Here is a 56,127-nt window from a genome sequence, read left to right as displayed (position 1 = left end):
GCACGTCACCCTGGCGCGGCTGCGCGACGCCAGTCCCGCCGATCTGGCGCGCCATATCGCCCAGGCCGGAAAGTTCAGTCCCATGAGCTTTACGGTCGAAAAATTCGTGGTGTTTTCCAGCCGCGATTCGGTGGGCGGAGGGCCCTATGTCATCGAACAGGACTATCCTTTGGCCGCATAACCCGTTCAGCCCGTGTTCAGCGTGAAACGCGCACAAATCTTCGTGTAGGCGTGGCGTGGGAGGTGGCCAAATTCCGGCCAAATTCCTCCCTAGTTTGCCGCCTCGTGGGAAAAGCCGTGGCGTTTGCTCTCTGGTAACCATAAGGGTGCAGAGTTGGCGGCAGTCATGTGCATGTTTTAAAGAATAAGGGGAAGGGTTTGGCGATGACGTTTTCGTTTCGCAGCCATATCCGCCGCATGCTTGCCGCCCTGGCCGGCGGTGCGGTTGTGCTTTGTGCCAGCCCGGCGGCGTTCGCCGCCGACAATCTGGGGACTTTCGATTTCTGGACGGCGTGGACCGACACCGACGGAAGCGGCAAGATCTGCTACGTCTCCTCGACGCCGCAGACCAGCGAGCCCACCAATGTCAATCGCGGCGCCATCCATTTCATCGTGACGATCCGGCCCACCAACCGCAACGAGGTGGCAACGATCGTCGGCTATCCGATCCACGAGACCAACGCCAATGCGTCCGCTTCGGTCGATGGCCGCTCCTACCCCATGGTAACCCAGGGTGAATCGGCTTGGCTCGCCTCGATCGAGGATGAGCCCGGCTTTGTGGGCGCCATGCGCGCCGGGGCCACCATGGTGGTGCGCGCCACCTCCCAGCGGGGCACCAATACGGTGGATACCTATTCGCTGCGCGGGATCACCGCCGCGCTCAATGCCGCCAACGAGGAATGTCCGCAGTAAGGCGTGCTTGCGCACGTTGGGCCATTGGCAAAGGGTCGGGGCCGTCCCGGCCTTTTGCACTTTCGTAAAACATAGGACACCAGCCATGGCACGCCACATTCCATCGCTACCGGTCATCGCGGTCACGCTCCTGGGCCTTTGGTCCATGCCGGCTGCTGCCCAATCGGTCCGCGTTCTTGGCGAGCACAATGCCTGGTCGGCCTATGCGACCACGGAGAGCGAGGGGCAGATCTGCTTCGTGCTCTCTCGTCCCAGCTCGACCGAGCCGAGCGCTGGCGCGTCCGGGGATGCCTATTTCTACATCACCCACCGTCCGACCGAGAGCATCCGCTCCGAAATCAATCTCGTTGCCGGCTATCAGTTTGCGCCCGACAGCACCGCGACGCTGTCGGTGGGCGGGCAGAGCTTTGATCTGTTCACCCAGGACGATGCGGCCTGGCTCGCCGACCCGAGCCAGAGCGGGGCGGCGGTGCAGGCGATCCGGGCCGGCTCGACCATGGTGATCGAGGGCACCAATGCCGCGGGGCAAACGGTGCGCCAGACATTCTCGCTCTCGGGGGCGACCGCGGCGACCGGAGATATCGACGGCGCCTGCTGATCCGGGATGGAGCCGGCTTTGCGCAATTGGCGCGATTGTGCTAGAGGGCGGACAAGACGACGTTTGCCGCATCGGCCTTGAAACGGGCCTGCCCGCGTCCATATACCCCAAAAACCTCACAATCCCTTGGAAGCTTCGCCCATGAGTCTGGCGCTCAATATCGATCATGCCACCGCGCCGCGTCCCGCCCTTGCGGGTCCGCGCGATCTCTTGGGCATGTCGAAAAAGGAGATCGTGGCCAATCTGGGTGAGGTCGGATTGTCCGAGCGCGATGCGCGCATGCGGGCCAGCCAGCTCTGGAACTGGATCTACGTCAACGGCGTCACCGACTTCTCGGCGATGACCAACATCGCCAAGGGGCTGCGCGCCGATCTCGAGCAGGCGTTTTCCATCGGGCGGCCCGAGATCGTTTCCGAGCAGGTTTCGATCGACGGCACGCGCAAATGGCTGTTCCGCTTCCGCGACCCCCAGCATCCCAACATGCCGCCGGTCGAGGTCGAAACCGTCTATATTCCCGAAAGCGATCGCGGGACGCTGTGCGTTTCTTCCCAGGTGGGCTGCACGCTCACCTGTTCGTTCTGCCATACGGGCACGCAAAAGCTGGTGCGGAACCTTACGGCCGGGGAAATCCTGGGCCAGGTGATGATGGCGCGCGAGCGACTGGGGGATTTCCCCGGTGGCGTGCGGCCTTCGGATGGATTGGTGCCGGCCGGGGAAAACCGGGCGATCACCAATATCGTCATGATGGGCATGGGCGAGCCGCTCTACAATTACGACAACGTCAAGAAGGCTTTGCTGATCGCGTCGGACGGGGAAGGGCTTTCGCTTTCCAAGCGGCGGATTACGCTTTCGACCTCGGGTGTGGTGCCCCAGATCGAGCCGACGGGCTCGGAAATCGGGGTGATGCTGGCGATTTCGCTGCACGCGGTGCGCGACGATCTGCGCGACGTGCTGGTGCCGATCAACAAGAAGTGGCCGCTCGAGGAACTGCTGGAAGCCTGCCGGACCTATCCGGGGGTATCTAACGCAAAACGGATTACGTTTGAATATGTCATGCTCAAGGGTATCAACGATTCGGACGCCGATGCGCGCGAATTGGTGCGGCTTTTGGCGAAAATTCCGGCCAAGATCAACCTGATCCCGTTCAATCCCTGGCCCGGCTCGAACTATGTGTGCTCGGACTGGGATCGCATCGAGGCGTTCGCCGATATCGTCAACCGCGCCGGCTATGCCTCGCCGGTGCGCACCCCGCGCGGGCGGGATATCTTTGCGGCCTGCGGGCAGCTCAAGTCCGAGACCGAGCGGCTCAAGAAGAAGGACCGCGAGGCCTTCATGCTGTGACGCAGCCGGCGGGCATTCTGGTCCGGGTTATCGGTGAGGCAGATCTCGACCTGTTGCTGTCGGCCGATACCAGCGTGTTCGACGAGCCGGTAAAGCCGGATTTGGCAAAGGCCTATCTTGCCCATCCCGATTATCTCATCGCGCTTGCCACGGACGGGGACAAGGTGGTGGGAATGGCGACGGGGCTGTTTTATTTCCACCCCGACAAGCATCCTGAATTCTACGTCAATGAGGTTGGGGTCGCCGAAAGTCACCAGCGGCGGGGGATCGGCAAGAAGCTGATGGCGGTGCTGCTCGATGCGGCCGCGGCGCGCGGGGTCACCTATGGGTGGGTGGCCACGGAAACCGACAATCTTCCCGCCAGGTCGCTCTATGAAGCGATCGGCGGGAAGAGCGTCGATATGGTCTATTTCGAGCTGAACTTGTCAAAACATCCCGATCAGACCGACACTTAGAGCATTTTCGCTTTTCTTCGAATCGCTTCAATTGCTCTAAGTCCTTGTTTGGTCGCGTGTCCGAACCGCAAAACCGTTTCCACTTTTGCTGGACACGCTCTAGCGGTTGTAGGTGATGCTGTCGCGGGTGCGGTGGCTGGCGATGATCCAGATGGCGTGGATGAGGCCCGGCACATAGCCGAGGATCGTCAGGAGGATGTTGAGCCAGAAATGGAGCCCGAAGCCGACGCGCAGGAAAACGCCGAGCGGGGGAATGAGGATCGAAAACAGGATCCGAATGAAATCTCCGAAGGTCATCGTCTGTGGTCCCATGTTAAGCGTTGTCTGCAATATGGGGATAAGTTCGCTGCCAGCAAGGACGTTCCCTATGCTTCCCCCCGAATCCACTCGATCCTGAACCGGCCTCGGCCCTCATCGGCCAGGAGGTCGGCGAGGGCGGGCAGGACGATTTTCATTTCGTCTTCAAGAACATAGGGCGGGTTGATCACCACCATGCCCGATCCATGCAAACGCGGTGGAGCCGAGGGCGCGCGAATGGTGAGCTCAAGGCGCAGGATCCTCGGTATCCCGGTGGCCTTGAGCGCTGCGGCATAGGCGGTGACGTCGGCGGGGTCCTTGATGGGATACCAATAGGCATAGGTGCCGCCGGGCCAGCGTTTGTGGGCCTTGATCAGACTGTCGGCCATTCTGCCGAACTCGCCTTTTTGCTCGAAGGGCGGGTCGACGAGCACTAGGCCGCGCTTTTCCTTTGGTGGGAGGTGGGTGCCCATGGCGGCCCAGCCATCGAGATGGGTGACGCGGGTCTGGATATCGCCGGCGAAATTTTCCTTAAGAAAATCAGCATCTTGCGGGTGAAGCTCGAGCGCCATGAGCCGGTCCTGAGGGCGCAGCATGTGGCGGGCGATGAAGGGCGAGCCGGGATAATAGCGCAGGCCGCCATCGGGATTTTGTGCTTTGACGGCAAGGAGATAGGGCTCGACCAACGCCGCGGCGGCATCGGGAAGTCCGCGCGCGATCAGCCTGCCGATTCCCTCGCGCCACTCTCCGGTGCGCTCGGCCGCATCGCCCCAGAGATCGTAGAGCCCGACACCGGCATGGGTGTCGATGACGCGAAACGCAGTCTCCTTGCGCATTATATAGGAGAGAATGCGCACGAGGATGACATGTTTGACCACGTCGGCGAAATTGCCGGCATGGAAGGCGTGGCGGTAGTTCATTATTTGCGCGCTTCAGCGGTGAGGATGGTGACGGCAAAGGCGGCAAAGACTGCGGCGAAGGACCAGTTGAGCGCCTTCTGGATGCGGGGCGAGCGCATCAGCGTGCCGGTAAGCCATTGAGCGCCAAAGACGATTCCGATGACGATGGGCAGCGAGAGGATGACGAATTCGACGCCGAGGAAGATCAGTTTTTCGGCGGCGTGGGGGTCGGAGGCCGAGACGAATTGGGGGAGGAAGGTCACGAAAAAAAGCGCCACCTTGGGGTTGGTGAGATTGATGCCCAGGCCGGTGAGATAGGAGTTCTTGAGCGATGGCATGCGGCCGTTGGCCTTGGCGACCGTGAGGCCGGTGCCCGAGCGGACGGCAGAAAAAGCAAGCCATAACAAATAGATAGCGCCAACGATCTTGAGCGCCCAGAAGGCTGCGGGGGCGGTGACGATGAGGATCGAGATGCCGAAGGCGGCGAGCATGGTGTGGACGGCGATGCCGGTCAATGCGCCCAAAACCGTTGCAAATCCGTGCTTTAGCCCGAAATTGACGGTGCGCGAAATGAACAGCGCCATGTCCGGGCCGGGGGTGATGGCGAGGACGATGGCGGCGAGGGCGAAGCTCAGGATGACCGCGAGGTCGGGGGCATGTACCAGCATGTTGGGTTCCAGATCGGGGAATGTGCGCGTGATCGAGGGGTCTAGACGGCGCCTGGAAACATGCTCGTGCGCAAGGCGCTGCGCAACCTCAATTTTGCGGCGTTTCTGGACAGGTTCGACGCGATCTGATTAGTGTCCCGCAAACTTATCCCCGCGCCTCCAAACAGGTTCATAAATAGCGCCATGAGCAAAGAGATCAAAAAAGTCGTCCTTGGTTATTCGGGTGGTCTGGACACCTCGGTGATCCTCAAATGGCTGCGCAACACCTATGATTGCGAGGTGGTGACCTTCACCGCCGATCTGGGGCAGGGGGACGAGTTGGAGGAGGCGCGCCGCAAGGCCGAGCTGGTCGGGATCAAGGAAATCTATATCGAGGATCTGCGCGAGGAATTCGTCCGCGATTACGTCTTTCCCATGTTCCGCGCCAATGCGGTCTATGAAGGCGTTTACCTGCTGGGCACCTCGATCGCCCGGCCGCTGATCGCCAAAAGGCTCGTCGAGATCGCCGAGGAAACCGGGGCCGACGCCATCGCCCATGGGGCGACCGGCAAGGGGAACGACCAGGTGCGGTTCGAGCTTTGTGCCTATGCGCTCAACCCTTCGATCAAGGTCATCGCGCCCTGGCGCGAATGGGATTTGCAGAGCCGCACGAAATTGATCGAATATGCTGAGCTCAACCAGATTCCGGTGCCCAAGGACAAGCGCGGGGAGGCGCCGTTCTCAGTGGACGCCAACCTCTTGCACACTTCGAGCGAGGGCAAGGTGCTCGAGGACCCCGGCGTCGAGGCGCCCGACTATGTCTATCAGCGCACCGTCGATCCGGTCGATGCCCCCAACGAGCCTGAAACCATCACCATCGGGTTCGAAAAGGGCGATGCGGTTTCGGTCAATGGCGAAAAGCTCACCCCGGCCGGGGTTCTGACCAGGCTCAACGAATTGGGCGGCAAGCATGGGGTGGGACGGCTCGATCTCGTCGAAAACCGGTTCGTGGGCATGAAGAGCCGCGGCATCTACGAGACGCCGGGCGGCACTATCCTGCTTGCGGCGCATCGGGGGATCGAGTCGATCACGCTCGACCGGGGGGCGGCGCATTTGAAGGACGAGATCATGCCGCGCTATGCCGAACTGATCTATAACGGCTTCTGGTTTTCGCCCGAGCGAGAAATGCTGCAGGCGCTGATCGACAAGAGCCAGGACTATGTGACGGGTGAAGTCACGCTGAAGCTCTACAAGGGCTCGGCCAATGTGGTTGGCCGCACCTCGCCCTATTCGCTTTATTCGGAGGATCTGGTGACCTTCGAGGAGGGCACCGGCACCTACGACCATCACGACGCGGAAGGCTTCATCAAGCTCAACGGACTGCGGCTCAAGACCTATGGGGCGCGCAAGCTGCGGCTGGGGTAGTTGGGTCTGGACTGATTCGTGCGTGGGAGGGGTTGTGGGGGTACACTCCTGCTGAGTGCGGTGAGGCCTTGCGGGTCTCCGGGTCACGCCCGAAGACGACGAGGGGGAGGAGGAGAGCGGGCGGCAAGAGCCGAGAGGGGCGCGCATACCTTGCCCCGGGTCAAGCCCGGGGTACACGTTTGGGGAGAAGCGATGATTGCGGCAAAACTCTGCCTCTGCCTCGTGTGTGTCCTCTTCTCCTCGTCACGCTTGTTCGATCAAATTTTGCGGGGGGCTCGTCGCTTAAAGTCTCCTTAAGCGGAGCGGACTAGGTTCTTTTTCAATTCCGCCTGGGGAGAGAGACGGCAGATGCGGCCAGAGGAGAACGCTGAGCGCGGCGGCGAAGCTCTGCTTCTGGATGCGGCGCTGCAGGCGATACCGTTCGGCTTTTGCGTCTGGGCCCCCGATTTCACGCTGGTGATGTGGAACCGGCATTATCTCGACATCTACGGATTTTCCGCCAAGGCCATCCGCCGGGGCATGAGCCTTTACGAGGTCGTGGCGCTGTCATCGGCGCTGGGCAATCACCAGGGCACCGACCCCAAGAGCTTCTATGAGGCATACAGCGCCGAGCTGTTGAGCAATCGCGGCGGCATGCGCACCGTCAATCTCGAGATCGCCGCCGGCAACCGGACGCTGGAAACTGCCCATATCTATGCGCCGGGCCTGGGCTGGGTGGTGACCCATGAGGATGTGACCGAGGAGATCGCCCGCTCGGACATGGCCTCCGAGCGCAAGCGCGAACTCGAACGCCAATATGGCCTGCTCGATGCAGCGATCAACAATATCAGCCAGGGCCTGTCGATGTTCGACGCCGACTTCCGGCTGATGACCTGCAATGCGGAATTCATCTCCCTCTACGAGCTGCCGCCCGAGTTGGCGCGTCCCGGCACCGCGTTCGGCGATATCCTCGATTTCAGGCTCAAGAGCAAAAAGCACGCTCTCATAGACCGCGAGGCCTATATGGCCGAGCGCAGGCGCATCATGGATGGCGGGAAATTCGTGCGCGAGGTGATCAAGATGGCCGATGGCTCGCTGGTCTCGCTGCGGCATCAGCCGCTCAAGGGCGGCGGCGTGGTGACCACCCATGAGGACATCACCGATCATCTCGCCGCCGAAGCGCGCATGCACCACATGGCCACCCATGACGCGCTCACCGACCTGCCGAACCGGGGATTGTTCCGCGAGGAGCTCGAAGCGGCGCTCAAGCATGATGACAAGGGCAGGCACCCGGCGCTGCTCGTGGTCAATCTCGATCATTTCAGGGCGATCAACGACAGCGACGGCCATGCCACGGGGGACACGGTACTGCGCAACGTGGCCGAACGGCTGGCCGAAACGGTGGATGGGCGCGGGTTCGCGGCGCGGCTGGGGGGCGACGAATTCGGCGTGCTGCTGCCGACGGCTGCGGTGCCGCATGAAGCGGCCGATACCGCGCGGGTCATCGCCAAGGCGCTGGCCGAGCCGATCAGCCTCGGAGATCGATCGCTGCAGCTCACTTGCTCGATCGGCATTGCCGTGGCGCCGGGGGACGGGCAGACCGCCGACGCGCTGATGAGCAATGCCGACCTGGCGCTGCTCAAAGCCAAGTCGGAGGGGCGGGGAACCTATCACTTTTACGAAGCGGGCATGGACGCCACCCTGCAGCGCCGGCGGACGCTCGAAGCAGGGCTGCGCGAGGCGATCGAAAGGGAAGGGCTCTCGGTGGTGTTTCAGCCCATCGTCGAACTCGACGGCAACAGGATCGTTGCCGCCGAGGCGCTGGCACGCTGGGAGCATCCCGAATTGGGGCCGATCGCTCCGGCCGAATTCATTCCCATCGCCGAGGAAACCGGGCTGATCCACGCCCTGGGTGCCTGGGTTCTGGGCGCGGCGACCCAGGCCGCGGCGTTGTGGCCCAATCGGGTGGGCGTGGCGGTCAACCTTTCGCCGATCCAGTTCAAGAACCCCGACCTTGTCGGCGTGATCGAAGCGGCGCTGGAGGGATCGGGGCTGGCGGCGGGACGGCTCGAGCTCGAGATCACAGAATCCCTGTTGCTCGAAAACAGCAGCGCCAATCTCGATCTTTTGGGTGCCCTGCGCGGGCTGGGTGTGCGCATCGCCATGGATGATTTCGGCACCGGATATTCCTCGCTCTCCTACCTGCGGGCCTTTCCGTTCGACAAGATCAAGATCGACCGCTCCTTTATGACCGACGTGGCAACCAAATCGGAAAGCCGGGCGATCCTGAGAGCCATGATCGGGCTGGGCAAGAGCCTGTCGATGACCACGGTGGCCGAAGGGGTGGAGACGGAAGATCAGCTTGCGGTGGTGCGCGCCGAGGGGGCGACCCAGGTGCAGGGCTATTATTTCTCGCCGCCGGTGGGGGCGGAGAAAATCGCGGCCATGATCGAAGCCAGGCACTATGGCGAGGCATTCAAAGGGCGCGATGGATGGTAAGCTTGCGATCGTCGCTTTCCGGCCAGGATGAGAAGATGCGCCGCGCCATCCCCTATGCCGAATTTATCGCTCTGGCCCGCCGGCACGCCCGGCGGAGCGATGAAGCCGAGGATATCGTCCAGGAGGTGCTGATCGCGGCGGTCCAGGCCGGGCGCGACGATTTCACCAAGTTTGCCGATCGGCGCTGGATGGCGGGGGCGATCCGCAAGCGGGCGGCGTTCGACGCGCGCAGCGCGGCGCGGCGGCGCGAACGGGAAGCGCGCTGGCAGCTCGAGCGCTCCGGGGGGCAATCGCAGGCCGAGGGCGAGGCGCTAGGCGCCATCCTCGCCGATCTGCCAAAGAGCCTTCGGGTTGTCGCGGCGCTGGCGCTCTCGGGACATTCGCGGGCTGAAATCGCCTATCTGCTCGACCTTAGTGACGCAGCGCTGCGCCAGAGGGTGCGGGCGCTCAAGCTGGCCTTGGGCAAAAAGGGCGTCGCCATGCCCGCCGAGATGGTGGGGCTCAATCTCGACCTCGCCTATGGCGCGATCCGCCAGGCGCTGGCGCCGGCGCTCAAGCGCCACGGGGTTGCGTTTGCCACCCACGATCCTGACGGGCATATTTTTCTCTTCAAGCGCTCACGAAAAGTCTGATCGCGGCAACATGGGGCGTAAGGAAACGCCAAGGAGGGCGCTATGCTGTTTACGGCCCGTTACACGAGCCTGGTTTTCAACGTCACCGATCTCGACCGGACGGAAAAATTCTACTCCGAGATCATGGGCATTCGCTTCGAGCGGCGCGGGTTCGCAGGCGAACACTTCCTGCATGCCAAGCTCAGCGAGAATTTCGAGATCGATTTCATGGTCGGGACGCCCACGCCGGGCAACAGTCCGATCATGGTGTTCGATCTCGATGAGGGCGGGATCGCCGATATCGTCGCCTCACTGGCCGAACGGGGAGTGACCATCGTTTCCCCGGTGGGGGATGCCCCCGACGGCAAGGGCGCCACGTTCCGCGACCCTGACGATTTCGCCATCGGGCTCTATCAGGCCAATGACAAGCCGCTCTCTCTTAAAGGAGGGGACAAATGATCCCCAAACCGCATCGCGCTTCGATCGTCTTTTACGTCGCCGACATCGCGCGCACCGAAAAGTTTTACAACGAGGTTCTCGGCATAGAGCTCACCCGCCAGGAAGGCGCCGAACCATTCTGGCTGTCGGGTTCGCTCGACCAGGGGCTGGAGATGGTGTTCTTTCAAATGGAAGGAAAGCGCGGCAATACCCCGGCGCTGGTCTTCGACCTGGCCGATGGCGGCATCGACGATATCGTTGCCGCGCTCGCCGAACAAGGGGTGACGATCGTGACCCCGGTGGAAGAGGCACCGGGAGGCTGGAGCGCGGACTTTCTGGACCCGGATGGCTTTGGTCTGGGGCTCTGGCAGTCGGGGGACAAGCCGCGGAGCTTGAAGTAGATCACTGGCTCAGCGCCCCCCATCCGACCTCCGCTTCGCTCCGGCCACCTTCTCCCGCCAGGGAGAAGGGTAGTCCGTGGCAACGCTTTAGTCAGAGCCGAAACGTCTGACAAAGGAGCTGGGGGGCCGCTGTAGCTGTCCTCACATAGCTGCATTGCGGCGTTTTTCCTTGTTTACGACCCATTGCTGGGGTATGGGCAGCCAACCTGCAAAATCCCACAAATGGCTGGCCCCCCTTATGAGCTTGCGCAATATTGCGATCATTGCCCACGTCGACCATGGCAAGACGACGCTGATCGACGTCCTTTTGAGGCAGTCGGGCACCTTCCGCGACAACCAGCGCGTCGATGAACGCGTGATGGATTCCAACGATCTGGAAAAAGAACGCGGCATCACAATTCTTGCCAAGGTGACCTCGCTCAACTGGAAGGACCACCGGATCAATATCGTCGATACGCCGGGCCACGCCGATTTCGGCGGTGAGGTCGAGCGCATCCTTTCGATGGTCGACGGTGCGGTGATCCTCGTGGACGCGGCCGAGGGACCGATGCCGCAGACCAAGTTCGTGCTCTCGAAGGCTTTGAAGATCGGGCTGCGGCCCATCGTTGCGATCAACAAGATCGACAAACCCGAAGAGCGGCACAATGAGGTGCTCGACGAAATCTTCGACCTTTTCGTTTCTCTCGATGCAACGCCCGAACAGCTCGATTTTCCCGTGCTCTACGGTTCGGCCAAGCAGGGCTGGATGTCCGAGGACCCCACCGGGCCCAAGGACACGATGGGGCCGCTGCTCGACAAGGTCGTCGAGCATTTCGAAGAGCCCAAGGTGGAAGAAGGCCCGTTCCAGATGCTGGTCACCACCATAGAGCGCAATCCGTTCCTGGGGCGCATCCTGACGGGCCGGGTGTTTTCCGGTTCGGTCAAGCCCGGCGACGCGGTGCATGCGCTCAGCCGTGACGGCAAGGTGGTGGAAAAGGGGCGTATCTCCAAGGTTCTGGGGTTCCGTGGCCTCGAGCGCGAGCCGATCGAGGAAGGCAAGGCCGGCGATATCGTGGCTCTGGCGGGTCTCGAGACGGCGACCGTCGCCAACACAATCGCGGTGCCGCAGGTGACCGAGGCGCTCGAAGCCAAGCCCATTGATCCGCCGACCCTGTCGGTGACCTTCAGGATCAATGATGGGCCGCTGGCCGGCCGCGAGGGCGACAAGGTGCAGTCCCGCGTCATCCGCGAGCGGCTGATGCGCGAGGCGGAAGGCAATGTGGCGATCCGCGTGACGCCGGGGGACGACAACGATTCCTTTGACGTGGCCGGGCGCGGCGAACTCCAGCTCGGGGTTTTGATCGAGACCATGCGTCGCGAAGGGTTCGAATTGTGCCTTGGCCGCCCCAAGGTGCTGTTCCGCGAGGAAAATGGCGTCAAGCTCGAGCCTGTCGAGGAAGTGATCATCGACGTCGATGACGAGTTTTCCTCGGTGGTGGTGCAAAAGCTCACCGAACGGCGCGGGGAGCTTGTCGAGATGCGGCCTTCGGGTGCCGGCCGCACGCGCGTGCGACTCTACGTGCCCACGCGCGGGCTGATCGGGTATCAGGGCGAACTCTTGTCCGATACGCGCGGCACGGCGATCTTTAACCGCGTGTTCCACGAATATGCGCCCTTCAAGGGTCCGCTGCCCATGCGGCGCACCGGGGTTCTGATCTCCAACGCCACGGGGCAGGCGGTGGCTTATGCGCTCTTTAATCTCGAGGATCGCGGGCCGATGCTGATCGATCCGGGCGTCGATGTTTACGAGGGCATGATCGTTGGCGAGCACAACCGGGAAAACGATCTCGAAGTGAACGTTTTGAAGGGCAAGCAGTTGACCAATATCCGGACCACCTCGAAGGACGAGGCGATCCGGCTGACGCCGCCCAAGAAGCTCAGCCTCGAACAGGCGCTGAGCTACATTGCCGACGACGAATATGTGGAAGTGACGCCCACTTCGGTGCGGCTGCGGAAAATCCACCTCGACCCTCATGAGCGCAAGCGCGCAGCGCGGGCGGCAGCGGCCGAGGCGGCGGCGAGTTGATTTGGCGAATGGGCGGGGCGGGGCTATAATCGAGCTCGCTCTGCCCATCGTTCTTTCAAAGAGGTGCTGCGATGAGCGATACATCGACCAAGCAACGCACTGAGACCAAGATCAAGACCGAGCGGCCCAAGCTGCACAAGGTCATCCTGCTCAATGACGACTACACGCCGCGCGAATTCGTGGTGAAGGTGCTCCAGTCCGTGTTCCGCATGGGCGAGCCGCAGGCGGAGGCGGTGATGATGACCGCGCACCAGAAGGGTTCGGCGGTGGTGGCGGTCTATACCAAGGAGATCGCCGAGACCAAGGCGGACGAGGCGATCGAATTGAGCCAGCAGTTCGGGTTTCCATTGATGGTGACGACCGAGCCTGAAGAATAGACACAGCGGCGTTTGCTGTTTTCACATCTTCTGTCTTCATCGAGGCTTTGCGGGTCCCCGGGTCGAGCCCGAGGACGACGAGGTGGATAGGGGGCGGCCGGCAACAGCGTTAGTGTACCAGTCCTATACCCTCTCCTCGTCATTGTCGGGCCTGACCCGACAATCCGCGACGCTGCCAATTCCCGGCAGATGTTTGGTTCCTAGTACCACGCCCCGCGCACGACTTCCGTGCCGCCGCCGATTTCTTCCATGAGGAGGTCTTCGAAGCGGTCGAGGTCGCTGTCGTTGTAGTGGTAGGGGTAGACATAGGTGGGCAGGAAGGCGGCGACGCCCGAGGCGGCCTGGTCGACGTCCATGGTGTAGGGCAGGTTCATGGGCACGAAGGCGATGAAGATGTCTTCGAGCTCACGCATTTCGGGAATGTCCTCGGTGTCGCCGGCGATATAGACGCGGCGCTCGCCGATGGTGAGGATATAGCCGTTGTCGCGCCCCTGGGGGTGGTATTGCAGCCGGTCCTCGGTGGTGTTGTAGGCGGGGATGGCCTCGATGCCGATATCGCCGAAACTGTCAGTGTCGCCATTGGCCATCTGCCGGGCACGGGCGGAGAGCGCTTCGGGAAGCATATCGAAGACGGCCGGGTTGGCGATGATCTCGGTCTCTTCGCCCATGATCGCTTCGAGCGTTGCAGCGTCGTAGTGATCGCCATGCTCATGGGTGATGAGGATGAGGTCGGGGGGCGGGAGATAGGAATAGGGCTCGGCGCCGCCCACCGGATCGACATAGATGACGCCCGAGGGCGTTTCGAGAACCAGCGAGGCGTGGGAGATGGGATGGACGAAGAAATCGCCGGCCTCGGACGGGTAGAGATCGCCATCGGCCTGGGCGAAAGCGGTGCGGGGCAGGATGGTGGTGACGCCCATGGCGGCCAGGGTGCCAAGCCCCAGGCCGAGGGTCCGTCGACGGGTAAAGCTCATTTCGCGTCCTCCTTTTGAACGATCGGGCCCGATGATAATCACCCGGCATTGCAACGGCCATAGTGACGTTTGGATCGGGTCCCGGTCCTTCACAAAAGCGCGAGCTTTTCGGCACGTTCCACGCCATCTCGATTTCGCCGGGATTTCTCTGTTAAGCTTGGCTTAATGGATTGGGCCGAGGGAACTCAGCGACATGGCAAGCCAGAACAACGCCGCCCGGATCGGACAGACGATCAAGGGGCTGGAAGTCACCTCGCGTTTCGCGCTCGCCGTGCTGGCGCTGGCGAGCGGGGTCTATACCTATCTCGGGGTGCGGGGACTCCTGGACGGGGACGCCAATTTCGTCTTTTTCGCTGCCATCATCTATTCGGTCGCCGTATCGGTGGGCATCTACGTGTTCTGGAGCTACATGATGCGGTTCCTGCCGCTGATGCGCACCATGAGCCAACGGCTGATCATGGTGGCGATCATGGGGTTGGGATCGCTGATGATCGTGGCCATGAGCTCCTGGCTCAACGCCGCCGCGCTGGCCGGTTCGGCGGCGCTCGAACAGCATATGGCGGTGACGCTGGAGGAATATACCGGCGATCTCGATGCCGCCCACGCCAATGCGCTCTCCGCCCAATCGCTGCTTCCGGACGTTCAGCGGGCGTCGGAACGCTTTGCCACCCTGGCGCAGGAAGAACGCGAGGGCGGGGCGCTGACCGGCACTTCGGGGTCCGGTTCGGTGGTGCAGCTTTTGAGCCAGATGAGCGGCCAGATGGACGGGCTCACCACCACCATTTCCCAATCCCAGGAACGGGCCAGCGGGCTGTTTGCCACCGGCGGCGAGCATCTGGCGGTGATGCGCGAACTGGTTTCCGCGCCCGGCGAGGTGCAGCCGCGCGCCGATGCCTTTGCCGCCGAAATCGTGGCGCTGACCGGGGTGATCGCCGCGCTGCAGGAAACCTCGGTCGCCCCCTCGGTGGCGCGGGCCGCCGAAGACCTTTCGCTGGGCTTTATCGCCCCGGTGGCCGATGGTCAGAGCGCCGGGCTGGTGATGCGCCAGGATGCGGCCATGGCCAATATCCGGGGCGCTGTCGACGCGCAATCCTCCGCGCTTGCCGAAGCGGCGCAGGCGATCATGGCCGAGCCGGAGGTCGAGCCGCGCCGCTTCGTGCCGCTTTCTTCGGCCGAGGCAGTGCTGCGCTACGCTTCCGATTTCGTGCCCTCCTGGGCCGGGGCGATTTCCATCGATCTCTTGCCGGTGGTGCTGGTGCTGCTGCTCTCGGTTGCCCATGCGGCGATGCGGCGGGACGCTGAATCGCTCGACGATGCGGAAACGCTGACCGCCGCGGACATGATGCGGGCGGTGGCCTTGCACAACCAGATGATGGCGGTGCGCGCCCAGCCGGCGGAAATCCTGCCCGAGCGGTCGGAGGACGAGGAGCCTGCGACCGGTGAAACCGAAACGCTCACGGTGGCGCCCGAGCCGGCCCGCGCCGAGGACGACGACACGGTGACGCAACTGCCTGGGCTCACGCAGCGCAAGCGCACCGAAGGGCCGCAACGGCCATGAGCAGCCTCGGCGAGGCGCCGCGCAAGGGGATCGGAGCGCGGTTGGTACATGCCGTCGCCGCCGTCGAGGACGGAGCAATCCTCCGGACGGCGTTTTTCGCCATGCTGGCGGGGACGGCCTGGGTGCTGATCTCCGATTACATGGACCTCAACCAGGTCCAGCCCGCCGATCTGGCGGTAATGCCGGGCGATCCGCTGCTGCCGGCGGTCGAGCGGCCCGAGATCGACCCCTCGAACCCGGCCTATCGTCCGCTCGAACATATAACGACGCCGCCCGAACAGCTTGCCGAGCCGCTGTCGATCGAACTGGTCGGCGGGGGCGTGCTGATGCTGTCGGGGACGATCGTTCCGGGAGCGGCGGCCCAGTTTGCCGCCGAGATCGCGGCGCGGGGGGATTATGTGGAGACCGTGGCGCTCAATTCGCCGGGAGGATCGGTGGACGATGCGCTGCTGATCGGGCGTATGATCCGCGAGAATGGATTTGCAACGGCGGTGGGGGACGGGGCGCTTTGCGGTTCGTCCTGCCCGCTGGTTCTGGCCGGCGGCGTCGAGCGGCTGGTGTCCGACAGCGCGGCGGTGGGCGTGCACCAGATCTATGCCGGGGCAGGCGGGACCGAAATCGGTTCGGCTCAGGCCATGAGCGACGCCCAGGCGATGACGGCGCGGATCACGCGCTATCTCGACGAGATGGGCATCGACCCGCTGCTTTGGGTCAACGCCATGGAGACGCCGCCCGATCGGCTGTATTTCCTCACCATGGAAGAGATGGAGGAGACGGCGCTGGCCGGGACCTCGGAGGTCGAAGCTGCCGATGGGGCAGCGGTCTCCGGATCGGATGCGGGCTAGGTTCTATCGGTTGGCGCTCCCGTGCCCGAAGCGCGGCACCGCTGTCATCTGGCTATACGCTCACCCCTGGCGGATGCCGAGGGGGTCGAATTGGGAGTGGGCGGCCAGCCGCACGCAATTGCCTCCGGCGCGCTCGGCCTCCTCGAGCGCCCAAAGTCCGCGCGCCAGAAGGTCGGCATAGAGATCGCCGGGCTCGCGCTCGGTGATGCCGATGCTGAGCGTGAGCCCTCCTTCCATCTCGCCCAGCCGCGCGCGCAGCTTCTTGCGCAGCTCCTCGGCGGTGTGGCGGGCGGCAAAGAGATTGCTGCCCGGAGCGAGGATGGCGAATTCGAAATCGGCCATGCGGCCGATCAGGGCATCCCTGGGGGCCACCGAGAGAATGAGGGCAGCCAGCGCCGCCGCGGACTGCTCCCTGGTGCGCGGCTGGGTGGGACGGTTGACGGCGATGAGCGTCAGCGCCACGTCGCGGCGTTCCTCGTGGGGCTTTTCGGCTTGGGCCAGGGTGAGGAGTTGACGATCGGCGTGGGTGGCGAAGCCGGCCCGGTTCAGCAACCCGGTTTGCGCATCGCGTTCGGCGCGGCGGATGAGGCGTCCAGCGGTATCGGCCAGAAGCAGCGCCAGCCCGGCGGACGAAAGAATCAGCAGCAGGATGGCGCCAGAGGCGGTGGAAAGGCCCGCATAAAGGGTGGCGGAAAATGCCGAGGGTTCGGCGCCGACACCGCCGGCCCAGCGCGCAAGGAAGGGCTTGCCCAGGAAATGAAGGCCGATGAGGGCGAACAGCGCCATGAACAGCCAGTCATACCAGGCTTTGGACCGGGCGCGGGAGATGACGCTGAGGGCGAGGAAACTGAGGAGCGCGTAGGGGATCTGGTAGAGCATCTGACGCGTGAAATCGGCGCGCGGCAGGTCGAGGATCAGATAATAGAGCAGCGACGAGGCTGCGACGATGGCCAGGCCCCCGCCGGCGGGCATGTCGATGCGGTAGCGCCGCGCGATGCCATGGGCGATGAGCACGAACATGATCACCATGGCGACGGCGATCACCATGCGTGTGGGCCCGGGGGCAAAGCCCGTGGCGAGGACGATCTCGCCGAGAAAACTGATGCCGGCGGCAAGAAAGGCGCCGGAAAACCAGAGCGCGGGACGATTGACGGGATCAAACCGGGCCAGCGCGAAGAACGCAGCCGATTTGACGGCGCAGAGGGCGACGATCACCCAAAAGACCAAAATCGCGCCGTTCATTTCGACCCGCGGAACTCCTCGAGCATTTCCGCCTCACAGGACGTCAATTGCTCCCAATCCTTGTTTGCCGCGTTCCGAACCGCAAGTGTGCAAGAAGGGGCGCCTCTAGGTCCGGTTAATCAGATCGCGGCGGCTCTGCCAAGTCGGGGATTTGTCGCAACGGAACATGCCTTTGCGCCGTTGATTGGTCCGAGAGCAACAAGGAGATAGCAAATGGCGAAAGTCTTGACCGAACTTGCCGACATCCGGGCGTGGACCGAAGGGAGGGGCGGCAATCCGATCATGGCCGACATGCCGGCCCCCGGCGGCAAGGACCAATACCTGCTCAACCTCACTTTCGACCAGCACATGCTCAATGCCGACAACAATGAGGGGCCGGACCGGCCCACGGGAGGGTTCGAGCTGGTGAGCTGGGAAGACTGGTACGCCGCGTTTTCGGCGCAGAATTTGGCGCTGGTGGTCGATGACGACCTCGAGGGGGATACCTATGCCGATTTCCGGTTCATGAGCCGGGAAGAAGCGAGACGAGGATAGAGGGCGAGTCCATTGCATTGTGGGGCACCCCTGCGGGGTCAAACCGCTTCTGGTGCCTGCCGAGAGGCGCGCCCCCTCACTCCCTATCGGGGGAAGGAGAGATCTTTTGGAGGGCAAGGCGGTCAGATAGATTTAGCGCAGGCCGTCGTCGATGGCGTACATGTCGTCGTCCGAAAGGCCGAAATGGTGGCCGATTTCGTGGACGAGGACGTGGGTGACGATTTCGCCCAGCGTATCGGTGTGCTCGGCCCAGTAATCGAGGATGGGACGGCGGTAGAGCCAGACGCGGTTGGGCATCTGACCGGTCTGCGGCAGGATGCCATCATCGGTGCGCCCGATGCCCTCGAAAAGCCCCATGAGATCAAAGGGGCTTTCCAGGTCCATGTCCTTGCAGATCTCCTCGGTGGGGAATTCGGCAACACGGCATTCGACGTCGCGGGACATGGAGCGGAAGGGCTCGGGGAGAGATTCGAGCGCCTCTATGGCGAGGGCTTCGATGTCATCGAGCGAGGGAGCCGGGAGAGGACCCCAGAATTTGGCGTCGCCTTCCGATGCCTCAGTCATTTCCCCGCCCTTGTGCTTGTTGCCGAGATCCCCGGGTCAAGCCCGGGGAAGACGATGGGGGGAGGAGGGGCCGAGTACCACGGAGGACGTGGCTCTCTACTGGCGCGGCCACTCGCGGATGTCCACGAACCGGCCGGCGATGGCGGCGGCGGCGGCCATGATGGGGGAGACAAGGTGCGTGCGGCCCTTGAAGCCCTGACGGCCCTCGAAATTGCGGTTGGACGTCGAAGCGCAGCGCTCGCCGGGCGCGAGCTTGTCGGCGTTCATGGCCAGGCACATGGAGCATCCGGGCTCGCGCCAATCGAAGCCGGCGGCGATGAAGATCTTGTCGAGCCCTTCGGCTTCGGCCTGGGCTTTCACCAGCCCCGAACCGGGGACGACCATGGCGTTGACCCGATCGTGGACCTTGTGACCCTTGACGATGGCGGCAGCGGCGCGCAGATCCTCGATGCGGCCATTGGTGCACGAGCCCAGGAACACCCTGTCGAGCTCAATATCGGTGATTTTCGTGCCCGGGACCAGGCCCATATATTCGAGGGCACGCTTTTTCGACGCCCGACGGTTGGCGTCGGCGATCTGGTCGGGATCGGGAACGGCACCGGTGACCGAAATCACGTCCTCGGGGGAGGAGCCCCAGGAAACGATCGGGGGGAGATTGGCTGCGTCGAGCCGCACTTCCTTGTCGAAATGGGCGCCCTCATCGGTATAGAGCGTCTGCCAATAGTCGAGCGCCATGTCGAACGCGGTGCCCTTGGGGGCGCGGGGGCGATCCTTGACATAGGCGAAGGTTTTTTCGTCAGGCGCGATCAGCCCGGCGCGGGCGCCGCCTTCGATCGACATATTGCAGACCGTCATGCGGCCTTCCATGGAGAGCGAGCGGATGGCCTCGCCGGCATATTCGAGGACATGGCCATTGCCGCCGGCGGTGCCGATCTCGCCGATGATGGCGAGGATGATGTCCTTGGCCGTAACACCCTCGGGGAGCTTGCCGTCGACGACGACGCGCATGTTTTTCGCTTTTTGCTGGATCAGCGTCTGGGTGGCGAGGACATGCTCGACTTCCGAGGTGCCGATGCCGTGGGCCAGGGCGCCGAAAGCGCCGTGGGTCGAGGTGTGGCTGTCACCGCACACAATGGTCATGCCCGGGAGCGTGAAGCCCTGTTCGGGGCCTACGATGTGGACGATGCCCTGGCGAATATCGAGCTCGTTGTAATATTCGACGCCGAAATCAGCCGCGTTCTGCGCCAGGGTTTCCACCTGGAGCCGGGATTCGGGATCATCGATCCCGTTGGTGCGGTCCGAGGTCGGCACGTTGTGGTCGACAACGGCCAGGGTGCGCTCGGGGGCGCGGACCTTGCGGCCGGAGAGGCGCAGTCCCTCGAAAGCCTGGGGGCTCGTGACTTCATGGACGAGGTGGCGGTCGATATAGAGGATAGCGGTGCCATCCTCGTTATAGGCCACAACATGGTCGTCCCAGATTTTGTCGTAGAGGGTCCTGGCGGTCATCGGAGCGCAAATTCCAGTCAGTGAGGTTACGTTGTGTGGACAGTCATGTGATGACGGCCTGCAAACCGTGGTTCTCTGCGCTTCCGGTACTCACGTACCAAATGTACGCTCCGTTCCGATTCTCGATCACCCGCTTTTCGGCGCGCCCTGACCTGCCTCTCCACACACTTGGCGTACCCTTGGGTACGGTTGACTGCTATTTACGCGCTTGCGGGGCTTTTGGTCAAGGGTTGGGGCGGTAACTGGCATGTGAGATTTCGGCCAGCGCTGCACCTGGATTGGGCGAACAAGTCCCACAATGACAAGGAGGGGGTGGAGCCGATGCCGCACCCCCCGGTCCGATCAGCCCTTGTTGGCCATTTCGATGGAATCGAGGATTACCTTGCGGGCGTCCTCGACGCCGCCGATGCGATCGATCTTGGCCCATTTGCCGGGCTCGAGATCCTTGTAGTGCATGAAGAAGTGCTTCACGCGCTCGATCTGGATTTCGGGCAGATCGGTAACGTCGGCAATGCCGTCATACATCTTGGTGAGCTTGGAAACGGGAACCGCGAGGATCTTTTCGTCCTGGCCGCCATCGTCTTCCATGAACAGCACCCCGACCGGGCGCGAACGCACGATGGCGCCGGGAACCAGGGGGCGGGAGTTCAAGACGATCACGTCGAGCGGGTCGCCGTCACCGCACAGGGTGTGGGGGACGAAGCCGTAATTTCCCGGATAGCGCATGGGCGTATAGAGAAAGCGGTCGACGAAAAGGGCGCCGGAATCCTTGTCGATCTCGTATTTGATCGGCTCGCCGCCCAGGGGGACTTCGATGATGACGTTGAGGTCCTCGGGCGGGTTCTTGCCCACGGGGATGGCGTCGATATTCATGGTGCCGTTCGTTTCCTGATTGGGAGGGAGGAGGAGACGGGAGGCTTTTTGCCTAGGGAGAGGGGCAAATGCAAGGCGTATCGAGGAGAGGGGCGGTGTCATCTGTTTGGCACGGGACCGTCAAGCTGCGTTCATGGGCGTGATCTAACCGGGAAGGGGGGCGGTCACACCATAGGCAGAATTTCAAAATGAACAGACGAGATTTCATGGCGCTGAGCTCGGCGACGATCGCCGCCACGGCTTTTTCGGGCACGCCGGCGCTGGGGCAGGACGCAAGCTTCATCAAGCGGTTCGCTTCAACCGACCAATTGGCCGCCTACACCCGGCTGAGCGCACTTCTGGAGCACCCGGCGATCATGGCGCATCGGGCGGGCTACTATCCTTGGGGCGGCATACCGGAATGTTCGATTTTCGGGGCCGAGCAGGTGATCAAGCGCGGCCCAGCCTTTATCGAGATCGACGTGCGCACCAGCGCCGACGGGGTGCCGGTTTGCGTGCATGACGAAACGCTCGATCGGGGGACGACCGGCACGGGACGGGTCGATGAGGTTTCCGCCGATTATATTGCCGGGCTCACCCTGCGCGACAATCTGGGGCAGGCGACGGGCTATGCGATCCCGACCTTTGAAGACTTCCTCGACTGGGGCGAGAACGGCGCCATGCTGTGGCTCGACACCAAGGATATCGACCCGGCGCTGCTGGTCGAGATGGTGCGCGCGCGGGGCGCGGAATCGCGGGTGATCGTGAGCGCTTATGGGCGCGAGATTCTTGAACACTACCAGGAGCTGGCGCCCGATCTTGTCTATTTCGTGCCGTTCATCGAAGGCCTGGGGCTGCCCGATGTGCAGTCGATCCTCGATACCGGGCTCAATCCAGAACATCTGATCGGCATGGCCGGGTTCGACCTGCCGAACATGAAGGGCACGCTGGACTTGGCGGAAATCGATGCCCCGGCCCTTCTCGACGTGCAGAACATCGACAAGCGCTATGAGCCCGGCAACGTCAACCCCAACCTCTATACCCGCGCCGTGGAAGAGGGATTGCCGTTTATTTGCACCGACCAGTATTCGGCGGCGCTCGATGCACTGGGGATCACCGACTGGGCGTGATGGGGCGGCGCGGCAGAGGTGGGGGATCACACGTCTTCTGAGCTGCGTTGAAACCTTGCGGGTCTCCGGGTCGAGCCCGAAGACGACGAGGTGGAGGGGTGGGGTCCTGACTGCGGTCCTGCGCTGCACTCCGGGCGGTTGCTTTGCAAATCAACTCAGTGAGGCGACTTGGCCAGAGGGCGGTGCTCACTCTCGGGTCAAGCCTTGGGTTAAGTTCAAAGCGGTCGTCGCGGTCGTCATCGCCACCCTCTGGTTCGTCATGTCGGGCTTTACCCGACGATCCGCAACGCTGCCTGTGGTGCGGGAGAGGTGGGGGAACGCACTTCTTCTGAGTTGCGCGGAAACCCTGCGGTCTCCGTCCGGGTCAAGCCCGAAGACGACGAAAGGGAGAGGGTGGCGCGAGCGATCCTAGCTTCTGGCCAGATCGCTCAGGAGGCCGGCGGCGACCGAGAGGCGGGAGATGGTGAGGTCACCTTCGATCAGATCGGACACCGTTCCGGCCATGCGGGAAATGGCGGTCTGGCGGGGGGTCTTCCAGGCTTCGATGCGCGTTTGAATGGGGCCGTCCCCCGACGAGAGGATATCGGCGGAAAGGCCACGCAGGGCGCGGGTGAGATTGGCGAGGGCCCGGTCGATGGCCATGCGGTCGAAGCGGTCGGCGGCGGCGATTGTCGCGCGGTGTTCGGTCAGGCGTCCGAGCTTGAACATGTCGATCACCGCGAACATGGCGGTAGCCGCGTCGCGCACTTCGGCGTTGCAGCGATGGGCGACGAGGACCGCGTCGGGGGCCAGGGACAGGACGGAAAGGGCGGCGATGCGGCGGGCGAGGTCGGGCGGGGTGCCGCCGGCTTCAAAGCCGCGCTCCTGGGTTGCGGTGGCTTCGGCAAGGAAGGCGGAAACCAGATCGGGGAGCGCGGCGCGGACCGTTGCAATGCCGGAGCGATAGCGCTCGATGAGCCCCGAAAGCCCGCCGGAAAATTCTTCATTGCGCAGGAACCACAGGGCCATATCGACCTGCAGGGACTGCACTTCGGCATAAAGCGCCAATTGGGTTTCGCCCGAGACGCGGTTGTCGAGGGCATCGATCGCCGCGTTCAGCTCCTGAAGCTCGAAACTGTCGCGGGCGGCGGCATAGGCAAAGGCGACGGCGCCCGGCTCAGCGGCGGTGATGGCCACCAACCGCGTGACGAAGGCGGGGCCGCCGCGATTGATCATGGCGTTGGAAAGGACCGTCGCGATCACTTCGCGGCGCAGGCGATGGGTCTCGATCGCCTCGGGGAAGCGGGCCTTGAGCGTTTCGGGGAAATAGCGGAACAGCTCGCGGGCGAGATAGGGATCGTCGGGGACCGGGGAGGCGAGCAGCTTGTCGTAAAGATCGAGCTTGGCATAGGCGAGCAGCACGGCGAGCTCGGGGCGGGTGAAACCCACACCGGTGGCGGCGCGCTCGGCAAGGGTCTGATCGTCGGGAAGGTATTCGACGGCGCGGTTGATCTCGCCGGCCTTTTCCAGCGTCTCGATAAAATCGACGAGGTCGGGGAAATCGGCCATGCCGCGGCGCTGGGCCAGCGACAGGGCGAGGGTCTGGAGGTAGTTGTTCCTCAGGCACAGCTCGGCCACCTCGTCGGTCATCTCGGCGAGGAAGGCGTTGCGGGCCCCAAGCTCGAGCTGACCGGAGCGCACGCGGTCGGACAGCGCGATCTTGATGTTGACCTCGAGGTCGGAGGAGTTGACGCCGGCCGAATTGTCGATGGCGTCGGTGTTGATACGGCCGCCCTTCAAACCATATTCGACGCGGCCGCGCTGGGTGACGCCGAGATTGGCGCCTTCGCCGACCACCCTTGCGCGGACCGAAACGGCGGGAATGCGGATGGCGTCATTGGCCTTGTCGCCCACCTGGGCGTCGGTTTCCGTCGAGGCGCGGATATAGGTGCCGATGCCGCCGAACCACAAAAGATCGACATCGGCTGAAAGGATGGCCGACATGATCTCGGCGGGGGTGGCGCTGGCCGCCGAGAGGCCGAGCACGGCCTGCATCTGGGGGGTGAGCGGGATCGATTTGGCGGCGCGGGAAAAGACGCCCCCGCCCTCGGAAATCAGCGCGGCGTCGTAGTCCTGCCAGCTCGAGCGGGGCAGCGTGAACAGGCGCCGGCGCTCGGCAAAGCTCTTTTCGAGATCGGGATCGGGGTCGATGAAGATGTCGCGGTGATCGAAGGCGGCAATCAGCCTGGTTTTTTCGCTGAGCAGCATGCCGTTGCCGAACACGTCGCCGCTCATATCGCCCACGCCGACGGCGGAAAAAGGCTGGGTCTGGATGTCGATGTCCATTTCGCGGAAATGGCGTTTGACCGCTTCCCATCCGCCCCGGGCGGTGATGCCCATTTTCTTGTGATCGTAGCCGGCCGAACCGCCCGAGGCGAAGGCATCGCCCAGCCAATAGTCGCGCTCGAGCGCGATGGCGTTGGCGGTGTCGGAAAAGCTCGCCGTGCCCTTGTCGGCGGCAATGACCAGATAAGGGTCGTCATTGTCGCGCCGGAACACGGTTTCGGGAGGCAGGACGGTATCGCCCACGAGATTGTCGGTGACATCGAGCAGGGCGGAGACGAAGATCTTGTAGCAGGCCGTGCCCTCGGCCATGACGGTCTCGCGGTCGGGACTGGCGGGCATCAGGCGCGGAACGAACCCGCCCTTGGCGCCGACCGGCACGATCACCGCGTTCTTGACCATCTGCGCCTTGACCAGCCCCAGGATTTCGGTGCGGAAATCCTCGGGACGGTCGGACCAGCGCAATCCGCCGCGGGCGATGGGGCCGCCGCGCATATGCACGCCTTCGACGCGGGGAGAATAGACGAAAATCTCGCGCCAGGGGCGCGGCTGGGGCAGGCCTTCGACCTTCGTGGCGTCGAACTTGATGGCCAGGGCCGGGCGCGGTTTGCCGTTGACGCGCTGGTAGAGATTGGTCCGCACGCTCGCTTCGATGAGGTTCAGGAGCCGGCGGATGATCCTGTCCTCGTCGATCGAGGTGATGGCGTCGAGCCCGGTGGCGATCCCCTGGTGGAGCGCCTGGGCCGCCTGGGCGCGGTCGCTATCGAGATGGGGATCGTGGAGCGTGTGGAACAGCTCGACCAGGGCACGGGCGATGGCGGGATGGGCGGCGAGCGCCGTCCAGATATAGGTCTGGGAGAAGGCGATGCCGATCTGCTTGAGATAGCGGCCGAGCGCCCGCAGGATGGCCACATCGGCGTGGGCGAGGCCGGCAACGAGGGTGAGGCGGTTGTAGCCGTCGTTTTCGGCGACCCCGCGGGCGACAGCCAGGATCGCATCCTCGATGCGGGCGGCGCTGGCCGCCAGATCGAGGGGTGGGCCGGCAGGCACCTCAAGCGCCATGGCGTGCAGGAAACGGGGCTGGCGGCCGCGAGGGTGGATGGTGAAGGTGCGTTCGTCGACCACCCCGAAGCCGAAATTTTCCAGCATGGGTACCCGGGCCGAGAGCGGGATCGGATCGGCGCGGTGGTAGACGTTCAGCGTGAGGCTGTGGGGGCCTTCCTCGCCGGGAACGAGGCGCAGGGCGAGGGGGGTGTCGGGACCGAGTGAGGAGAAAAGCGCGATGTCGTCGAGCGCATCAGCGTGGGAATGGGCGATCTGGTAATCGGGGGAAAAGGCGTCGGCGTAGTCGGCGATCTCGCCAGGATGGGGGGCCACCGAGAGCAGGCGATCGGCAAAGGTGCGGGTGAGCTCGGAGATTTCGGCTTCTAAGTCCTCGCGATCCGGGCGCGGGGTTTCGCCATTGTTGCGGCCGATGATGAAATGAACGCGGGCCAGATCGCCTTCGGGGAAATCGGGGGTGAAGGCGGAAAGATGGCCGTCATAGCGGGCGGCGAGATGCTCGCCGATGCGGGCGCGGACGGTGGAATCGAAGCGGTCGCGGGGGAGGTAGACGAGGACGGAAACGAAATTGTCGAACCTGTCGATGCGCGGCAGGACGCGGACGCGGGGGCGGTCGGGAAGGGTGGAGATGACGGTAGCGAATTCGGAGAGTTCGTCCACCGAGATCTGGAACAGCTCGTCGCGCGGGTAGTTATCGAGCGTGGTCATCAGGGCCTTGCCGGCATGGGAGCGCGGATCGAAGCCCGAGCGGCGGATGACCTCGGCGATCTTGCGGCGCACCAGCGGGACTTCGGTGGCCGGGGTGGCGAGCGAAGCTGAGGTGAACAGCCCCAGAATGCGCAATTCGCCGGTGATGGTGCCCGTCTCGTCGAAGGTCTTGACCCCGACATAATCCATATGGATGCGGCGGTGGACGAGGGCGCGGCGATTGGCCTTGGTAACCATCAGCGGCTCGTCGGTATCAAGGAACGCCAGGTGCCGGGCGTTCATATGGGTGTAGGTGTTGCCCTCGCGCAGGTAGAGGTAGTCGGGGTCGCGCAATATGCCCAGGCCCGAGCCTTCGACGGGCACCAGAGTCTTGTCCTCGCCCTCACCGGTCAAATGATATTCGCGCATGCCGAGGAAAGTGAAATTGTGATCGGCCAGCCATGCGAGGAAGTGGATGGCTTCGGTAAGCGCGGGTTCGCGCATCTGGGGCGGGTGGGAGCGGTAGGAGACGACAACGGTGCGCAGGCGTTCGAGCATGTCGCGCCAATCGAGGACGGCGGCGCGGACCTGGGCCATGGTCTGGTCGAGCTCGAGGCGGATGGTTTCGAGCGTTTTCGGATCGGCGGGGGGGTCGATATGGACCTGCAGCACGCTTTCGTTGCGCGAGTGCTCGGTGGGGGCGTCGAGTACGCGCCAAGGGGTGGCGGAGGTGTCGAGCGCGACGACCGGATGGGTCATGAAGCGGATCGATCCGCCGGCGGCGCGGATGGCGGCCAGCGCGGAATCGACGATGAAGGGGGTATCGGCCGAATGGATGTCGATGATCGTGACCCCGTCGGGGGTTTCGGGCGTCCAGATGCGGATATCGGCCTTGCCGGGCGCGCGGTGGCCGATTTCGGAAAAGGTGCGGCGGAGCAGGGTTTCCAGCGTCTGGGGATCGTAAAGCGCCAGGTCCTGCTCATCGGCCGAGCGCAGCGCGTTGGCGATGAAGCCGAAGAGTTCGGAGCTTTCGGTCTTGAGGTGGGTGAGCCGGTCGCGCCATTCGCCCATGCGCGCTTCGGTGGATTCGATCATTGCCAAGCGTCCCTCAACCACGTCCGCGATAGCGGACACGCTATTCCAGCTTGATGGACAAGTCCAATATCATCTTTAAAATTCAAAGACATAATACCTTGGTATCTGTCAGGATGGCTGCCCCATCGTAAGGCAGAACGAAAAAAGCCGGGCAAGGTTGCCCGGCTCGGATAGTGGTGATCCGCCGCTAGTGAAGGACGGCCAGCAGCAGGAGGGCGATGATGTTGGTGATCTTGATCATCGGGTTCACCGCCGGGCCGGCGGTGTCCTTGTAGGGGTCGCCCACCGTATCGCCGGTGACCGAGGCCTTGTGGGCTTCGGACCCCTTATAGTGGGTCTGGCCGGTGGAATCGGTGAACCCGTCCTCGAAGCTCTTTTTGGCGTTGTCCCAGGCGCCGCCGCCCGCCGTCATGGAGATGGCGACGAAAAGGCCGGTGACGATGACGCCGAGCAGCATGGCGCCCAGCGCGGCGAAGGCCGCGGCCTTGCCGGCGATCAGGAGGATGACGAAGAAGGCGACGATTGGGGAAAGGACCGGCAGCAGCGAGGGGATAATCATTTCCCGGATGGCGGCCTTGGTCAGCATGTCGACGGCGCGGCCGTAATCGGGCTTGGTGGTGCCCTCCATGATGCCGGGGTTTTCCCGGAACTGACGCCTCACCTCGACGACCACGGCCTGGGCGGCCCGGCCCACGGCGGTCATGCTCATGCCGCCGAAAAGGAAGGGCAAAAGGCCGCCAAAGAGCAGGCCGACGACAACGTAAGGATCGGCGAGCGAGAAGCTCACCTCGCCCACGCCGAAGAAGAAATTGCCTTCGGCGGCGGTGGAGATGAAGTAGGAAAGGTCCTGGGTGTAGGCGGCGAACAGCACAAGGGCACCCAGGCCCGCCGAGCCGATGGCGTAGCCTTTGGTCACCGCTTTTGTGGTGTTGCCGACAGCATCGAGGGCGTCGGTGTTCTTGCGCACCTCATCGGGCAGGCCCGCCATTTCGGCGATGCCGCCGGCATTGTCGGTGACCGGCCCGAAGGCGTCGAGCGCCACGATCATGCCGGCCAGGGCCAGCATGGTGACGACAGCCACCCCGATGCCGAACAGGCCCGCCAGGGAATAGGTGACGATAATGCCGGCGATGATCACCAGGGCCGGCAGGGCGGTGGATTCAAGCGAAACCGCCAAGCCCTGGATGACGTTGGTGCCATGGCCGGTGATCGAGGCTTCGGCGATGGAATTGACCGGTCGGCGGTCGGTGCCGGTGTAATATTCGGTGATCCAGATGATCAAGCCGGTGATCACCAGCCCGGCGATGCCGCAGAAATAGAGCGCCCACGGGGTGAAGATGGTGTCACCGACGGTGATGGGGGTGCCCATGTCACCGAAGAGAAGCCACATGACCGGCAGCAGCGCGATGAGCGAGAGAACGCCGGTGGCGATGACGCCCTTGTAGAGCGCGCCCATGATGTTACCCGAGGCGCCGAGCTTGACAAAGAAGGTGCCGGCGATCGAGGTCAAAACGCACACGCCGCCGATGGCGAGCGGCAGCACCATGCCGAGCAGTTGCAATTCGGCGGGCAGGATGATGGCGGCGAGCACCATGGTGGCGACCACGGTCACCACATAGGTTTCGAACAGGTCGGCGGCCATGCCGGCGCAGTCACCGACATTGTCACCCACATTGTCGGCGATGGTGGCGGGGTTGCGCGGATCGTCCTCGGGGATGCCGGCTTCCACCTTGCCCACCATGTCGCCGCCCACATCGGCGCCCTTGGTGAAGATGCCGCCACCCAGACGGGCGAAGATCGAGATCAGCGAGGCGCCGAAGCCCAGGGCGACGAGCGCGTCGATCACCGTGCGGTCGGTGGCGGCAAAGCCGATGGAAACAAGAACGAGGAAATAGACAGTGACGCCCAGAAGGCCGAGGCCCGCGACCAGCAGCCCGGTAACGGCGCCGGATTTGAAGGCAAGGTCGAGCCCGCCGGCGAGCGAGGTGGTGGCGGCCTGGGCGACGCGGACATTGGCGCGGACCGAGACATGCATGCCGATAAAACCGGCCGCCCCCGAGAGCACGGCGCCGATCAGAAAGCCGATGGCGGCATAAAGGCCGAGCAACAGCCAAGCGAGGATGAGGATCACGACGCCGACGATGGCGATGGTGGTGTATTGGCGGCGAAGGTAGGCGGTGGCGCCTTCGCGCACGGCGTTTGAGATTTCCTGCATGCGCGGGCTGCCGGCATTGGCGGCCAGAAGCGTGCGCGTTGTCACGATGCCATAGACGACCGAGAGGACGCCACAAGCAATAATCAGCCATAAGGCCAAAGTCATAGTCTTATTCCCCTCACTTTTAGCCCGGAAAGGGCTCAAGGAAGGGTGCGGCCGCGCTGGCCGAAAACTTCCGCCCGGTCCGGTTTATTATCCTTCCCGCCCCTCCCAACGTTCCCTCTCCCTGGGATGGACGCAGATCTGCGACGCAGCGCAGTTCCGAAAGGAAGATAGGCGGAACCCACGGCTAGAGGCAATCGATATTCTTGTGCCTTTATTGGTCAGGGTTGCTGGCTTATTTGATGTTAGCGCCTTGAATCGCAACAAGGACGGCGCTGCATCAGTATTGACCTATCGGAAGGAAAGTCGCGCCAGAATGGTGGCGAGGCGTTGGGGGTCGCCGGCAATGGCCACGAGCTTTGAGCGGCTGGTTTGCCCGCTGATGAGAGTGAAGGCGGATTTGGGAAGGCCGGTGACTTTGGCAAGAAGCGTGAGGACGGCGGCATTGGCGGCGCCCTTGTCGGGCGGGGCAGCCACGCGAACCTTGAGGGCGCAGGAGCCGTCGGCACGCAGTTCGGGCCCATCGATCAGGGCGGTGCGCGCATTGGGCGTGACGCGCAGGGCAAGCCGCGCGCCATCGGGGGTGAGGGTGAAAAAGGCCGGGACGGTCACGGCCGGACAGGCCCTCGATCAGAGGCCCTGCATCGCGACCTGGCGCATCAAGGGATAAAGGATCACCAGGCGAATGAAATAGATCGCCAGGAACAAGATGATGGGCGAAATGTCCAAACCGCCGAAGTTAGGCAGCATGCGCCTGATGGGGGCGAGCAGCGGATTGGTCAATTGCCAGAGCGCGTTGGCGATGGTGGCCACGAACTGGTTGGACATGTTGAGGATGTTGAAAGCCAAAAGCCAGCTCACGATCACCTGAGCGATCATGATGAAGATGACGAGGCTCAGCACGACGTCGATAAACTGCAAAAGTCCAAACAGCATGGGCGGTCCCTTTTTCGCGATCGGGGTTTATATAAAGTGCTCAAACGGGAAAAGAAATGGTTGCCGCCGCGGCCGTATCGAGCTGGGCAAGAAAAAAGGCCCGCCTCAGTTACGCGAGGCTGGGGCCTTTGCAAGAGTTTACCCGGTACGCAACACACAAAGTTCCGGATGGATGGAGCAATGCATGCGGCGTGCCAAATCTGCCCCATGGAGCAGAACCGGCGCAATCGCTGCAATTTTAGTCTAAACCCAGGAACCCGATCGCGGGCCGGCATTGCATTTTGCAATTGCTGGCATTGCAAAATGGGAGAGTTGGCCGGTCAGCCTTCTTCGCCGTCTTGCGGAACGGTATCGGGCGGGGTGGTGGAGCGCTTGGCCTGATTGCGCAATATCGTGCGCTGGCGCGAGGAGACGCCGATCAACTCGGCCACGCGCCAGACCATGTTGTCCTCGAGCTCGTGATTGGAATCATCGGCAAAGACCACCTGCCACATCATCCTGATGATCTCGATCTTCTCGGCTTCCTCGAGCCGGGCCAGCCGGGTGGTGAACTGGTAGAAATCGACCGCGTCGCGATCGCGGCGTCGCGCTTCGGCAAGAAGCTTTTTGACCTCTCCTTCCTCCAGATCATAGTGGTCCTTGAGCGCGTTGGCGATCGCCTTGGCTTCGATGGGGCTCGAAGCGCCATCGACGGAAGCCAGGTGCACGAGCAGCGCGGCAACCGCCATGCGCGGCTCCATGGGCTGGGCGGCGTTGGTTTCGGGCTGGCCGAAAAGGCGGGCAATGGCGTCGAACATGAACCGGCTCGTCTTGGGCAGGAGGACAATTTCACCCCAAGGTTAAGGAGAGGGACCGTCAGGCTCAAGCGGGGGCAACAGAGCGTGAGCAAGGATTTTGCCGTCTGTCGTTTACCTGCCACAGGGGACGGTGCGTTCCGCCATAGCCGGTTATGACCGGACAATGGCGCCCCTCACGATGTTGTCTTTGCCCCGACGAGGGGTTAGATGACGCCGCGTTGGCAATGGCGATGTGTGCGTTGGGAGGCGGATGGTTGTCGGTGAGCAGATTTGTCACGTTCCCAGCGTGCCTGCGACCCTTTATCGACAAAGAGCGCAACGGGCCCGATGAACCCCGATGGCCGCTCCAAGCTGATTGATCGAGCGATCGGACCCCGATCGCCAATATAGGTTCACTTCCCGTCCGGGCTTTTTGGCGCGGGCGGCTCAATACCGGAAACCACCATGATTCTTGCCGCCATCCTGCTTGCCGGCTGTGCTCTATGGGCCCTCGGAGAAGCCATTATGCTCACCGGCGCCCAGATTACGGTGGCGGGGGGGACTGTCACCACGGTGGGCATGGTGCTGGCCGGCTGCGGCATCTGGACGCTCAAGGACCTGCCCGGCATGGTCAAACCTGGGCGCGTGGGAATCGCGCTTTGCGCCTTCGGGGCGTTTTCCTTTGCCATGGTGATGATCATCGTTCTGACCTCGGGGGTGCTCGGGGCCATGGCGGAGGGGACGGTGGGGCATGCCGATATCGTCTTTACCCCCTTCTACCTGCTGGCGCTGGTGTTCGTGGTGGCGGGGCTCACCGCCTTTGCCATCCATTTCAGCAAGGCGCCCGGCGCGCCGACGACGGCGGCGCTGGTGCCGGCTGGGCTGGCGATCGGGCATCTGGCGCGGATCTTCGTGCCCGATCTTGCCGTCTACCATGAGACGCTCTCGATCGCCCTCGCCCTCTATCTGGGCTGGCTGGGCGTGCGGCGCGTGGCGCTGAGGACGACGGCGCCGGCGGCTTAAAGCGCGGAAATGGCCGTCGCCAGATCGATGTCCTTTTGCGTGACAGCGTTCTTGTCGTGAGTCTTGAGCGTGATCGTCACGCGGTTGTAACTGTTGGACCAGTCCGGGTGATGGTTGGCCTTTTCGGCCAAAAGCGCCACACGGGTCATAAAGGCGAAAGCCTCGGTAAAATCCTTGAACTTGAAGCTTCTCGATATGGCGCCCGCGGGCGTTTTCTCCCAGCCCTCAAGGCGGGACAGCGCCGCATCGAGATCGATCGCGGGGTGATCATTGGACATATCGCTCATCCTTTTCTCCTCGCCCGGTGCGGGGATGCACGGGATCGGCGCGCCATTGTCGGCCCAGGACGCGCGGATCACAAGGCGTGATCGGGCGGCTTGCGGTCAGCGGCAATGAAAAGGAAGTGGTGCCGCTTGCGTGACTCGAACACGCGACCCCATCATTACGAATGATGTGCTCTACCAACTGAGCTAAAGCGGCTTGGCCCGGAGGCGGATGGGCGTCCTTTTACTGGGGGTGCGGGTAATTCGCAAGGGCAAAGGCGGGCAGGGACGGCTTTTTCAGGATGAAGGTTGAGGTTGCGTTTGAGCCGGCTCGGCGGGGGCCGGAAGGGGATCGGGCGTGGCTTGGGAAGGAGCACGCGTGAGGGCGCGGGTTTCCAGGGGAACCTTCCATTCGAAGGCGTCCAGGCGCCCGGTGACCGGAGAGGCAGGGGCCCAATCGTCCGAGGTGATGCCATCGGTGGTCCAGGCCGGGTCGGCAGGGGCGTTGACGGCTCGGGAAAGCCATTCGCGGGCCTTGCCCTGATCGCCGGACTGGCCTTCCTCGATCTCGGCCATCAAAAGGCACATCTGGCGGGTGGGGGAATTGCCGACAAACGGGGCGAGCGCGTTGCGGGCGGTGCTCCAGTCATAGGCGTCGATGGCGGCGCGGGCGAGGACGATGGCGGCAGCCGGGTGGCTGTCGGGGGTTTCGATCAGGGCTTGGGTGCGTTTCAAGCGCTCGAGCGCCGAGGCGCCCGGCTTGACATGGGCATAAAGCGTCGCCGCGTCGGGGTGGTGGCTGGCGCGCCAGACGCGGCGCAGGAGCGAAGACGCCCGGCGCGTGTCGCCGCGATTGATAAGAATGCGGGCGGCCACCAGCGCAGCGGGCACGAAATCGGGAATGGCCTTCAAGGCCTTGTTGGCGTGTTCATAGGCGGTGTCGGGCTCTGTTTCCTCAATGGCCAGGGCGAGCGCGGTTTCCAGCACGCCCTGGCGGCGCTTCTTGGCGGCTTTTTGCGCCCGCGTGCGGGCGGGGAGCGAGGCGCTCATGTCGAGGGCGTCGGCCCAGGCGCCGCGCGTGGCAAGATCGTCGAACACGGCTTCGGACGCCCAGTCGAGGCTGGGGGAAATGGCCAGGGCCTTGCGCGCGAAGGTGATGGCGGCGGCGGAGCGGTTCTGGGTGCGGGCCTGCTCGTAGAGCCCAGAAAGCGCGGCGAGCGCGGTGCGATCACTCGAGATCAGCGCGCGGTAATGCTCGCGGGCCGAGGAGAGGTCGCCCAGGGCGAGTTCGGCGCGGGCTTCGAGGAGCTGGGCAGCCGGGTTGTCGGGGAGCTTGGTCCTCGCATCGCGGGCCAGCATGCGGGCGCGGGCGAATTCGCCGGCCTGGAGCGCAATCATGCCGTCCGAGAGCGCTTCGACGCCGGCGCGTTCGCGGCGGCGGGCATTGGCGCGGGCGATGGCGGCGGGCGCGCCGATCACCCGGCGGATGATGGCCCAAAGGACGATGGCCAGGACAATGATGGCGATGACCACGAAGAGCGCCGTACCCAAGTCGGGGCTCATGCGCCAGGAGCCGAAGGCGATTTCGACGGTGCCCGGAAGCGCGATGAGCCAAGCGGCACCCAGCGCGACGATAAGGCTCAGGGCGAGATAATAAACGAGACGGATCATTGGGCGGCCTCCGCCGGGGTAGCGGCAGGATCGGCGGAACGAACGGTTTCAAGCAGGGCCTGGGCGAGCTGAGCCCGGGTCAGCGCCTCGGCGAAACCGGGAGCGGCTTGCTGCATGGGCTGCGGAAGGGCGGCAAAGGCAGTTTGCGCACCAGCCAGATCGCCGGCGGCGAGGGCGGCTTCGGTGCGGCCGACGAGGCCTTGCGGCGAATCGCCATCGGTGGGGCGCAGGGCGAGAGTCGAGGCGGCCTGATCGAGAAGCGTCTGGGCCCAATTGGCCTGCGGGTCGCGCGGGGTGGCGGCGAGCATGGCGGGGATGGCGGCGCGGAAATCGGCCAGAAGCGTTGCCGGCGGGGTGACGCCGGTGGCGGCGGCGTCATGGGTCGGCGCGGGGATTTCGAGCGCGGGCAGCAGCGTTTCGACCTTGGCGAGCTGGGTGGCAAAGGGCGCGCCCGAGGCAATGGCGGTTTCGAGCGCGCCGAGCGCTGCGGGGAGCCGGGCGATGCGGTCGCGCTCGGAGGCAACGGCCTCGAAATCGGACTGGTCGGCAATCCGCGCATCGAGATCGTCCAGCCGGGTCATTGCCAATTCGAGCGCAGGGGCGGCTTCGGCGACCTGCGGCTCGATGGCGTCGAGCCGTTCGGTGAGCGCGGCTACCTGGCTTGAAAGGCCCGAGAGGTTCTGGGCGACGTCGGTGACCTCATCGCCCGAGGCCCCGGCGGCGACGGCCTCGATGCGGGCGGAAAGATCGGAAATCTGGCTGGCCAGGGCGTCGAGGTCGGCCTGGACGGCGAGACCTTCGGTGGAGACTGGCTCGGGCGGCTCCAGGGTCGAAACCTGGAGCTGGAGGTCTTCGAGGCGGGTTTCGAAATCTGCGGTCTCGCCGGCGCGCTCAGTGAGGCTGGCTTCAAGCTCGGCGGTACGCGATTGAAGCGCCGAGAGGGCGGACGCGTCGGCGGCGGCCTGGGGCCAGAGACCGAAGCTGGCGAGCCCATAGGCCAGGGCAACCCCGATCAATCCGCCTCCGGCGGCGGCGATGAGCAGGGCACCGACAGGAGTGGCAGGTTCTGCCGACGCGGGGGCAGGCCCGGCCGGCCCGGCCGGCTCGGACGGGATGGCTTCGGGGCGGGAAGCGGTTGGCTTTACCGAATCGGCTTTGTCCGGCCCAGGTTCCGATTGCCCGCTTTTGAGGGCGGCGTCGGTCTTGCTGGTCTCGGAAGCGGCAGGCTGGTCGGCTGCGTTTGGTTCCCGAGCGGGGTTCGGCGTCGGCTCGGTCGGGTCGGCGGCCTGGGACGCGGAGGCTTCCTTTTGCGCCGGCTTGTTGGAGGTGCGCGGCTTGGCGTCGATGATCGGGGGTTTGACCGGACCGGATTTCTTTTCGACCATCTCTGCCTGCCTCATCTGGTTGGTGTCGGGCGGGTTTCGTATTGTTTTTGTGCCGGCTCCCGGTCCGCGCGTCCCACGAGCCTTTGGCCATCATGGACTGATTTGATCCTGGGAAAAAGCCAGCGCCAGGGTCATCATCGCTTCCTGGCTGGGTGCGTCGGCAAGGCCGATGCGGGGGAAATGGGCGTCGATCAGCGGCTCGGCAACCTTTTCGGAAAGGCACAGGCACGAAAGGGAACGCCGCACCTGCTCGTATTGGCTGCCCGACACAAGGCCGGCGAAGATCTCGGCGGTGCGGCGCGAATAAAAAACCGCGCCGGCAATCGCGCCATCGATAAGATGCTGGTCGAGACCGGGCGGGAGCACCGTGGCGGCGCACATCTGGTATAGGATGCGCGTCTCGACCTCGATTCCGGCTTCGGCCAGCCGGCCGGCAAGATCGCCGCTCTGATGGAGGGGGGCGGGATAAAAGATCGGCCCGGCGGGTTTGTCGGCCAGGATGATGGCGCAGAGATCATCGAGCGTGCCGCCGGCGGCGGAAATCCTCTCAAACCCCACGGCGCGGGCTTCGGCAGCCGTATGATCACCCACCGCATAGACCGGAAGATTGGCAAAACGCTCGCCTTGGGGATGGGCGGCGAGGGCACGCACTCCATTGGCCGAGGTCACGGCGAGCGCGGCGAAGGGCGCCGCATCGGGGATGTCGGCGCCGGTGAAACGGGCTTCGAGCATGGGCGCAACGATGGGTTCCAGCCCCAGCGCCGCAAGGCCGGCGGCGGTGCGCTCGGCATCGGGATGGGGGCGGGTGACGAGAATGCTACGCGGCGCCATCGCCCTAGCCTTTGAGCCGTTCGATAAACTCAGGGCCGGCCTCGGCAAGCAGTTTTTCGCCCAGACGCGTGCCCAGATCGACGCCGGCATCGGCGTCGGCGCTCAATTCGGCCTCATAGACTTCCGCGCCGTCAGGGGAGAGGATCTGGCCGAAAAGGCTCAGCTTGCCATCCGCAAGGGTCGTAAGGGCCGCGATGGGGGTGCGGCAGGACCCATCCATGACCTTGAGGAAAGCGCGTTCGGCTTCGACTTTCACTCGTGTCTCGGGATCGTCGAGCAGTTCGACAAAACGCCGGGCGGCGCCGTCATCGGCGCGGGTTTCGATGACGATCGCCCCTTGCGCCGGGGCGGGAGGGAAATGGGCGAGATCGAGCGTGTGGGTGACGCGATGGGCCTCGCCCAGCCGGTTCAATCCGGCCATGGCGAGCAGCGTTGCGTCGGCCACCCCATCGGCAAGTTTTTTAAGCCGCGTCTGGACATTGCCGCGGAACTCGACAGTGCGGAAATCGGGGCGGAAGCGCTTCATCTGGGCGCGGCGGCGCAGAGAGGACGACCCGATCACCGCGCCTTCGGGCAGGTGGTCGGGGCTCTTGGCGATCAGCGATAAAAAGGCATCGCGCACGTCTTCACGCGGCAGATAGGCGGGCAGGATCATGCCCTCGGGCAGAGTGGTGGCCACATCCTTGGCCGAATGGACGGCAAGATCGATCTCGCCGCTGGCCAGCGCGATCTCGATCTCCTTGGTGAACAGGCCCTTGCCGCCCACCTCGGACAATGGGCGGTCCTGGATGATGTCGCCGCTGGTCTTGATCACCTTGATGGCGATGGCCTCGGCCTCCAATCCATGCAGCGCCATCAGGCGGTCGCGCACCTCCTCGGCCTGGCGAAGCGCCAGGGGGGATCCGCGGGTGCCCAGGGTAAGGACGGGGGTGGGGGCAGAAGATTGCAATATGGCCTCGCAGGTGTCACAGATGTGCGCGCGTTTTTACAGGAACGCTTTAAACGCTTGGGGAGCGGATTGCGATCCGCCTTCTGCCATCAGACCACAGCCTTAGGCCAGAGACCAGATCGCCGCAATGGAACGCGATACGCTCGTTTTGGGGATTGAGACAAGCTGCGACGAAACCGCCGCGGCGGTGGTCCGGCGCCGGGCGGACGGGGCGGGCGAGATCGTTTCCAACATCGTTCGCAGCCAGATCGAGGAGCACAGGGCCTATGGCGGCGTTGTGCCCGAACTGGCGGCGCGGGCCCATGTGGTTCATCTCGATGGGATCGTGAGGCGGGCGCTCAAAGAGGCGGGCGTGGAGCTCTCCGAGCTTGACGGAATCGCCGCAACGGCGGGGCCGGGGCTGATCGGGGGCGTCTTGGTGGGGCTCACCACCGGCAAGGCGCTGGCGGCGGCGAGCGGCAAGCCACTGCTTGCCGTCAACCATCTGGAAGGGCATGCGCTCACGGCGCGGCTGACCGATGGGGTCAAGTTCCCCTATCTGATGCTGCTGGTTTCGGGCGGGCATTCGCAGTTCGTTCTGGTCACGGGCGTGGGCGCGTACCAGCGTTGGGGCTCGACCATCGACGACGCGCTGGGGGAAGCCTTCGACAAGGCGGCCAAGCTTTTGGGACTGGGCTATCCCGGCGGGCCGGAAGTGGAAAGGGCGGCCGAGGGGGGCGATCCCGAGCGGTTCGACCTGCCGCGCCCGCTGCTCCGCGAAAAGCGTCTCGATTTCTCGTTTTCGGGACTGAAGACCGCGTTGCGGCTGGCGGCGGAAGCTGCAGCGCCGGTGTCGGACAAAGACATCGCCGATCTGTGCGCGAGTTTTCAGGCGGCGGTGACCGAGATCGTGGCGGTGCGCTCGAAACAGGCGCTGGAGCGGTTTGCAGATCTCTATCCGGATATGCGGCCGACATTCGTGGTGGCCGGCGGGGTCGCGGCCAACAAGGCGATCGGCGCAGCTTTACGGACAATTGCCGAGCAGGCAGGAGCCGAGCTGGTGATTCCGCCGCCGGCGCTTTGCACCGACAATGGAGCGATGATCGCCTGGGCGGGGGCCGAGCGGCTCGCCCTGGGGCTGGTCGATGGGCTCGATGCGGTGGCGCGCCCGCGCTGGCCGCTCGACCAATTGGGGGGCGCGGCTTGAGCGCGCGGATTTTCGTGATCGGTGCAGGTGCCTGGGGAACGGCGTTGGCGCAGGCGGCAGCGTTCGCGGGCCATGCCGTAACGCTTGTGGGGCGCGATGCCGCCGCTGCGGCCCAGATCAATAGTGAGCACCGTCTGCCCCGGTATCTGGGCGATATCGCGCTCGATGCCGGGCTTATGGCGCAGACCGATTTTGCCGGGCTTGAAGATGCCGATGCGGTGCTGATGGTGGTGCCGGCGCAGGCGACGCGGGCAACGCTTGGGGCGCTGGGCGGGGACATGCTGGCGGCGAAGCCGGTGATCCTTTGCGCCAAGGGGCTCGAGGCGGGAAGCAATGACCGGCAGAGCCAGATTCTTGCCGAGATGGCGCCCAAGGCCGAGCCGTTTGTTCTTTCTGGCCCCAGCTTTGCCCATGACGTGGCGGCGGGAAAGCCGACGGCGGTGACGCTGGCCGGTCCCGATGCCGCGCGCGCCGAGGAGATCGCGGCGCTGCTTGCCTCGGACTGTTTCCGCCCCTATGCGAGCGGGGACATCGCCGGGGTGGAGATGTGCGGAGCGCTCAAGAATGTCTATGCCCTTGGGGCGGGGGCGATCGAGGGCGCCGGGCTGGGGCTTTCGGCGCGCTCGGCGTTTCTGGCGCGCGCCTTTGCCGAAATGGGGCGAATGATCGTGGCGCTGGGGGGAAGCGAAGCGACTCTTGCCGGGCTTGCCGGGATCGGCGATCTGGCGCTCAGTTGCACTTCGGACGCCTCGCGCAATTACCGTTTCGGGGTGGCGCTGGGGCAGGGGCGGACGGTAGAGGTGATACGCGCCTCGGGCATGGGACTGGCCGAGGGGCTGTTCACCGCGCCGGTCGCCAAGGCGGTGGCTGAGGTCGAGGGGATCGACGCGCCGCTGATCGAGGCGGTGGAAATGCTGATTTCGGGGCGGGCACGGATCGAGGCGATCGTGCCCATGCTGATGAGACGACCACTCAAGAGGGAAGGCTAGAGATGACAAAAATGTTCGCGGTGACCGCGTTCGACAAACCCGACTATCTGGAAAAGCGGCTTGAAGTGCGCCCGGCCCATCTCCAGTTCTGGGAAGACAATGCCGATGCCATGGTGCTGGCCGGCCCGTTCCTCGACGAGGACGGCAAGGCGATCGGCTCGATGATGGTGGTGACCGCTGCCGACCGCGATGCCGCCCAGGCGCTGGTGGCTCGGGATCCTTATGCCCAGGCCGGGGTGTTCGAGAGCGTCGAGGTGCGGCCCTGGAACTGGGTCATCAAGCGGCCGGAGGGGCTCTGAGCCATGGCATACTGGCTTTTCAAGTCCGAACCGGAAACCTGGGGCTGGGACGATCAGGTCAAAAAGGGCGCGCCCGAAGAGTGGAGCGGAGTGCGCAACTACCAGGCGCGCAACAATATGCGGGCGATGAAAAAGGGCGAGCTCGGGTTTTTCTACCACTCGGTAAAGGAAAAGGCGGTGGTGGGGATCGTGCAGGTCGCCAATGAGATCCACCCCGATTCGACGACCGATGATCCGCGCTGGGAATGCGTGGACGTCGAGGCGGTGCGCCCCTTCGCTCGGCCGGTGACGCTCGATGAGATCAAGACGGTGCCCGAACTCGAAAAGATGGTGCTGGTCAACAATTCGCGCCTCTCGGTGCAGCCGGTGAGCGAGGCCGAGTGGACGCTGATCTGCAAGATGGGCGGCGTCGAGCCCTAGGCACGATTGGCGATCGGGTCGAATCGCGCGCACAATCGGCACGTCTGCGGCGGACTGATTCGGAGGCGTGGGGCATCCGGGCTGCCGTTGAGGGAGGACGCGATGGATTATCTCAACGTCAACTGGCTGGGCGTTCTGCTCGCAATGATCGCCGCGATGGCGCTCGGGGCGGCCTGGTATATGGTGCTGTCAAAGCAGTGGATCGCGGCGACCGGCAAGACCGTCGAACAGATCATGGCCGGCTCGGGCGGGCAAGCGGCACCGTTCATCTGGGGCGCCGTGATGCTTTTGGTCATGGCCTATTTCCTGGCGCTCTTCACCCGGATGATCCTTGGGGAGATGAGCGTTGGCAACGCGATTACCGTAGGGCTGCACCTTTGGGTGGGTTTCCTTTTGCCCGCCATGATCCTCAACCACCGCTATCAGGGTATGAGCTGGTCCCTGGCGGTGATCGACGGCGGATACCTGCTGGGTGTCATGATCGTGGAGGGCGTGGTGCTGGGGCTCCTGGGCTGAATACGCAACGCTCCCGAATATTTTTTTCATCGAGCTGTTGAAACTGGCCCGGTGCAAAACCGGGCCGGTCACGCCCTGCCGTCCGGGCATAGCCGGGGCAGGTGCGGCAGATTGCCTGCCGGCATGCGTCAGTCATCGAATCGCCCGATTCGATGGCGAAGTCATCACGGAGCCGTGATGGGTCCAAGCTATGCATTTTTGGAAACAGAGGCATGCAGGAACCTTCAGGGTTTGCCATCGTTTGGCGCTGGCTTGGCCTCGTTCCGGCGTTGTAATTGAAAGACATTCGGCGCGCGGCCACCGGGCGCCGTTGCCCGAGTACAAGAGTTCATGCACCCTATTGCTGCTAAGACCTTTTCGCCGTCGCGCCGTTTCATTCTGGGCGCCCTTCCCGCAAGCTTCCTTCTGAGCACCACAGCTCTGGGGAGCCTTTTGGCACAGGACGCGCCGCCGCCTGAAGAGGCGCCGGCCCCCGCACCCGAAGGGCAGGAATTTTCCTTCGATCTTTTGACCGAATGGATGCGCGCCAGGGCCGGCGAAGCCTATCAGGCGCCTCCCACCGATCTTCCCGGCCCGTTCGCCGAACTCGATTACGACGGCTACCGGCACATCCAGTTCGATGTCGAAAGGGCCCGATGGTCCCAAGAGGGCGACCAGTTCCGCGTGCATGCCTTCCATCCCGGATGGCTCTACAAGGAACGGGTGGACCTGTTCGAGGTGGTCGATGGCGTGGCGCGCCCGTTCGGTTTCGGGTTCGACGATTTCCGCTATCAGGGGCCGGTCGAAGGCATCGAAGAGGGCGACACCGAATTCCCCGGTGTGGTGGGTTTCCGTCTCAACTACCCGCTCAACCGCCCCGGATATTTCGACGAACTGATCTCGTTCGTGGGCGCGAGCTATTTCCGTGCGCTGGGACGGGACAATTTCTACGGGCTGAGCGCCCGGGGCCTTGCCATCAACACCGGACTTGCCGCGAGCGAGGAATTCCCGCGCTTTTCCCAGTTTTATCTCGAGCGACCGCAGCCGGGGCAGCGCAACGTCGTCGTCAATGCCGCGCTCGACAGCCAGAGCGTCACCGGCGCTTTCCGGTTCGACATCCGGCCGGGTGGAGAGACCCATATAGAGGTGACCGCGCGGCTGTTCTTCAGGGCCGATATCGAGCAGCTCGGCATCGCGCCCATGACTTCGATGTTCCTCTATTCGGAAACCAACCGCTCGCAATTTGACGATTACCGCCCGCAGGTCCATGACAGTAATGGGCTGGCGATCTGGCGCGACGGAGGCGATCGGCTCTGGCGGGCGCTCAACAATCCGCCCCAGCTCGGCAGCTCTTATTTCGCAGAAACCAATCCGCGCGGCTTTGGCCTTTTCCAGCGCGACCGTGATTTTGCCGAGTATCAGGACGCCGAGGCCCATTACGAACGCCGGCCCTCGCTGCTGATCGAGCCCATCGGGGATTGGGGCGCGGGCAATGTGCGGCTGGTGGAGATTCCCTCGGACCAGGAGGTCAACGACAATATCGTGGCGTTCTGGATTCCCGAGCGGCCAGCATTGGCCGGCGAAGAGCACGAATACCGCTATCTGATGCGTTGGGGCGATCTTGCGCCCGATGAATCGCTCGACATCGCCCATGTGCTGGAAACCCGCACCGGGCACGGGGGCGTGTCGGGCATTGAGAATGCGCCCGATCTGCGCAAATTCGTGGTCGATTTCCAGGGCGGCATGCTTGGGCGCGTCGAAGCGGGGAACGAAGACGTCGAACCGGTCGTTACAGTGTCCGGCGGGGAAATCTCCTCACTCGTGCTCAAGAAAATCGACGGCACCGATATCTGGCGCCTTGTCATCGACGTGACCGTTACCGGCGGTCAGGCCATCGAGCTCGTGGGCCATGTTCGCGGGTTCGGCCAGAGGCTCACTGAAACCTGGCTCTATCAATGGATGGGTGAATGATGAACGAGTTCGATCCCCTTCCCCATGCGCCCATGCCCATGCCCAAGCAGCAGCTTGAGCGACCGGGCATGGTCCGCTCTGCGCTGATGCGCTTTTTCTCGATGTTCGTGCGCGACCCGATCGGCCTGCGCCGGGAGCACTAGGATATGGATCGGGTCCGCGCGCAGGCGCGGCTCTACCGGATCATTGCCTTCCTGCTCTCGCTCGGGCTGAGCGGGATCGCATCCTCGCTGTTCATCCAGTTCGCGGCCACCAACGGGCTCGACGCGCTCGATTTCGTCCGCCTCGTGCTGATCGCCATCTCGACGCTGTGGCTGGCCTGGGGGGCAAGCCAGAGCGTTGTCGGGCTGCTCTATCGCCCCAAGGTGCATGACGCTCGGCAGGCTGCCGAAAGGGTGCGGGGACGGACGGCAATCCTGGTCCCCATCTACAACGAAGATCCGGTCGAGACGTTTTCGCGGGTTCTGGCCATGGACCGCTCGATCGCCGGAGAAGGGATGAGCGGGCTTTTCGATTTCGCCATCCTGTCCGATACCCGCGATCCCCAGACGGCGCGGCAGGAAGAAATCTGGTTCGCCCGGCTTCTCGAGGAGAGCGGTGGCAAGGGGCGCATGTTCTATCGCCGCCGGGCCGAAAACACAGGAAAGAAGGCCGGCAACATCGAGGACTTCATCACCCGCTCGGGCGGGGCGTATGAATTTTCGCTGATCCTTGATGCCGATAGCTTGATGGAAGGCAAAACCATCGTCGAGATGGCGCGGCGCATGGAGGCCGAGCCCCGGCTCGGCCTGCTCCAGACGCTGCCCCAGATCATCAATGCCCATTCGCTGTTCGGCCGCGCCGTGCAGTTTTCGGCAAGTTTCTTCTCGCCGGTTTTTGCGCGCGGCATTGCGCTCTTGGCGGGGCATGAAGGCCCGTTCTGGGGGCATAACGCGATGATCCGCACCCAGGCGTTCGCCAGCTCGTGCGGGCTGCCCGTGCTCAGCGGCAAGCCGCCTTTCGGCGGGCACGTGCTCAGCCACGACTATGTGGAAGCGGCGCTTCTGGCGCGCAATGGCTGGATCGTGCGGCTCGATACCGATCTTACCGGCTCGTTCGAGGAAGGGCCGGACAATCTTGTCGAATTCGCCAAGCGCGACCGGCGCTGGTGCCAGGGCAATCTCCAGCATATCAAGCTCTTGGGGGCGCCAAAGCTTTCGGGGTGGAGCCGGTTCGTTTTCGTCCAGGGCATCCTTGCCTATCTCTCCTCGCCCATCTGGGCGGCCTTTTTGATCCTGAGCCTCGTTGCGCCCTATTTCGCGCCGGCACCCGATTATTTCCCCGAGCCCTATCAGCTCTTCCCGGTGTTTCCTGACGATCAGACATCGAAAGCGATCACGCTTCTGGTGGGGATTTTCGGGCTTTTGATCCTGCCCAAGCTTTTGATTCTGGCCCAGGCGATCTCGGCCGGCCGGGTGGCGCGCCATGGCGGGGCAGGACGGGCAACCGTTTCAGTGCTCGTCGAGATCGTGCTTTCGAGCATCATCGCCCCGGTGATGCTGCTGTTTCAGACCCGCTCGGTGTTCCAGGTGCTGACCGGAGCGGATGGGGGATGGCCGGCGACCCGGCGCGGCACCCAGGCGCTGCCTCTGTCCGATGCCTGGATGGCGAGCCGCACCATGGTCCTGATCGGCGTGACCATGCTGGCGGGCGCCGCTTATTTTACCCCCGCGATTCTCGTGTGGCTGGTGCCGGTGGCCGGGCCCATGGTGGTCGCGCCGCTTTTGATCTGGATTTCGTCCAAACCGTTCGAAAGTTCGATCTTTCTTGCACCCCAAGAATGCGATCGCTCGCCCATTGTGGCGGAACGCGATGCTATTGTTTCCTCATGGATTGGCGGCCGGAGCGAGCCTGGCCATAAAAGCCACGCGGTGAGGGAAGGCGCGCCAACGCATGCATAAACGCCATAGCCGGCTGATGCCGGAATTGCCGATGCGCTCGGTCCGCGATCCGCGCATCGACGTGTTGCGCGGACTGGCGCTGGTGATGATCTTCATCAACCACGTGCCGGGCAATGCGCTGGAACATTTCACCAATCGCAATTGGGGATTTTCCGACGCCGCCGAAGCGTTCGTCTTTCTTTCGGGCACGGCGGCCGGGCTCGCCTATGCGTCGGGGTTCCTGAGCGCGCCCTACTGGCCCGGCATCGCCAGGGTCTGGGCGCGGGCGCGGACGCTCTATTTCGTGCATCTTTCGACGACCGCCATGGCGATCGGCATCTTTGCGGCGGCAGCGCTCTGGTTCGGGCTTTACGAGCTTTTGACCACCATCAACCTGCGGCCCGCTTTCGCTAACCCCCTGGCTGTGCTGATCGGCATTCCCCTACTGGGACATCAACTCGGCTATTTCAATATCCTGCCGCTCTATCTCACCTTGCTGCTGGTGACCCCGCTGTTGCTCTGGGTGGGACTGAGGCGTCCTTATCTCCTGCTTGCCGCTTCGGTGATCGTCTGGGTGCTGGCCGGGCAATTCCGCATCAACCTGCCCAACTATCCCAATCCGGGCGGCTGGTTCTTCAATCCGTTTTCCTGGCAGATCATATTCGTGCTTGGGCTTTTGACTGGGATTTTCCTCAAGCGCGGCGAGCGTTTCGTGCCCCGGATCGGCTGGCTGATGTGGCTGTGCGGCGCCTGGCTGGTTGCCACGATCATCTGGAAGCATGTGCCCGGAGTTGGGCCGGTTGCCAACCGCTTCATGGCGGAGCTGGGCAACGCCGGGGTGCCGTTCTATCTCGTCTCGTTCGACAAGACCTATGCCGCGATGCTGCGGCTGAGCCATTTCCTGGCGCTGGCCTACATTCTTTCCTGCTTTTCCTGGGTCTATATAGCCTCGGAAAGCCGGTGGGCCGAGCCTTTTCGTCTTTTGGGACAGAACGGGCTTGCGGTTTTTGCCACCGGATCGGTGCTGTCTGTGCTGCTGCAGGCCGTCAATGCGGGGATCGAGCGGAGCCTTCTGACCGATCTGGTGCTGATCGGGGCTGGGCTCGGGGTGCAGTTCGCGCTGGCCTATGCGCTCAGGGTCACCAAGCGGGCGCAGGCGAACAAGAAGGCGATAGCGGCCAAGGCGGCGCCTTAGAAATCGGACGAGATGCCCTTGATCTCCCAATCGCCGTAGCGGGCGGGGTCGAGGCCGCCGCGGCCGTCGATTTCGCGCGGGGCGGCAGAGGTTTTGGCATCGATCTCGGCGCGGCGCGCCTTGGCTTCCTCGAGCGCTCTTTTGGCGATTTCGGGGTCCGGACGCTTGGTATTGAAGGCTGTGATCATGGGGATATTGCCGGTATTGAACGAAGAGTTTAGGCCCATGAGGACTTGTGGGACGCCTCCGGGGTTCCCATCATAATAGGCGACCACTGTTTGTGAAAGTCGGACGATGATGAACGCATTGCGAACCACGATCCTTCTGGCCGGCATGACGGCGCTGTTCATGGGCGTGGGCTATCTGATCGGCGGCACGGGTGGCATGGCCATCGCCTTCCTGTTCGCGCTGGGCACCAATGCCTTTGCCTATTGGAATTCGGACAAGATGGTGCTCTCGATGCAGGGCGCCAAGGAGATCGATCCGCGCTCGGCGCCCGAGCTCTATCAGATGACCCAGCGGCTGGCCGACAATGCCGGGCTACCGATGCCCAAGCTTTACCTCATCGAAACCGACCAGCCCAATGCGTTCGCGACCGGCCGCAGCCCGGAAAAGGGCGTGGTGGCCGTGTCCTCGGGGCTCGTCAAATATCTCGACAGCCGGGAAGTGGCCGCGGTGATCGCGCACGAGCTTGCCCACATCAAGAACCGCGATACGCTGACCATGACGGTGACCGCGACGCTGGCCGGTGCGATCTCGATGCTGGCCCAGTTCGGGCTGTTCTTCGGCGGCGGGCGCGACAACAGCAATCCCCTTGGCGTCTTCGGCACCATTGCCATGGTGATCCTGGCTCCCATCGCCGCGATGCTGGTGCAGATGGCGGTGAGCCGGACGCGGGAATACGAGGCCGACAAGGACGGCGCGGCGATCTGCGGCGATCCGACCGCGCTGGCCAGCGCGCTCGAAAAGATCTCGGCCATCGGCAAGCGCACGGTCAATGTGGCGGCCGAGCGCGCCCCGGCCATGGCGCATATGTACATCTCCAACCCGCTGTCGGGGGCACGGATGGACAATCTGTTTTCCACCCACCCCAATGTGGAAAACCGCATCCGCGCCCTGATGGACATGGCACGGGTTTCCGGCGGAGGCGGTGGTCAAACGCCGCGCAGCCGGGTAAACCCCGTCGAGGCCAATGTCCGGCCCGGCCAGAGCTGGCGTACGCCCGGCACGCGGCCGCGTGGGGACGATGGCGGAGCGGCCGGACCCTGGGGATAGGTTTTTGACGAATAAACACGATCTGCCCGGCCTCAAGCTTCGGCTTGAGGCCGCTTTTCATCTCAGGCATGTGCTCGAGGGCAAGCCCTTCGCCCCGATCGGCGGCGACAGGCTGGCCGAGGGGCGCGACAGGGCGTTGGCAAACAAGATGGTCACCGTCGCCCTGCGCCGGCACGGGCAGATCGATGCCGTGCTCGAGGCGATGCTCAATAAGGGCGTGCCGCAGCGAGCGGGCATTCTCGAGGCGGTGCTGCGGATCGGTGTGGCGCAGCTTCTCTACATGGACGAGATTCCGGCCCATTCGGCGATCCACCTTGCCGTCGAATCGGCGCGGGCCGACAAGCGCGCCGGGCGGTTCGACAGACTGGTCAATGGCGTGCTGCGCTCGGTCCAGCGAGAGGCCGGCAAGTTCTCGACGTTTCCCCACGATCTGCTGGTTCCCCAATGGCTGCAATCGCGTTGGCGTGCCGCCTATGGCGATGGGGCGATTGCAGCATTTTCTGAACGGCTTATCGAGACACCGCCGCTCGATCTGACCCTCAAGGCTCCCGATGAAGATTTGACGGCATCGCTGGGCGGCGAGCCGGTGCTGGGGGCGAGCGTGCGGCTCGCCTCGCGCGAGGCGAGCGTTGCCGATCTGCCCGGGTTCGCCCAGGGCAAATGGTGGGTGCAGGATGTTTCGGCTTCCGTTCCGGCCCGGTTGCTCGGGGTTAAGCCGGGAGACAAGGTGCTCGACCTTTGCGCGGCGCCGGGGGGCAAGACGGCGCAATTGGCGGCGGCGGGGGCCGAGGTCACAGCGCTCGACATTTCCGCCGAGCGCATGGAACGCGTGGCTGCAAATCTGGATCGGCTGGGGCTCGCGGCCGAACTGGTGGTGGGCGACGCGCTCGATTATCGGCCGGGCCCGGTGTTCGACGCGGTGCTGCTCGATGCGCCCTGTTCGGCGACCGGCACGTTCCGGCGGCACCCGGAGGTGCTCTGGCATCGGGATGAAAAGGGAATCGCCGAGCGCGTTGCGCTGCAGCGAAAAATGCTCACCCATGCCGCCGGCCTGGTCAAGCCGGGAGGGAGGCTCGTCTATTGCGTCTGTTCCCTCGAACGGGAAGAGGGCGAAGAGCAGATCGATTGGGCCAAATCGGCGCTGGGCGATTTCGTTCTCGATCCCATCGCCGCTTCGGAGATGGAGGGCTGGGACGCCCCACTGAGCGGCGAAGGCGCTGTGCGAATCACGCCGGCGCTGGACCTGCCGGGAAAAGTGGGGGGAGGCCTCGACGGCTTTTTCATGGCACGACTGATCAAAAAAGCCGGCTGAGGGGGCAAAATTCCCGCAGTTTTCCTGTGGTTAACGGCAAGTTGATGATACATTGGACCCTGCGAGTAGGGTTCGGGTATGGGCGTATTTGAAGTTTTGCGTTTCGGTCTGCGGCGGGCGGGCCTGGGGCTAGCCGACCGCACGGTGACCCACGCGCTGTTTTCATGGACATGGTCGGGAGCCGATGCCGGCAAGTTCGTGCCCCGGCTCGCCGAATTCCGCCCCGCCGACGCCCAGACGGTCATCGAGATGATGGAGGGCAAATATCTGCTCTCGGGACGCCTGGTGGAAACCGGCGGCCAATCCCCCTTTGCCGTCGATACCGAAGCCGACGATTGGTTCGAGGACCTTCATGGCTTTGGCTGGCTGCGGCACTTTTCGGCGCTGACCGATCCCGGCCAGCGCGCCTTTGCCCGCACCCTGGTGCTCGACTGGATCGCCCGGTTCGGCACTTTCGAGCGCGATGCCTGGGACGTGTTCATCACGGCCCGGCGGGTGCTCAACTGGCTCAAATCCTTTTCGCTGCTGGCCGAAGGGGCAACGGCCGAGCAGATGCGGGCCATTGCGCGCTCGCTTTCGGTACAGATCTCCTCGCTCAAGGTGCGGGCGGCGTTCGTCAGCGATCCGCTCGAGCGGCTGATGGTCGAGATCGCGCTGGCGGGCGCCGCGCTCAGCGAAAGCGAGGAGAGCCGGGAGCTGGCGGCTCACATCGAGCGGCTGGGAATGTTGCTGGAAGGCGGGCTCGACGATGACGGGCTGGTCAAATCCCGCAGCCCCTTCGCCCAGATCCAGATCCTGTCCGAGATCATTCCGGTCAACCAGGTTCTGGGGCAGCGGCATGGGACGGTTTCGTCGGGAATCGCAAGGCGTATCGAAGCCATGCACCGGGCGCTCGAAAAGCTGGTGCTGGGGACGCGCGAGCCGGTCTATGCCAATGGCTGCGGGCAGGTGCCGGTGGAACTGGTTTTGGCCATCGCCGCGCAATCGGGCGTGCGCGCCACCGGGTCGGGACTGTGCGGGGGGTATGGGATCCTGGTCGACGGTCCGGGCAAGGTGGTGGCCGATTCGGGCCAGGTCCCGCCGGTCGAATTTGCCGCCGATGCCCATGCGGGGGCGCTGAGCTTCGAATATGCGTGCGGCTCGACACTGGTTGCGGGCAATTGCGGGCCGGCGCCGGGGCAGTTGGCCGAAAGCCGCAACCTCTTCCGTCACACCTCGGCCCATAGCGCGCCGACCATCGAAGACATATCGAGCGCCGGGATCGGACGAAGCGGAGCGCTGCAGTTGCGCGGCGCGCCGCCGCAAATCACACTCGAAGCCCAGGAAAACGCTGTCGAGATGCGCTCGGGCGCCTATCGCGACCGGTACGGTCTCGACATCGTGCGGCGCCTGACGCTGATGGGGGGCGGGCAGACCCTGGTGGGGCAGGACAGGTTTATGGCCGCCGGACGGACGGCGCGCCAGCAGGGCATGTTCTCGATCCGCTTTCACCTCGCCCCAGGGGTGGTGACCGAGCGCTCGAGCGGTGAAGACCTGATCCGCATGATCTATCGCAATGGCGAAGCCTGGTCGTTTCTCTGGGAAGGAGCGTCGGCCGATATCGAGGACAGCGTGCGCCATTCGGCGCATTTCGGGCTGATCAAGACGCGGCAGATCGTGCTGCATGGCACCGCGCGCAACGAGGCGGAAATCGCCTGGGTGTTCACGCGGCAATCGTGATCGCACAGCGGAGCGCCATTGCGCCCAATAGCGCAGTTCCCACCCGGGCCGATCCGTGATAGGGCCGCGCCCATTCTTTCCCTTCAAGCAATCACGGCAGGATTTTCCATGGGCCAGGCGGGTGCAACCAAAGTCAAAAGGGCGCTGCTTTCGGTGTCCGACAAGACCGGGATCATCGAATTCGCGACGGCCCTGGCCGGGCTCGGGGTCGAGATCGTTTCCACCGGCGGCACGCGCAAGGCTTTGGCCGAAGAGGGGCTGCCGGTGATCGATATTTCCGAGGTCACCGGATTTCCCGAGATCATGGACGGGCGGGTCAAGACGCTGCACCCCAAGGTGCATGGCGGGCTCTTGGGCATCCGCTCCAACGACGCGCACAAAAGCGCCATGCGCATCCATGACATCTCGCCCATCGATCTGGTTGTCGTGAACCTTTATCCGTTCGCCGAAACCGTCGCCAAGGGCGCCGCCTATGACGAGGTGATCGAAAACATCGACATCGGCGGGCCGGCGATGATCCGGGCGGCGGCCAAGAACCATGGGGACGTGACGGTGATCGTCGATCCGGCCGATTATGCCGATGTGCTGGCCGCCCTCAAGGAGGGGGGCGAAGTGCCCTATCCGCGCCGGCAGAAATATGCGGGCAAGGCCTACGCCCGGACGGCGGCCTATGACGCGGCGGTCTCGAACTGGTTCGCCAACACCCTCGATGTGCCCGATCTTGCCTGGCGCAGCTTTGCGGGGCGCTTGCGCGAAACCATGCGCTATGGCGAAAACCCGCATCAATGGGCGGCATTCTATACCGACGGGTCCAACCGGCCGGGCGTTGCGACGGCGACCCAGGTGCAGGGCAAGCAGCTTTCGTTCAACAACATCAACGATACCGACGCAGCGTTCGAACTGGTAGCCGAGTTCGATCCCGAAAAGACGGCGGCGGTGGCCATCATCAAGCACGCCAATCCGTGCGGGGTGGGGCAGGGCGCAACGCTGGTCGAAGCCTATCAGGCGGCGCTCAAATGCGATCCGGTGTCGGCCTTCGGCGGCATCGTGGCGCTCAACCGGCCGCTCGACGAGGCGGCGGCGGGCGAGATCGTCAAGCTCTTTACCGAAGTGATCATCGCGCCGGGGGCCAGCGAAGGGGCGATCGAGATCATCGAAGGCAAGAAGAACCTGCGCCTGCTTGTAACCGACGCGCTGCCCGATCCCAAGGCCGAGGGGATGACCGTGCGTTCGGTGGCCGGCGGGCTGCTGGTCCAGACGCGCGACAATGCCAATGCCGATGATTACGAGCTCAAGGTGGTGACGCGGCGCGCGCCCACCGAAAAGGAAATGGCCGACCTGCTGGTCGCCGCAAAGGTCGCCAAGCACGTCAAGTCCAACGCCATCGTCTATGTCAAGGACGGGGCGACGGTGGGGATTGGCGCGGGGCAGATGAGCCGGGTGGATTCGGCACGCACGGCACACCGCAAATCGATCGATGCCGCGCAGGCGGCTGGGATCGAGGGGGCTTTGACGCAAGGCTCGGTCGTGGCGTCGGACGCGTTCTTCCCCTTTGCCGACGGGCTCGAGGCGCTGGTCGAAGCCGGAGCGACGGCGGTGATCCAGCCGGGCGGCTCGGTGCGCGACGAGGAAGTGATCGCTGCGGCCGACGCGGCGGGGCTGGCGATGGTGTTCACCGGCACGCGGCATTTCAGGCATTGATCTGGCGAGGGTGTTCCTGGCAGGCGCCGCGCACCCCTCATCCGACCCGGCTTCGCCGGCCCACCTTCTCCCTCAAGGGGAGAAGGGTATCCCGTGGGAGCGCTTCAGCAAGAGCTCTGGCGCCAGCCCAAATAGCCCCCTCTCCCCTTGAGGGAGAGGGCCGGGGTGAGGGGTGCGCTGAGCTTGCCGGGAGCACCGTAGTTCATCGTACTCGTCCGTTGCCAATTACGCCTCCGTCGCCACCTCGAGGGCGATTTCGACCATGTCGGTCAATGAACTCTGCCGTGCCTCGGCGTCGATTTCGGCGCCGGTGATCAGGCAATCGGTCATTGTGCAGATGGTCAGAGCCCGGGCGCCGAAGCGGGCGGCGAGGGTGTAGAGGGTGGCCGCTTCCATTTCCACGCCTAAAATGCCGTGCTCGATGAGCGGGGCATAGGCGTCGAGGCCGGAGGGGTGGTAGAAGATGTCCGAGGAGACGATGCCGCCCACATGCACCGTCTTGCCGTGGGCGCGGGCTGCGTCGTCGGCGGCGCGCAGGAGCGCGAAATCGGCGGCGGGGGCGTAGTTGTAATTGCCGAAGGCGCCCTTGACGATGGTGGAGTCGGTGGCGGCCGAAGCGCCGATCACCACGTCGCGGACCTTGACGTTGGTGTTGAGACCGCCGCAGGTGCCCACGCGGATCATGGTTTTGGCGCAATAGACGTTCAAAAGCTCATGCACATAGATGGCGGTCGAGGGCTGGCCCATGCCTGTGGCCTGGACCGAAACGGGCTTGCCGTTCCATGTGCCGGTAAAGCCCAGGCAATTGCGGACGGAATTGACCAGGCGCGCGTCTGAAAGGAAGGTTTCGGCGATCCATTTGGCGCGCAGGGGATCGCCGGGCAGCAGCACCGCTTCGGCATAGTCGCCAGGCTTTGCGTGGTTGTGCGGCGTCATCTTTTATCCCTTGGTCAAAACACTGGCGGGCAGCTTACTGCGCCCCTGCCGGGCAAGGCAATGGGCGGCTATTTTGCGCGGGAGCGCTTGGCAAAAGGATGCGATTGCAGTAGAGAGTTGGCCCAGTAGAGTACCCGCGGGTACGGTTAGGGAGAACGGTCATGGACAAGTTCACGACATTGACGGGCGTCGCCGCGCCGCTGCCGATCATCAATATCGACACCGACATGATCATCCCCAAGCAGTATCTCAAGACCATCAAGCGCACCGGGCTGGGAACGGCGCTGTTCGCCGAGATGCGCTACAATGAGGATGGCAGCGAGAAGGAAGACTTCGTTCTCAACAAGCCCGCCTATCGCAACGCCAAGATCGTGATCGCCGGCGACAATTTCGGCTGCGGGTCCAGCCGCGAGCATGCGCCCTGGGCGCTGCTCGATTTCGGCATCCGCTGCGTGATTTCGACCAGCTTTGCCGACATCTTCTATAACAACTGCTTCAAGAACGGCATTTTGCCCATCGTCGTCACCCCCGAGCAGCTCGAATTGCTGCTCGACGATGCCGAGCGCGGATCGAACGCGACGTTGACGGTGGATCTCGAGGCGCAGACCATTTCCGGGCCCGATGGCGGCACGATTTCCTTCGACATCGATCCAGCCCGCAAGCAGGTGCTGCTCGAAGGGCTCGACGACATCGCCATGACGCTCAAGAAGGACGAGACGATCGGCGGGTTTGAAGGCAAGATGGCCGAGAACCGGCCCTGGATCTGAGGGGCCGCCCAACCTGGAGGGGACGGGCCATGACCGAAATTCGCCTCACACTCGAGCCCAGCGATGCCGATTCCGGCGTGCTGACGAACCTTATCCGCAGTGCCAATACCGCGGCGGGCGCCGGGCCGGACCATTATCAGCCCGTCGGCTTTCTCATCCCCGATCCGCAAACCGGGGAAACCATCGGCGGGCTAACCGGATATGCCTTGTTCGAGTGGCTGTTCGTCCAGTTCCTGGCCGTGCCGGAAAACCTGCGCGGCCAAGGCCTCGGCAGCCAGTTGCTGGCGCGGGCCGAAGACTGGGCGAAAGAACGCGGGCTCAAGGGCATGTGGCTCGATACCTTCGCCTTCGGCGCGCCCGAATTCTACAGGGCGCACGGGTTCACCGAATTCGCGACCATCGAGGATCATCCGACCGGTTCGCGCCGCCATTTCTTTCTCAAGCGCTTCTAGTGCGCTTCTTTCTCCAGCAACGGTAGCTTTTCATGACGCACACCCTCTTCCTCCTGCCCGGCGACGGCATCGGCACCGAGATCATGGCCGAGGTCGAAAAGCTCATCGCCTATCTCAACGGCAAGGGGCTGACCGATTTCGCCTATGAAACCGGGCTCGTGGGCGGGTGCGCCTATGATGCGCACGGGGCGGCGATTTCCGAGGAGGACATGGGCAAGGCGCTGGCCGCTGACGCGGTGATCTTCGGCGCGGTGGGCGGGCCGAAATGGGACAACGTGCCCTATGACGTGCGGCCCGAAGCGGGGCTGCTCAGGCTGCGCAAGGATCTGGGGCTGTTTGCAAACCTTCGTCCCGCCATCTGCTATTCGGCGCTTGCCGATGCCTCGTCGCTCAAAAAGGAGCTGGTCGAGGGGCTCGATATATTGATCGTGCGCGAATTGACCGGCGGGGTTTATTTCGGCGAGCCCAAACAGATCACCGATCTGGGCAATGGGCAGAAGCGGGCGGTCGATACCCAGGTTTACGAGACCTATGAGATCGACCGGATCGCGCGGGTGGCTTTCGATCTCGCCATGACGCGGGGCAAGAAGGTCCATTCGGCGGACAAGAAGAACGTTATGAAGTCTGGCGTGCTCTGGGACGAGGTGGTGAAACAGGCCGCCAAGGACTATCCCGAGATCGAATTGCAGCAGATCCTTGCCGACAATGCGGCGATGCAGCTCGTGCGCAATCCCAAGCAGTTCGACGTGATGGTGACCGATAATCTCTTCGGTGACATCCTTTCGGACGCCGCGGCCATGCTGACAGGTTCGCTGGGGATGCTGCCCTCGGCGTCGCTGGGGGCGCCCGATCCGGAGACGGGGCGGCGCAAGGCGATGTATGAGCCCGTGCACGGCTCGGCCCCCGATATCGCCGGGCAGGGGATCGCCAACCCAATCGCGATGATCGCGAGCTTTGCCATGGCGCTGCGCTATTCGTTCGGGATGATCGAGCTGGCGAGCCGGCTCGAGACGGCGATTTCAGACGTGCTCGAGGATGGGCTGCGCACCGGGGACATCATGCAGACCGGGTGCCGGCGGGTGACGACGACCGAAATGGGCGATGCGATCATCGCCAAGCTGGGGTAGGTCTTCCTCGCGAGTTTCGGTGGGGGTTGAAAGGCTGCGCCCCCTCACCCCCGGCCCCTCTCCCACCAGGGGAGAGGGGGGCTCTTTTGGTCAGCATTTGAGTTCTTACTGAGACGCTGCCCGGGGCTACCCTTCTCCCCTGGTGGGAGAAGGTGGCTCGCGAAGCGAGACGGATGGGGGGGCGCGGCGCTGCCGCGCGCACTAGAGCCGTTCAGGATTTGATTGAATCAAATCCTTGGCTCTAACCCTTTGTTTTGTCGCGTGTCCGAACCGCAAAACCGTTTCCATCTCCGGTCTCGCCATGGACATGCTTTTGCTGGACACGCTCTAATGGCTGCGGACTATCCCCACACCTGCTTGAGCAACCGATAGCTTTCCAGCCGCTTGTCGTAGTCGTGAATGGTGGTCGAGATCATCACCTCGTCGGCGGCGGTTTCGGCGAGCTTTTCCTCGATTTTGGCCTTGACCGTTTCCGGGCTGCCGACGATCCAGAGATTGGACTGGCTTTCAACGAAAGCGCGCTCGGCTTCGGTCCAGGGATGGGCGTCGGCCGCTTCGGGCGGGGCGATCTTCTGGGGATTGTTGGTGCGCAGGCTGAGCCAGGTCAGTTCCATGGATTTGGACAGGTGTTTGGCTTCCTCGTCGGTGGGTGCGCAGATCACCGCGACGCAGAGAATGGCGTGGGGCTTTTCGAACTGATCGGAGGGGCGGAAGGCGCTGCGATAGGCATCAAAGGCCGGGCCGGCCGGGGTGGGGGAGAAGTGCGAGGCAAAGGCGTAGCCGATGCCGTATTGGCCGGCCATCTGCGCCGAGGCGCCCGAAGAGCCCAGGAGCCAGATGGGGGCGAGGTCGATTTCGCCGGGCACGACCTTGACGCGAGAGAGCGGGTGATCGTCGG

At 63.9% G+C, this 56,127-nt stretch carries 54 protein-coding genes and 1 tRNA gene (2 of these 55 running past the window's edge); 33 read left to right on the top strand and 22 right to left on the bottom strand.

Translation table 11 applies throughout. The features are described 5' to 3' along the window. The 5 genes from thpR to NO932_RS18870 all read left to right on the top strand — a co-directional run. On the top strand, positions 1–181 hold the end of the coding sequence (gene thpR, locus NO932_RS18890) for an RNA 2',3'-cyclic phosphodiesterase (RefSeq protein WP_309208918.1). The gene continues 359 nt to the left of window position 1, outside the view; only the last 181 of its 540 coding nucleotides appear in the window; its start codon lies beyond the left edge, outside the window; its stop codon occupies positions 179–181. A gap of 203 nt (positions 182–384) precedes the next feature. Beyond that, positions 385–912: an invasion associated locus B family protein gene (locus tag NO932_RS18885; RefSeq protein ID WP_309163555.1), complete on the top strand. Its 528-nt coding sequence runs from the start codon at positions 385–387 to the stop codon at positions 910–912. An 85-nt stretch (positions 913–997) separates the two neighbouring features. Beyond that, complete coding sequence (locus tag NO932_RS18880; protein WP_309208917.1) at positions 998–1,510, top strand: invasion associated locus B family protein; 513 nt, start codon at positions 998–1,000, stop codon at positions 1,508–1,510. Between the two features lie 141 nt (positions 1,511–1,651). After that, positions 1,652–2,851 carry a 23S rRNA (adenine(2503)-C(2))-methyltransferase RlmN gene (gene rlmN, locus NO932_RS18875; RefSeq protein WP_309208916.1) on the top strand — a complete coding sequence of 400 codons (1,200 nt, stop codon included), beginning with the start codon at positions 1,652–1,654 and terminating at the stop codon, positions 2,849–2,851. After that, the gene (locus tag NO932_RS18870) at positions 2,848–3,306 is read left to right on the top strand and encodes a GNAT family N-acetyltransferase (RefSeq protein ID WP_309208915.1); all 459 of its coding nucleotides are present in this window, start codon (positions 2,848–2,850) and stop codon (positions 3,304–3,306) included. Before rlmN ends, NO932_RS18870 begins: the two co-directional genes overlap by 4 nt. Positions 3,307–3,405: 99 nt before the next feature. On the opposite strand, the gene NO932_RS18865 is transcribed toward NO932_RS18870, so the two are convergent. The 3 genes from NO932_RS18865 to NO932_RS18855 all read right to left on the bottom strand — a co-directional run bounded on the left by NO932_RS18865 (position 3,406) and on the right by NO932_RS18855 (position 5,170). Further along, a complete protein-coding gene (locus tag NO932_RS18865) occupies positions 3,406–3,603 on the bottom strand; it encodes a YqaE/Pmp3 family membrane protein (protein ID WP_309208914.1) in 198 nt (65 codons plus the stop codon). 68 nt (positions 3,604–3,671) lie between these two features. Beyond that, on the bottom strand, positions 3,672–4,523 hold the full coding sequence (locus tag NO932_RS18860) for a 23S rRNA (adenine(2030)-N(6))-methyltransferase RlmJ (protein ID WP_309208913.1): 852 nt from the start codon (positions 4,521–4,523) through the stop codon (positions 3,672–3,674). Beyond that, the gene (locus NO932_RS18855) at positions 4,523–5,170 is read right to left on the bottom strand and encodes a LysE family translocator (RefSeq protein ID WP_309208912.1); all 648 of its coding nucleotides are present in this window, start codon (positions 5,168–5,170) and stop codon (positions 4,523–4,525) included. Before NO932_RS18855 ends, NO932_RS18860 begins: the two co-directional genes overlap by 1 nt. 183 nt (positions 5,171–5,353) lie before the next feature. Here NO932_RS18855 and NO932_RS18850 point away from each other — a divergent pair, with 183 nt between their 5' ends. From NO932_RS18850 to NO932_RS18820, 7 genes are all read left to right on the top strand, one after another. Then, on the top strand, positions 5,354–6,574 hold the full coding sequence (locus tag NO932_RS18850; protein WP_309208911.1) for an argininosuccinate synthase: 1,221 nt from the start codon (positions 5,354–5,356) through the stop codon (positions 6,572–6,574). Positions 6,575–6,922: 348 nt separating this feature from the next. Continuing rightward, entirely contained in the window at positions 6,923–9,052 is a 2,130-nt protein-coding gene (locus NO932_RS18845) for an EAL domain-containing protein (protein WP_309208910.1), read from the top strand. A gap of 2 nt (positions 9,053–9,054) precedes the next feature. Continuing rightward, positions 9,055–9,684, top strand: a complete 630-nt coding sequence (locus NO932_RS18840; RefSeq protein ID WP_309208909.1) for a transcriptional regulator — start codon at positions 9,055–9,057, stop codon at positions 9,682–9,684. Positions 9,685–9,726: 42 nt separating this feature from the next. After that, positions 9,727–10,122 (top strand): VOC family protein, encoded by a 396-nt coding sequence (locus NO932_RS18835; RefSeq protein WP_309208908.1) that lies wholly within the window; start codon positions 9,727–9,729, stop codon positions 10,120–10,122. After that, positions 10,119–10,502: a VOC family protein gene (locus tag NO932_RS18830; RefSeq protein ID WP_309163570.1), complete on the top strand. Its 384-nt coding sequence runs from the start codon at positions 10,119–10,121 to the stop codon at positions 10,500–10,502. The genes NO932_RS18835 and NO932_RS18830 overlap by 4 nt, the downstream gene beginning before the upstream one ends. Positions 10,503–10,740: 238 nt before the next feature. Further along, positions 10,741–12,567 (top strand): translational GTPase TypA, encoded by a 1,827-nt coding sequence (gene typA / locus NO932_RS18825; protein WP_309208907.1) that lies wholly within the window; start codon positions 10,741–10,743, stop codon positions 12,565–12,567. Positions 12,568–12,638: 71 nt separating this feature from the next. Continuing rightward, positions 12,639–12,944 carry an ATP-dependent Clp protease adaptor ClpS gene (locus NO932_RS18820; RefSeq protein ID WP_309163574.1) on the top strand — a complete coding sequence of 102 codons (306 nt, stop codon included), beginning with the start codon at positions 12,639–12,641 and terminating at the stop codon, positions 12,942–12,944. A gap of 200 nt (positions 12,945–13,144) precedes the next feature. Here the strand turns inward: NO932_RS18820 and NO932_RS18815 are convergent, their stop codons facing one another. Further along, positions 13,145–13,918: an MBL fold metallo-hydrolase gene (locus NO932_RS18815; RefSeq protein WP_309208906.1), complete on the bottom strand. Its 774-nt coding sequence runs from the start codon at positions 13,916–13,918 to the stop codon at positions 13,145–13,147. Between the two features lie 193 nt (positions 13,919–14,111). On the opposite strand from NO932_RS18815, the gene NO932_RS18810 reads away from it, so the two are divergent. Together NO932_RS18810 and NO932_RS18805 are read left to right on the top strand one after the other, a co-directional pair. Next, entirely contained in the window at positions 14,112–15,476 is a 1,365-nt protein-coding gene (locus tag NO932_RS18810) for a hypothetical protein (protein ID WP_309208905.1), read from the top strand. Continuing rightward, positions 15,473–16,321 carry an ATP-dependent Clp protease proteolytic subunit gene (locus NO932_RS18805; RefSeq protein ID WP_309208904.1) on the top strand — a complete coding sequence of 283 codons (849 nt, stop codon included), beginning with the start codon at positions 15,473–15,475 and terminating at the stop codon, positions 16,319–16,321. Before NO932_RS18810 ends, NO932_RS18805 begins: the two co-directional genes overlap by 4 nt. 60 nt (positions 16,322–16,381) lie before the next feature. Here the strand turns inward: NO932_RS18805 and NO932_RS18800 are convergent, their stop codons facing one another. After that, positions 16,382–17,563 carry a GGDEF domain-containing protein gene (locus tag NO932_RS18800; protein WP_309208903.1) on the bottom strand — a complete coding sequence of 394 codons (1,182 nt, stop codon included), beginning with the start codon at positions 17,561–17,563 and terminating at the stop codon, positions 16,382–16,384. Positions 17,564–17,776: 213 nt separating this feature from the next. Between NO932_RS18800 and NO932_RS18795 the strand changes: the two genes are divergently transcribed. Further along, positions 17,777–18,097, top strand: a complete 321-nt coding sequence (locus NO932_RS18795; protein ID WP_309208902.1) for a hypothetical protein — start codon at positions 17,777–17,779, stop codon at positions 18,095–18,097. 132 nt (positions 18,098–18,229) lie between these two features. Here the strand turns inward: NO932_RS18795 and NO932_RS18790 are convergent, their stop codons facing one another. From NO932_RS18790 to ppa, 3 genes are all read right to left on the bottom strand, one after another. Then, the gene (locus tag NO932_RS18790; RefSeq protein ID WP_309208901.1) at positions 18,230–18,661 is read right to left on the bottom strand and encodes a metallopeptidase family protein; all 432 of its coding nucleotides are present in this window, start codon (positions 18,659–18,661) and stop codon (positions 18,230–18,232) included. Positions 18,662–18,757: 96 nt separating this feature from the next. Continuing rightward, positions 18,758–20,167, bottom strand: a complete 1,410-nt coding sequence (gene leuC, locus NO932_RS18785) for a 3-isopropylmalate dehydratase large subunit (RefSeq protein WP_309208900.1) — start codon at positions 20,165–20,167, stop codon at positions 18,758–18,760. Positions 20,168–20,509: 342 nt separating this feature from the next. Next, positions 20,510–21,040 (bottom strand): inorganic diphosphatase, encoded by a 531-nt coding sequence (gene ppa, locus NO932_RS18780; protein ID WP_309208899.1) that lies wholly within the window; start codon positions 21,038–21,040, stop codon positions 20,510–20,512. A 188-nt stretch (positions 21,041–21,228) separates the two neighbouring features. Between ppa and NO932_RS18775 the strand changes: the two genes are divergently transcribed. Next, entirely contained in the window at positions 21,229–22,149 is a 921-nt protein-coding gene (locus NO932_RS18775) for a glycerophosphodiester phosphodiesterase family protein (RefSeq protein ID WP_309208898.1), read from the top strand. Positions 22,150–22,557: 408 nt separating this feature from the next. Here the strand turns inward: NO932_RS18775 and NO932_RS18770 are convergent, their stop codons facing one another. From NO932_RS18770 to NO932_RS18750, 5 genes are all read right to left on the bottom strand, one after another. Further along, the gene (locus NO932_RS18770) at positions 22,558–27,315 is read right to left on the bottom strand and encodes an NAD-glutamate dehydrogenase (RefSeq protein WP_309208897.1); all 4,758 of its coding nucleotides are present in this window, start codon (positions 27,313–27,315) and stop codon (positions 22,558–22,560) included. Positions 27,316–27,502: 187 nt separating this feature from the next. Further along, positions 27,503–29,635, bottom strand: coding sequence for a sodium-translocating pyrophosphatase (locus tag NO932_RS18765; RefSeq protein WP_309208896.1), 2,133 nt, complete (start codon positions 29,633–29,635; stop codon positions 27,503–27,505). A 288-nt stretch (positions 29,636–29,923) separates the two neighbouring features. Beyond that, entirely contained in the window at positions 29,924–30,244 is a 321-nt protein-coding gene (locus NO932_RS18760; RefSeq protein ID WP_309208895.1) for a DUF167 family protein, read from the bottom strand. Positions 30,245–30,262: 18 nt separating this feature from the next. Further along, the gene (locus NO932_RS18755) at positions 30,263–30,568 is read right to left on the bottom strand and encodes a YggT family protein (protein ID WP_309163590.1); all 306 of its coding nucleotides are present in this window, start codon (positions 30,566–30,568) and stop codon (positions 30,263–30,265) included. Between the two features lie 320 nt (positions 30,569–30,888). Further along, positions 30,889–31,365 (bottom strand): TerB family tellurite resistance protein, encoded by a 477-nt coding sequence (locus NO932_RS18750; RefSeq protein WP_309208894.1) that lies wholly within the window; start codon positions 31,363–31,365, stop codon positions 30,889–30,891. A 444-nt stretch (positions 31,366–31,809) separates the two neighbouring features. Here NO932_RS18750 and NO932_RS18745 point away from each other — a divergent pair, with 444 nt between their 5' ends. Beyond that, positions 31,810–32,367, top strand: coding sequence for a hypothetical protein (locus NO932_RS18745; protein ID WP_309208893.1), 558 nt, complete (start codon positions 31,810–31,812; stop codon positions 32,365–32,367). On the opposite strand, the gene NO932_RS18740 is transcribed toward NO932_RS18745, so the two are convergent. From NO932_RS18740 to hemC, 6 genes are all read right to left on the bottom strand, one after another. Next, positions 32,364–32,645: a 4a-hydroxytetrahydrobiopterin dehydratase gene (locus tag NO932_RS18740; RefSeq protein WP_309211089.1), complete on the bottom strand. Its 282-nt coding sequence runs from the start codon at positions 32,643–32,645 to the stop codon at positions 32,364–32,366. The genes NO932_RS18745 and NO932_RS18740 overlap by 4 nt on opposite strands. Before the next feature lie 126 nt (positions 32,646–32,771). Then, positions 32,772–32,847: transfer RNA gene (locus tag NO932_RS18735), tRNA-Thr, on the bottom strand. An 80-nt stretch (positions 32,848–32,927) separates the two neighbouring features. Next, on the bottom strand, positions 32,928–34,301 hold the full coding sequence (locus tag NO932_RS18730; RefSeq protein ID WP_309208892.1) for a heme biosynthesis HemY N-terminal domain-containing protein: 1,374 nt from the start codon (positions 34,299–34,301) through the stop codon (positions 32,928–32,930). Then, positions 34,298–35,686 carry a hypothetical protein gene (locus NO932_RS18725; protein WP_309208891.1) on the bottom strand — a complete coding sequence of 463 codons (1,389 nt, stop codon included), beginning with the start codon at positions 35,684–35,686 and terminating at the stop codon, positions 34,298–34,300. Before NO932_RS18725 ends, NO932_RS18730 begins: the two co-directional genes overlap by 4 nt. A gap of 90 nt (positions 35,687–35,776) precedes the next feature. Beyond that, positions 35,777–36,517 carry a uroporphyrinogen-III synthase gene (locus tag NO932_RS18720; protein ID WP_309208890.1) on the bottom strand — a complete coding sequence of 247 codons (741 nt, stop codon included), beginning with the start codon at positions 36,515–36,517 and terminating at the stop codon, positions 35,777–35,779. Between the two features lie 4 nt (positions 36,518–36,521). Then, positions 36,522–37,466: a hydroxymethylbilane synthase gene (gene hemC / locus NO932_RS18715; protein ID WP_309208889.1), complete on the bottom strand. Its 945-nt coding sequence runs from the start codon at positions 37,464–37,466 to the stop codon at positions 36,522–36,524. Positions 37,467–37,593: 127 nt separating this feature from the next. Between hemC and tsaD the strand changes: the two genes are divergently transcribed. The 9 genes from tsaD to NO932_RS18670 all read left to right on the top strand — a co-directional run bounded on the left by tsaD (position 37,594) and on the right by NO932_RS18670 (position 45,940). After that, positions 37,594–38,652: a tRNA (adenosine(37)-N6)-threonylcarbamoyltransferase complex transferase subunit TsaD gene (gene tsaD / locus NO932_RS18710; RefSeq protein ID WP_309208888.1), complete on the top strand. Its 1,059-nt coding sequence runs from the start codon at positions 37,594–37,596 to the stop codon at positions 38,650–38,652. Then, positions 38,649–39,641, top strand: coding sequence for an NAD(P)H-dependent glycerol-3-phosphate dehydrogenase (locus NO932_RS18705; RefSeq protein ID WP_309208887.1), 993 nt, complete (start codon positions 38,649–38,651; stop codon positions 39,639–39,641). The genes tsaD and NO932_RS18705 overlap by 4 nt, the downstream gene beginning before the upstream one ends. A 2-nt stretch (positions 39,642–39,643) precedes the next feature. Next, complete coding sequence (locus tag NO932_RS18700) at positions 39,644–39,940, top strand: YciI family protein (RefSeq protein ID WP_375142790.1); 297 nt, start codon at positions 39,644–39,646, stop codon at positions 39,938–39,940. 3 nt (positions 39,941–39,943) lie between these two features. Next, positions 39,944–40,360, top strand: a complete 417-nt coding sequence (locus tag NO932_RS18695) for an EVE domain-containing protein (protein ID WP_309208886.1) — start codon at positions 39,944–39,946, stop codon at positions 40,358–40,360. 102 nt (positions 40,361–40,462) lie between these two features. Then, the gene (locus tag NO932_RS18690; RefSeq protein ID WP_309208885.1) at positions 40,463–40,876 is read left to right on the top strand and encodes a DUF1761 domain-containing protein; all 414 of its coding nucleotides are present in this window, start codon (positions 40,463–40,465) and stop codon (positions 40,874–40,876) included. Positions 40,877–41,206: 330 nt separating this feature from the next. Next, positions 41,207–42,826 (top strand): glucan biosynthesis protein, encoded by a 1,620-nt coding sequence (locus tag NO932_RS18685; RefSeq protein WP_309208884.1) that lies wholly within the window; start codon positions 41,207–41,209, stop codon positions 42,824–42,826. Further along, positions 42,823–42,969: a hypothetical protein gene (locus NO932_RS18680; protein ID WP_309208883.1), complete on the top strand. Its 147-nt coding sequence runs from the start codon at positions 42,823–42,825 to the stop codon at positions 42,967–42,969. Before NO932_RS18685 ends, NO932_RS18680 begins: the two co-directional genes overlap by 4 nt. 3 nt (positions 42,970–42,972) lie before the next feature. Further along, complete coding sequence (gene mdoH / locus NO932_RS18675; RefSeq protein ID WP_309208882.1) at positions 42,973–44,766, top strand: glucans biosynthesis glucosyltransferase MdoH; 1,794 nt, start codon at positions 42,973–42,975, stop codon at positions 44,764–44,766. Further along, positions 44,759–45,940 (top strand): OpgC domain-containing protein, encoded by a 1,182-nt coding sequence (locus NO932_RS18670; protein WP_309208881.1) that lies wholly within the window; start codon positions 44,759–44,761, stop codon positions 45,938–45,940. Before mdoH ends, NO932_RS18670 begins: the two co-directional genes overlap by 8 nt. Here the strand turns inward: NO932_RS18670 and NO932_RS18665 are convergent. Further along, positions 45,937–46,128 carry a DUF1674 domain-containing protein gene (locus NO932_RS18665; RefSeq protein WP_309211088.1) on the bottom strand — a complete coding sequence of 64 codons (192 nt, stop codon included), beginning with the start codon at positions 46,126–46,128 and terminating at the stop codon, positions 45,937–45,939. The genes NO932_RS18670 and NO932_RS18665 overlap by 4 nt on opposite strands. Before the next feature lie 109 nt (positions 46,129–46,237). On the opposite strand from NO932_RS18665, the gene htpX reads away from it, so the two are divergent. From htpX to purH, 4 genes are all read left to right on the top strand, one after another. Continuing rightward, the gene (gene htpX / locus NO932_RS18660; protein WP_309211087.1) at positions 46,238–47,215 is read left to right on the top strand and encodes a zinc metalloprotease HtpX; all 978 of its coding nucleotides are present in this window, start codon (positions 46,238–46,240) and stop codon (positions 47,213–47,215) included. Positions 47,216–47,219: 4 nt separating this feature from the next. Next, the gene (locus NO932_RS18655; protein WP_309208880.1) at positions 47,220–48,527 is read left to right on the top strand and encodes a transcription antitermination factor NusB; all 1,308 of its coding nucleotides are present in this window, start codon (positions 47,220–47,222) and stop codon (positions 48,525–48,527) included. Between the two features lie 78 nt (positions 48,528–48,605). Continuing rightward, positions 48,606–50,246: a heparinase II/III family protein gene (locus NO932_RS18650; RefSeq protein ID WP_309208879.1), complete on the top strand. Its 1,641-nt coding sequence runs from the start codon at positions 48,606–48,608 to the stop codon at positions 50,244–50,246. Positions 50,247–50,354: 108 nt separating this feature from the next. Then, entirely contained in the window at positions 50,355–51,947 is a 1,593-nt protein-coding gene (purH, locus tag NO932_RS18645; RefSeq protein WP_309208878.1) for a bifunctional phosphoribosylaminoimidazolecarboxamide formyltransferase/IMP cyclohydrolase, read from the top strand. A gap of 225 nt (positions 51,948–52,172) precedes the next feature. Here purH and deoD read toward each other — a convergent pair whose 3' ends face one another. Then, on the bottom strand, positions 52,173–52,883 hold the full coding sequence (gene deoD, locus NO932_RS18640) for a purine-nucleoside phosphorylase (RefSeq protein ID WP_309208877.1): 711 nt from the start codon (positions 52,881–52,883) through the stop codon (positions 52,173–52,175). Between the two features lie 161 nt (positions 52,884–53,044). Between deoD and leuD the strand changes: the two genes are divergently transcribed. Genes leuD through leuB form a run of 3 tightly spaced genes read left to right on the top strand, consistent with a single transcriptional unit; the run spans position 53,045 to position 55,229 of the window. Beyond that, complete coding sequence (gene leuD, locus NO932_RS18635; protein WP_309208876.1) at positions 53,045–53,650, top strand: 3-isopropylmalate dehydratase small subunit; 606 nt, start codon at positions 53,045–53,047, stop codon at positions 53,648–53,650. 29 nt (positions 53,651–53,679) lie between these two features. Further along, a complete protein-coding gene (locus NO932_RS18630) occupies positions 53,680–54,102 on the top strand; it encodes a GNAT family N-acetyltransferase (RefSeq protein ID WP_309208875.1) in 423 nt (140 codons plus the stop codon). Positions 54,103–54,134: 32 nt separating this feature from the next. Then, the gene (leuB, locus tag NO932_RS18625) at positions 54,135–55,229 is read left to right on the top strand and encodes a 3-isopropylmalate dehydrogenase (protein ID WP_309208874.1); all 1,095 of its coding nucleotides are present in this window, start codon (positions 54,135–54,137) and stop codon (positions 55,227–55,229) included. A 341-nt stretch (positions 55,230–55,570) separates the two neighbouring features. Here the strand turns inward: leuB and NO932_RS18620 are convergent, their stop codons facing one another. Further along, on the bottom strand, positions 55,571–56,127 hold the 3' portion of the coding sequence (locus tag NO932_RS18620) for an LLM class flavin-dependent oxidoreductase (RefSeq protein WP_309208873.1). 445 nt of this gene lie beyond the right edge of the window; the window shows 557 of its 1,002 coding nt (coding positions 446–1,002); its start codon lies off the right edge, out of view; its stop codon occupies positions 55,571–55,573.

Source organism: Pelagibacterium sp. 26DY04 (assembly GCF_031202305.1).
Taxonomy (GTDB): Bacteria; Pseudomonadota; Alphaproteobacteria; order Rhizobiales; family Devosiaceae; genus Pelagibacterium.
This window is presented reverse-complemented; position numbering and strand designations above follow the sequence as displayed.

Coding starts and splice junctions, on each gene's coding strand:
- NO932_RS18885 (WP_309163555.1), top strand. CDS start 385: ATGACGTTTTCGTTTCGCAGCCATATCCGCCGCATGCTTGCCGCCCTG.
- NO932_RS18880 (WP_309208917.1), top strand. CDS start 998: ATGGCACGCCACATTCCATCGCTACCGGTCATCGCGGTCACGCTCCTG.
- rlmN (WP_309208916.1), top strand. CDS start 1,652: ATGAGTCTGGCGCTCAATATCGATCATGCCACCGCGCCGCGTCCCGCC.
- NO932_RS18865 (WP_309208914.1), bottom strand. CDS start 3,603: ATGACCTTCGGAGATTTCATTCGGATCCTGTTTTCGATCCTCATTCCC.
- NO932_RS18860 (WP_309208913.1), bottom strand. CDS start 4,523: ATGAACTACCGCCACGCCTTCCATGCCGGCAATTTCGCCGACGTGGTC.
- NO932_RS18855 (WP_309208912.1), bottom strand. CDS start 5,170: ATGCTGGTACATGCCCCCGACCTCGCGGTCATCCTGAGCTTCGCCCTC.
- NO932_RS18850 (WP_309208911.1), top strand. CDS start 5,354: ATGAGCAAAGAGATCAAAAAAGTCGTCCTTGGTTATTCGGGTGGTCTG.
- NO932_RS18845 (WP_309208910.1), top strand. CDS start 6,923: ATGCGGCCAGAGGAGAACGCTGAGCGCGGCGGCGAAGCTCTGCTTCTG.
- NO932_RS18835 (WP_309208908.1), top strand. CDS start 9,727: ATGCTGTTTACGGCCCGTTACACGAGCCTGGTTTTCAACGTCACCGAT.
- NO932_RS18830 (WP_309163570.1), top strand. CDS start 10,119: ATGATCCCCAAACCGCATCGCGCTTCGATCGTCTTTTACGTCGCCGAC.
- typA (WP_309208907.1), top strand. CDS start 10,741: ATGAGCTTGCGCAATATTGCGATCATTGCCCACGTCGACCATGGCAAG.
- NO932_RS18820 (WP_309163574.1), top strand. CDS start 12,639: ATGAGCGATACATCGACCAAGCAACGCACTGAGACCAAGATCAAGACC.
- NO932_RS18815 (WP_309208906.1), bottom strand. CDS start 13,918: ATGAGCTTTACCCGTCGACGGACCCTCGGCCTGGGGCTTGGCACCCTG.
- NO932_RS18810 (WP_309208905.1), top strand. CDS start 14,112: ATGGCAAGCCAGAACAACGCCGCCCGGATCGGACAGACGATCAAGGGG.
- NO932_RS18805 (WP_309208904.1), top strand. CDS start 15,473: ATGAGCAGCCTCGGCGAGGCGCCGCGCAAGGGGATCGGAGCGCGGTTG.
- NO932_RS18800 (WP_309208903.1), bottom strand. CDS start 17,563: ATGAACGGCGCGATTTTGGTCTTTTGGGTGATCGTCGCCCTCTGCGCC.
- NO932_RS18795 (WP_309208902.1), top strand. CDS start 17,777: ATGGCGAAAGTCTTGACCGAACTTGCCGACATCCGGGCGTGGACCGAA.
- NO932_RS18790 (WP_309208901.1), bottom strand. CDS start 18,661: ATGACTGAGGCATCGGAAGGCGACGCCAAATTCTGGGGTCCTCTCCCG.
- leuC (WP_309208900.1), bottom strand. CDS start 20,167: ATGACCGCCAGGACCCTCTACGACAAAATCTGGGACGACCATGTTGTG.
- ppa (WP_309208899.1), bottom strand. CDS start 21,040: ATGAATATCGACGCCATCCCCGTGGGCAAGAACCCGCCCGAGGACCTC.
- NO932_RS18775 (WP_309208898.1), top strand. CDS start 21,229: ATGAACAGACGAGATTTCATGGCGCTGAGCTCGGCGACGATCGCCGCC.
- NO932_RS18770 (WP_309208897.1), bottom strand. CDS start 27,315: ATGATCGAATCCACCGAAGCGCGCATGGGCGAATGGCGCGACCGGCTC.
- NO932_RS18765 (WP_309208896.1), bottom strand. CDS start 29,635: ATGACTTTGGCCTTATGGCTGATTATTGCTTGTGGCGTCCTCTCGGTC.
- NO932_RS18755 (WP_309163590.1), bottom strand. CDS start 30,568: ATGCTGTTTGGACTTTTGCAGTTTATCGACGTCGTGCTGAGCCTCGTC.
- NO932_RS18750 (WP_309208894.1), bottom strand. CDS start 31,365: ATGTTCGACGCCATTGCCCGCCTTTTCGGCCAGCCCGAAACCAACGCC.
- NO932_RS18745 (WP_309208893.1), top strand. CDS start 31,810: ATGATTCTTGCCGCCATCCTGCTTGCCGGCTGTGCTCTATGGGCCCTC.
- NO932_RS18740 (WP_309211089.1), bottom strand. CDS start 32,645: ATGTCCAATGATCACCCCGCGATCGATCTCGATGCGGCGCTGTCCCGC.
- NO932_RS18730 (WP_309208892.1), bottom strand. CDS start 34,301: ATGATCCGTCTCGTTTATTATCTCGCCCTGAGCCTTATCGTCGCGCTG.
- NO932_RS18725 (WP_309208891.1), bottom strand. CDS start 35,686: ATGGTCGAAAAGAAATCCGGTCCGGTCAAACCCCCGATCATCGACGCC.
- NO932_RS18720 (WP_309208890.1), bottom strand. CDS start 36,517: ATGGCGCCGCGTAGCATTCTCGTCACCCGCCCCCATCCCGATGCCGAG.
- tsaD (WP_309208888.1), top strand. CDS start 37,594: ATGGAACGCGATACGCTCGTTTTGGGGATTGAGACAAGCTGCGACGAA.
- NO932_RS18700 (WP_375142790.1), top strand. CDS start 39,644: ATGACAAAAATGTTCGCGGTGACCGCGTTCGACAAACCCGACTATCTG.
- NO932_RS18695 (WP_309208886.1), top strand. CDS start 39,944: ATGGCATACTGGCTTTTCAAGTCCGAACCGGAAACCTGGGGCTGGGAC.
- NO932_RS18690 (WP_309208885.1), top strand. CDS start 40,463: ATGGATTATCTCAACGTCAACTGGCTGGGCGTTCTGCTCGCAATGATC.
- NO932_RS18685 (WP_309208884.1), top strand. CDS start 41,207: ATGCACCCTATTGCTGCTAAGACCTTTTCGCCGTCGCGCCGTTTCATT.
- NO932_RS18680 (WP_309208883.1), top strand. CDS start 42,823: ATGATGAACGAGTTCGATCCCCTTCCCCATGCGCCCATGCCCATGCCC.
- mdoH (WP_309208882.1), top strand. CDS start 42,973: ATGGATCGGGTCCGCGCGCAGGCGCGGCTCTACCGGATCATTGCCTTC.
- NO932_RS18670 (WP_309208881.1), top strand. CDS start 44,759: ATGCATAAACGCCATAGCCGGCTGATGCCGGAATTGCCGATGCGCTCG.
- NO932_RS18665 (WP_309211088.1), bottom strand. CDS start 46,128: ATGATCACAGCCTTCAATACCAAGCGTCCGGACCCCGAAATCGCCAAA.
- htpX (WP_309211087.1), top strand. CDS start 46,238: ATGAACGCATTGCGAACCACGATCCTTCTGGCCGGCATGACGGCGCTG.
- NO932_RS18650 (WP_309208879.1), top strand. CDS start 48,606: ATGGGCGTATTTGAAGTTTTGCGTTTCGGTCTGCGGCGGGCGGGCCTG.
- purH (WP_309208878.1), top strand. CDS start 50,355: ATGGGCCAGGCGGGTGCAACCAAAGTCAAAAGGGCGCTGCTTTCGGTG.
- deoD (WP_309208877.1), bottom strand. CDS start 52,883: ATGACGCCGCACAACCACGCAAAGCCTGGCGACTATGCCGAAGCGGTG.
- leuD (WP_309208876.1), top strand. CDS start 53,045: ATGGACAAGTTCACGACATTGACGGGCGTCGCCGCGCCGCTGCCGATC.
- NO932_RS18630 (WP_309208875.1), top strand. CDS start 53,680: ATGACCGAAATTCGCCTCACACTCGAGCCCAGCGATGCCGATTCCGGC.
- leuB (WP_309208874.1), top strand. CDS start 54,135: ATGACGCACACCCTCTTCCTCCTGCCCGGCGACGGCATCGGCACCGAG.